Consider the following 45,252-nt stretch of genomic DNA (forward strand, 5'->3'; position numbering starts at 1 on the left):
ATTGGAATCAGGAACTTCATGGTATTGACAAATATCATAGGAGTTCGGAATGACATTACACTGTGTACAGTATGACATGGGCAGTTACATGGCATGACAATACTTTAGGGGACTGTCATTCTGGGTTTTACACTGTCATGCCGATTTGCCCTGTACTGTCATTCCGAACTTGTTTCGGAATCTATGCCCTGCCCAGCACAGATGCTGAAACGAGTTCAGCATGACAGTGCACGGTGTACAGTATGACATGGGCACTTGTGCGGCATGACGTGGGTACTTGCATGGCGGGGGGGGCGGAATTTCACCTAGCAAAACCGGTGTTTTTTTATTAAAATGTAGGAACTTTAGATAAAAACAGCCGGACTTCCCCCAAGGCGGCTTATTTTTGCAAGGAGAACAGGTTGGCTGACTACCATAAATTCCCTGATGCCCCGGAAGGAACTCCGGTTAGCAATTTTGTACATCTTCATGTCCATTCAGACTATTCGCTTCTGGATGGAGCCAGCAAAATCGACACTCTTGTCGCGCGGGCAAAGGAGCTGAACATGCCGGCTCTGGCCCTGACTGACCACGGAAATATGTTCGGGGCGCTGAATTTTGAAAAGCTGTGCCATGTGAACGGAATAAACCCGATTGTCGGAGAGGAATTCTATGTCGCGTGGGGCAGCCACACGGAGCGCAATGATGTTCCTTTCGGCACCAACGGAAAAAACAGCCACTATTTTCATCTTATTCTTCTGTGCGAAAACCAGACCGGATATAAAAATATGTCCTGGCTTTCTTCCATTGCGTACACAGAGGGGCTTTACTACGGAAAGCCAAGAATAGACTTTGAGCTTCTGAAAAAGTACCACGAGGGGCTGATATGCCTTTCCGCATGCATCCAGGGGGAACTTCCGCAGCTTCTTTTGAACGGAAGGGATAAAGATGCGTACCGGGTCGCCGAGGAATACAAGAATCTTTTCGGGCCTGACCATTACTATATAGAGATTCAGGACCACGGGCTTGATGAGCAGAAGGAAGTGGCGGTTAAGCTTATAAAGCTTTCCAAGGACCTCGACATTCCCCTTGTTCTTACAAACGATGTGCACTACTGCAACAGGGAAGACGCGGAGGCGCAGGACGCGCTCAGGTGCATCGGGTTCAAAAAGCTTCTGGACGAGCCTCACCAGACAATGGGCGGCGGAAGAAGCGAATGGTATCTCAAGACAGAGCAGGAAATGTCCATTCTGTTTCCGAACTACCCCGAGGCAATGGCGAACACTATAAAAATCGCCAATATGTGCAACCTTACAATACACCAGTATTCCACGCCGGAGCTAAAGGGCTGTCTTCCGCGGTTCACGCTTCCAAAGGAATTTCAGAGGCATGAGGACTACACGCTCAACCAGGACGACTATGTCCGCCATCTGGTGGAAAAAGGGCTTCGGGTGCGCTACAAGGAAGTAACACAGGCAATAAGGCGCCGCTGTGAATATGAGCTGGGAATTATTTTCAAGATGGGATTTTCCGGCTACTTTCTGATTGTCTGGGAATTCATCAACTGGGCGAAGGAGCACGGAATTCCGATAGGCCCGGGGCGCGGCTCAGGAGCAGGATCTCTGGTGGCATACTGCATGACCATAACGGACATTGATCCGTTCAGGTTCAATTTGATTTTTGAAAGATTCCTGAATCCGGAGCGTGTTTCCATGCCGGACTTTGACATTGACATGGACTTCGATTTCAGGCAGAACATAATCCAGCACACAAGGGAAACATACGGAGATCCGCAGGTCGGGCACATAGTAACGTTCGGCACGCTGAAGCCCAAGGCTGTAATCGCAGATGTCGGGCGCGTTTTGAACATTCCGCTTTCAGAAGTCGAGATGCTGAAAAAATGCATTCCCAACAACCCAAAGGCAAAGCTCAAGGACGCATTCACTCCGCCGGACGAGGATCACCCGGAAAACGGGCAGCTTATACAATACCAGGACGACGAAAGATACCGGCGGCTGTTCAAGCTCTGCATGAAGCTCGAGGGGCTTATCAGAAACACCAGCCTGCACGCGTCCGGAATGGTGATCGGGCTAACTGCCCTTCCTGACTGGGCGCCGGTATTCAGAGATCCCAAAACAGGCGAAGTCGCGGTTCAGTACACAATGGACATCATAGAGCCGTGCGGCCTTGTGAAATTCGACTACCTTGGGCTAAAGACGCTTTCGCTGATTCGGTACGCGGAAAATATAATCAACAAGCACAGAAAGCCCGGCGAGCCTGAATTCAAGACCGAAAATGTGAGCGAAACTGACTCTGAAACATTCGACCTTTTCTGCCGAGGAGACTCCGTTGCGATTTTCCAGTTTGAATCTCCCGGAATGCAGAAGATTCTCCGCCAGTGCCAGCCGCGCTGTGTGGAAGAGCTTGTAGCCTTGAATGCGCTGTTCCGCCCCGGGCCGCTTGACTACATTCCCCAGTACATCGAGGGAAAATGGAAGCCTGAAACTGTCCACTACCCGGATCCGTGCCTAGAAGGAATTCTAAAGGAAACCTACGGCGTTATGGTTTACCAGGAGCAGGTCATGCAGGTTGCGCAAAAAATCGCAGGCTTTTCACTCGGCGGCGCGGATATGCTCAGGCGCGCAATGGGTAAAAAGAAGCTGGAAGTCCTCATGAGCAAGAAAGTTGAATTTGAAGAGGGCGCAATAAAGCAGGGCTACACAAAGGAGCATGCCGATGAAATATTTGACATAATGGTTCCTTTTGCCGGCTACGGATTCAACAAGTCCCATGCGGCGGCGTACACGGTTCTTGCTTACCGCACCGGCTGGCTCAAAACCCACAAGAAAGCTGAATTCATGGCGGCGAACCTGACCAATGAAATCACTTCAACTGACACGCTTCCCGAATATATCGAGGAGGCGCGCAAAATGGGAATTCCCGTTGACCCGCCGGATGTGAACCGCTCGGATTCAATTTTCGACGTTGTAGACGGACATATTGTTTTCGGCCTGAAGGGAATAAAGGGAATGGGAGAAGGAGCCGCAAGGGCAATCGTAGATGAGCGCGAGGAAAACGGGCCTTACAAGTCCTTTGTTGATTTCATTGAGCGCATATCCAACAAGGACGTGAATAAAAAAGCCATTGAGGTTCTTATAAAAACCGGCGCCTTTGACAACCTCGGGCAGAACCGCGCCACGCTTACGCTGAATTTAGAGCGTGTCATTGAATACCAGGACAAGAAAAACGCCTCCAAGGAATACGGGCAGGTAAGCCTTTTTGAAGAAGCCGGCATAAAGGAATTCGAGGACTTTAAATTCGAAGAATGTGAGGATATGCCCAGAATGGAGCGGCTGAACATGGAAAAGGAGCTTATCGGCTGCTTTGTTTCGGGGCACCCTCTGGACGAATATAAAACCATAATCGAAAACTGCGCAACCTGCACAAGCGAAAACATTGACCGCTGGGCAAAGATAGACAAGGCCGAAAAGGACGCTCTGGCCGCATCGGGAAAATCCACCTGGCAATCCAGAAACAAGGGAAAAAACTACATCGCAATCGGGCTGCTTCAGGAACTGAGGTCGTTCATCAACAAAAAGGGCAAGGAGATGGCATCGGGAAAACTCGCTGACTACAGGGGAATAATTGACATAGTGATTTTTTCCAATGTCTGGGAGCAGTATGCAGATCAAATTGAGGCCGAAAAGGTCTACGCATTCAAAGGCAGAGTGGACGGCTCAAAGGAAAAGCCAAGCTTTATTGTTGAATCCATTGAAAAGATTGAAACGTTGCAGCAAAAGTCAATTACAAGCGTTCACATTCAGCTTGAGCAGGGATTCAGCAGCACACGGGAGCTTGCGCCGCTAAGGGATTTTCTTTTTGGCGAAACAGGAAATTTGTTGGTATATTTTCATGTGGATGTGAACGGAAAAACCTACGTTGTAAGGGCGAACACGCAGCTTACAGTTCCAAATACAAAGGAATTTTTGGACAGTTTAAAAGACATTTCCGGAGTCCAGGAAGTATGGACTGAATAAAACTGAATAAAGGGAGCCTGGAAAATTCAATTTTTCCGCGCAAACTGAAAAAACCAGAGGAGGATTTAATTCATGGTTATTTTTAAATTCATATCAACGCTTTTGTCCATATATTTACTTCTGTGCTTTCTGCGCATAATATCAACTTTCGCGCGGAGAACTTTTGGCAGGGTGGCAGAAATTCTAGGCATAATATGCGACCCGTATATAGACCGCTTCTGCGGAATAAAAATATTCTGCTTTGGAAGATTTGATCTCGGTCCTGCCATTTCGCTTTGTGTCCTGCAACTGCTGTCGAGAATTTTTCTGAGTTTGTCACGGGGATACATAAGCCCGCTCATGATTGCTGAAAGCTTTATTGAGCCGGTTTATTCAATAGTTTCTTCCATTCTCTTTTTCCTTACGATTCTATTTGTGATACGCCTTGTTCTGCTGATTTTAAGGCCGCAAAATCCGCGCAGAATTCCGGGCTTTTTAGAAAACCAGTTTGACATTTCAGTTGCGTTTCTGGCGCATAAAATTTCACAGTTCTTTACGCGCGGAAATCCCATAACGTATAAATCCGAGCTGATAATTTCCACGGCGGTGCTTATCATAATACAAATCATCCTGAACCTAGTCTTTTTATTTTTTATAAGCCGCTAGAAAAATGATTCTTTCAGAACTTGCAGCAGCTATAGAAACTCTCCCCGGGACAGGCCCTGCCGCAGCAAAAAAATTCGCGGCGCTGAATATCTTTACAGTGGCGGATCTGCTTTCGACTTTTCCGCGCGGCTACGAGGACAGGACAAAAAAAATCAGCCTCAGGGAATACGCGCATTTTCCAAAGGTTCACACAATCTGCAAAGTGGCAGACCACAAATGGTTCGGCTATGGAAAAATGAAAGTCCTGAAAATCAACATTACGGACGGAGAAACAAGCGCATGGCTCACAGCATTCAACCGGAATTTTCTTGAAAGGCAGCTCCCCAAAGGAAGCATTATTGCCGTCACGGGAAAATTTGAAATCAAATACAATGAGCTTCAGTCGTCATCATTTGAAGCAGAATTTATTTCCCCCGGCGGAAATCTGAGCGATTTTTTAAATTTGCCGGTTCCCAACAGCGGTGTTTTTCCGATTTATTCCCTGACTGAAGGGCTTACACAAAAAAACTACAGAAAAACAGTCGCACAGGCACTGCGCCAATACGGAAAAAGCATCGACAATGAAATCCCTGAATCAATCATAGCGGAGCGCGGACTTCTGCAAAAAAAACAGGCGCTTCAGTTTATACATCAGCCGGAAAATATGCAGCAAATTCAGGAAGCAAGAAAAACGCTGATTTATGAGGAACTGTATATTTTTGAATACAAAATGCTCGAGCGCGCCCTGCTTCACCGCGGAATTCTCCCGGAAGCAAAAATATCCGGGCCGGAATTTTCCAAGTCAGAGTCTGCCGCAAAATCCGAACAGATAAAAGAGGAATTTATAAAAAGCCTTTCGCCGCGCCAAGAAAAAATACTGCGCAGCCTGAATTTTGAGCTTACTGAAAACCAGATGACTTCAATACTGGAAATGAACAGGGACATTGACAGAAGCCAGACCGAATGTAATACAATGCTGAACAATCCCCAGAATCTTTCGAGGGCGCCTTTTTCAATGCAGCGACTTCTTCAGGGCGATGTTGGCTCTGGAAAAACACTGGTGTCTTTTTTTGTATGCGCAAGGACAATCGATTACGGAGGCCAGTGCGCCCTTCTTGCTCCCACTGAACTTCTTGCCCGCCAGCACGCAGAAAACGCCGTCAAGCTTCTGGAGCCCGCCGGAATAAAGACAGCTTTTCTAACAGGAAATGTAAATTCCGCTGGAAGACGGCCGCTTTTAAACGCACTACGGGACGGGGAAATCGACATCATAATCGGAACACACACACTTTTCAGCAGGAACACGCAGTACAAAAACCTTCAGCTTGCAGTGATTGATGAGCAGCATAAATTCGGTGTGACACAGCGCGAATCAATTGTGGCAAAGGGGCGGCTTTCGTTCAGGCATACGGCACATTCCCCGGATCTCATAATGATGAGCGCAACGCCGATTCCGCAGACACTGGCATTGACCGCATTCGGCGACCTTGATATAAGCCTGATAAAAACAATGCCGAAGGGAAGAATTCCTGTAAAGACTTATCTGACAGTTTTTGGCAACGAAAGAAATGTCTATGAGGCAATCCGCAAAGAACTCGCCGCAGGTCACCAGGCATATTTTGTTTATCCAAGAATCGGCGACACCTCACAGGAAAATCAGGACGGCAAAGACTCCCTTAAATCGGCAGAAGAAATGTACGCTTTTCTTTCTGAAAAAGTATATCCGGATTACACCTGCGCTCTTATCCATGGAAAAACCGATGAAAAAAAACAGGCCGAAATTTTAAGCAATTTTTCAAGCGGAAAAATCAAAATTCTTGTGGCTACAACAGTTGTAGAAGTGGGAGTTGATGTGCCGAATGCAACATGCATTGCAATCGAGCATGCAGAGCGGTTCGGACTTGCAGAACTTCACCAGCTAAGAGGCCGTGTCGGGCGCGGAAAATTCCAGTCATACTGCTTTCTGACATACAGCAAAAACATCACCCAGACTGCCATTGAGCGTTTAAAAGTTCTGCACCAAAGCAACGATGGATTTTTAATTGCCGAACAGGACTTGAAGCTTCGCGGACCGGGCGAAGTTTTTGGCACTGCCCAGACCGGATGTTTTTCACTGAACATAGCCGACCTGAACAGAGACAGCGAAACTTTAAAGACAGCGCGGTATGATGCCATCTGCCAGCTTAAGCAACATAATCCCTGAGACATTCCTCGCAGCGTTTGTTTGCGCGGATTTTTGCAATGGCATTCTTTTCAATCTGGCGGACACGCTCTCTGGAAAGATTCATTTTTTCGCCGACTTCCTTCAGCGTTCTCTGCCCCTGCCCGTTCAAGCCAAAGCGCATATTCAGAACTTCAATAGATTTCTTGTCAAGTGTAGACAGAAGCTTTCCGATTTCAACTTTCAGTGAATTGTCGATAACCATATCTTCCGGCGTGAAATTTTCAGAAACAATAGTATCAACAAGATTTATATCAGTATCAAAGCCCACAGGAGAATCCAGGCTTATCATATCCTGAGAAATTGAAAGCAGCTCCCTTATATGATGCTTTGTCATGCCAAGCCTGAGCGCAACTTCTGAAAGCTCTTCTTCCTCTGATTTTTTGCCATGGGGATTTACATTATGGCAGGCTTTTCTTATTTCCCTTATCTCAGTATCCTTGTTTACCGGCAGACGTATCGGGCGGCCAATATCAATAATTGCTTTCATTATAGACTGGCGAATCCACCAGACTGCATACGAAATAAAATGATATCCCTTGCTCACATCAAAATGATCCAAAGCCTTGATAAGTCCAAGGTAGCCTTCGCTTATCAAATCCTCATACTCAAGACCCTTGTTAACATACTGTGAAGCAATTTTTATAACAAATCTCATATTGGAAGTCAAAAGCTTGTCCCGGGCGGCTTTGTCCCCGGCAGCGGCCTTTACAGCAAGGTCAGTTTCCTCGCTGTTTGAAAGAAGCGGTATTTTTTTTATTTCATTAAGATGAATTTTTACCACATCAAGATTTTTTGCCGAAACACCAGTCATATTTTTCCTCCAATATGTACTTTGGAAAACACCGAATACCACGACACGGTTTATTCAGTGCAACAATAATATTCAGGAACTTCTAAAATCAAAGTTCCCAGAACCGCCTTTCTTTTCAAACCTAGAAAAACTTCAATTTTTTAGGCTTTGCATATTATATAGCACAAAACGTGCCAACTCAAAGATTTCTCTAAAAAAAATTGCATAAAAAAAACAATATTATAGAGAGTTAAAATCAAGAAACTTTGGAAATTTGTTATTCTTTTTAAGATTTTTTAACACACAGCCGATTTTTTTTAATCGAATTCAAAAAAAACAGGCGAATTTATTATAGAAACCTAAAAAAAAGTTCAGTTTTTTAAGAAAAGTCTAAAAATGCAAGGTCAAACGTACAATATAAAAGCAGGCAAAAATCTGAAAAGGCATTTTCAAGATGGCAAACTTTCAAAGAAAAAAAACAATGCCAGAAAAAAAAGAGCTGTATCAAAAAGACACAGCTCTCAAAGTTCTGTCTTAAAAAGAGTCAAAATGACTCAAATTAAATAAAATCTTACTCAACAACAGCAATTATGTCACAGTTTTTCAGAATCAGATAATCTTCTCCGTCAATCTTGATTACTGTTCCTGCATATTTATCATATAAAATTTTATCGCCAGGCTTTACAGTTATCTTTTCCTTTTCAGTTCCAGGGCCAACTGCTTCAACAACAGCCTGCTGTGTTTTTTCCTGAGCTGTATCAGGAATAATAATTCCGCCAGCAGTTTTTGTTTCCGCTGCAACCTGCTTTACCAGCACTCTGTCTGCCAAAGGTTTTACTTTCATTTAAGTCCTCCAAATATATATGTGAAAATTTTTTAAAATTCCGAGCATCCCAAAACAAATTCCAGACATGCTCTTTTTTATATACTATAAAAATACAAATTTTTTCTATTAAAGTCAAATTCAACAGAAAAAATGGCAAAGTGATTTTAGAGGCTCGCTTTATTTTCCAGCCTGAATTTTTTTCTGGAGCAGTCTGGCCCGGTTGTTTTCAGGATTCAGGGAAAGGGCATATTTCAGGGAGCGAGCCGCGCTGTAAGAATCCCCGAGTTTCCAGTCCAGCTCAGCGATTCTAAAAAGAATTTCAGATTTTTTCTTTGCAGTCGAAGCTTTTGCAGAAGCCTTGCCGAGCGAATCAAGAGATTCAGGCAGACGATCCACGCTGGCATACAAAACACCCAGATTCACAAGCGCATTCATCACAGAAGTGTTTTTCCCCGATGAATTCAGCACGGATATACGGTCGCCGTATTTGTCCGCAATAAACTTGTAAAGGGCAATTCCTGTCTTAAAATCGGCCTTTTTACAAGCAAACCATGCGCACAGTTCACATTCCCAAAGCTCAAGGCTTTCAGGTGATTCCGCCGGGGAAAAATTGTATTTTGTCTTGTAGTAGGAGTCAAAAAGAGCTTCCGCATCAGGCTCAAGCTGGGCCGCCATGAGCGAAAAAACACAGTGCTTTACAACCGAATCCGGATATGTGTTCTGCGGCGAAGCATTTTCCTCAAGCATTATCCAAATGTCGGAAACGGGCTTTTCAGTTTTATCAATTCTGCTTTTCTGCGACAAAAGTGAATCACGCAGAACCAAGGCTTCCATGTTATCCTTTTCAATAAGCGAATTCAGTTTTTCAAGAACAGAGCTGAACTGAATGACAGGAATTTTATCCTGCCGCTCCATGCTTACAGTTTTCAGACCGGCGTTTCTAAGTTTTTTGGAAAGCTCATCCTCCTGCTTTTTTATCTGTCCAAGTGAAAATTCCCCCAGCGCTGAAATGCCGGGCAGATAGTCAGGGAAGCTTGAAGAAAGGGATTCAAGAAGCTGCACTTCAGTTTCCGCATTTCCGTTGCGCCGTGCAAAAAGCGCGCTGTTCATATAGACATACGGCGGAACAGTTTCAAGATTTTCCATCATCTGCCGACGAATTTCCTCAGAAACATTTTCCTCGCCTTCAATATAAAAATCATCCGCTTCAAGAGCAAGAATTTCGGATGAAACCTCCAAAGACTCTTTTTTTGCAAAGGAAGCCAGCCGGGAGCTTGCCATCAGCGCTTCAATGCTCTGCGAATATAATCCTGAGTCAAAAAACACACAGCCCCAAAACAGACTTTCCAGGCAGCTTGTAATTGTTCCCGGATACAAGGCAGCGGCATCAGTGTATTTTCCGCTGCGCATAAGGATAGAAGCGGCATTAAAAATCCAAATGCTGTCCCTGCTGCCGTCAAAAGCGCTTTTATAAATGGGAATAAATTCCGGATAGAAAAAAAACTGCACTGGATCTTCTTCCTGCTGAACAGAAACTGCGGCGCGCTTTTTTTTGGGCAAAGCCGGATGAAATGCTGTTTCCAGAACAGGGCTTCCGTTTTCCACCGCATCCAGAGCTTTTCTTAAAACACACTCCGCATAAAAAGAAGCATAGGCAGAATCCTTCAAGCAGGATGAAATCTTAAATGCCTCTTCAACTCTATTTCTGCGCAGAAGAAAATCAGCATACACAGCAGAAATGTCGGGATTTTCAGGATTTTTTTTCAAGCCTTTTTTTAAAACTCTTTCCGCAGCCTCTGATTCGCCCAGAAGAATATATCTTTTTACAATTCCAAGATATTCATAGGAACCATAGGCTTTTTTTTCGAGCTTCTTCAAGTATCTGATGGCATCTCCGGAAAGACTCTGAGAGATTGCAGCATCCACAGAATCCAAGGCCGAAGTAAAAGATGAGCCTTCAGAATGGGAGGAGCATGAACAAATAAAAACTGCCGCCGCAAAACAACAAAGCACGGCGCATAGTAATTTTTTGCTCACACCACCTCTTCTTTGCTTATTGTATCAAGAATAGCGTTTATAAAGCGGAAAGAATCATCTGTGCCAAATTCCTTTGAAATGGCAATCGCCTCGTCAATTATGATTGTCGGCTTAAGATCCCTTTGATAAAGCAAGGCAAAGACACTGATTCTTAAAATCGAAAGCGTCACTCTGTTCAAGCGGTTGAAATTCCAGTTTGCAGTCAGATGCGCCTTTATTTTTCCGTCAATTTCATCGATATGCTCGATTGTTCCTGAAATCAGCAGGCGGGCAAAATCGTATGATTCCGCCCTTGAATGTGAAAAATCAGCAGGAGCCGGCTCTGTTACCGCAGGCTCTGGAAGCACAAATTTTCCATCTGCCTTATTTTCAGAATCTTCATTCAGCCATTCAAGCTTCAGCAGATCCTCAAGAGATGCTTTTCCGACATCATAGGAATAAAGAGCCTGAACTGCAAAAATACGGCCATTTCTTCTGGACACAGTAAACTCCTATTGCCAATTCAGGAGCTTTGCCAGAGCATCGCCAGTTTTTTTGCGCTCAACATTTGAAGGAACATCAAACGACTTTGAAATTTCCTGAGCAGCCTCAGTAAAATACTGGCTCTTTTTCTGTGAAGTGATATTGGTCTTCAGGTAATCATATACAGTCTCAGTTCTTTCAGGCTGAACAATATCATTCAGAGAAAGCATTTTTGCATCATACTTTTTCAGGACTGCATAGAACTGAAAGTCCGACGATGTTTCCGTAACTTCAGAAAGATAGCCTGAAGATTTTCCAAACAGCTCATTCAGTTTTTCAATGGACCAGCCCAACTGCTGAGCCTGCTGGGCAGTTTTTGCGACAGTAATATCACCTGCCCTGTAATTTCTTCCATTCTCATTGGAATTTTTTATTTCTTCAGCCTTTTTTGAATCAGCCTTATACTTATTCCGCAAATCTGTGGCCAAAGCGCGGGCAGCCATGTCATTGCTTCCCTTTGGAACCATAACAAGGAAAAGGCTCATCATGTCATTCCAAACAAAAGTTGACTTATTCATTTCGTATGCGCTGCGAATTTCTTCGTCAGTTGCAGACACTGCCTCAATTTCAGCCTGCTTCTTTGAAAAAACATACTGCTGGATAACAAGCTGGCTTTTCAGATAGGCCTTGTATTCAGCTTTGGACATTCCGCTGTATTCCTTTATATACTCGTCCAAAGTTTTTCCAGTCTGCTTTTTTATCAAGTCCTCAAGCTGCGCCTCTGAAACACGGGTTCCAAGCCGCTGGCTGAAAGTATTCAGAAAAGCATCGTCAACCTGGCTGTCTGTAACAATAAGTCCGTCTTTTGCAGCTGCCTGTGCAATCAGCTTTTCAGCAATCATATTTTCCAAAAGCGCCTGTTTCTGTTCAACGGAAAATGAATCCATGCCATACTGCTTTTGAATGAAGCTTGCACGTGTCTTCAGCTGCTTTACAGTTATAGTTTCTGACTTATTGAGTTTTACAACCGCAAGAGGCTGCAAGTCGCTCTGTGAAAAAGCACTGACCGCAGCAAATAAAAATACCAATACGCAAGAAATTTTTTTCATCAAAGTTCATCCTCTATAATTCGTTTACGGAAATCTCTGAAAACCGAAGCTTTTTGAAATTCCCTAATTGAAAACAGTTATCAATTATTTTTGTTACATCAGCCTTCAAGCGGAAGCCCGCCGGAAATGACAGCCCTTATGCGCCGCACTCCAGCAGAAGAAGACTGTTCCTTTTGAATTTTAAATTCTCCAATCTGCGCTGTATGCTGAACATGCGGACCGCCGCACACTTCCTTGCTGAACCATCCGTCTTTCGGGCCTATTGTATACACCTTCACATCTTCGCCGTACTTGTTTGTGAACAAAGCACGCGCGCCTTCTGCCTTTGCCTTTTCAAGCGGCATGACTTCCATTGTAACGGGCAAATCTTTTTTTATCTGCTCATTGACAATATCTTCAACTTTCTGAATTTCTTCCTTTGTCATAGGACGGTCAAAAGTGAAGTCAAATCTCATGCGCTCATTTGTAATGTTAGAGCCTTTCTGCGCAACCTTGTCACCAAGCACAATGATAAGCGCCTGCTGAAGAAGATGAGTAGCAGTGTGATATTTTGTAGTTGTGTCAGACTGCTCGGCAAGACCGCCCTTTGCAGAGCCGGCATCCTGAGTTTTTGAAGCTTCCTGGTGCTTGCGTTCAGCTTCCCTGAAACCTTCAATATCAACAGTAAAGCCGTTTTCAGCTCCAAGCTCCTGTGTAAGCTCAAGCGGAAATCCAAAAGTATCATAAAGCCTAAATGCAATTTTTCCTGAAATTTCCTTTTTGGGATTTTTCATAAGGTTCGGAAGCAGTTTCTGGAATTCAGCCTCGCCCTTGTGAAGTGTATCGCGGAATTTATTTTCCTCGGCGGCAAGCTCTGAAAATATTTTTTCACGGTTCTGCTCAAGCTCAGGGTATACATTCTTGAAATTTTCAATGACTGCAAGCGCAACATCAGACAGGAAATTCTTTTCAATTCCAAGCTTCATTCCATGGCGGACAGCCCGGCGGATAAGACGGCGCAAAACATAGCCTGCGCCAATATTGCTCGGAGAAACACCCTTCTGGTCGCCGAGAATAAACACCGCAGAACGGCTGTGATCTGCAATTATGCGGACAGAAATATCCTTTTCTGAATCGGAACCGTAAGAATAGCCTGTGATCCGCTCAACAACATTTATAATCGGCTGGAAAACTTCAGTGAGATAAACAGAAGTCTTTCCCTGGAGAATGCAATTTGTGCGCTCAAGCCCCATGCCGGTGTCAACATTCTGTTTTGGAAGCGGAACAAGCGTTTTTTCGTCAATGCGGTTATACTGCATAAAAACATTGTTCCAAATTTCCATCCAGTTTTTGCTGTCTGTGCCTTTATTGGAACCTTCAGGCGGCAATCCTTCGCCCACCCAGTAAAAAATTTCAGTGTCAGGTCCGCAAGGCCCAGTAGGACCGGCCGCCCACCAGTTGTCAGAAGCAGGAAGGTATGCGATTTTATCCTCTGGAATTCCGTTTTCCTTCCAATAAGATGCAGCCTCCTCATCGCGCGGAGCATTGTCATCGCCTGCAAAAACCGTCACAGAAATTTTTCTAGGATCAAGGGCAAGCCATTTTTGACTTGTAAGAAATTCGTAGGAAAAAGCAATGGATTCTTTCTTGAAATAATCGCCGAGCGACCAGTTTCCAAGCATCTCAAAGCATGTAAGGTGGCTGGGATCGCCGACTTCATCAATATCCCCTGTGCGGATGCATTTCTGGTAATCTGTAAGACGTGTTCCGGCCGGGTGCGGTTCACCCAGAAGATAAGGAACAAGAGGATGCATTCCCGCAGTTGTAAACAAAACAGAGGGGTCATTTTCAGGAATCAAAGACTGTCCTGAAATTTCAACATGATTTTTTGACTTAAAAAATTCAATATATTTTGAACGTAACTCGTTTGCAGTCATAACAATCTATAGTAAAACTAAATATCCAAATAGTCAATTCCAAAAGAAGCGCCGGTCAAACAGTAAAAGTTCAGCCAGCGCTCTCTTAATTCAAGCGGCGAAAATAGAACCCGTAAAAAATATTTTTACAGGTTCTCAAAAGCCTGGATTTTCAGCCGGCAATAACTTCACTCATTAATTTCAGAACTTTATCCGGGCAGGACGAAACGCAGGTTCCGCATGCGGTGCATTTTTCATAATCGATATGAGGTATGCCGGACAAAAGGTCAATGCACTGCTCGGGGCATTTCTTTGCACAAATTCCGCACTTAAAGCAGCCCGCTGAACAATCCTTGCGGATCTGCGGCTTGTTGTCACTTCGGCAGGAGCAGAGAGCCATAGGACCTTTGAGTTCAACATTTACAAGCGTGAACAGTTTTTTAGGACAGGCCTTTTCGCATTTTCCGCAGCCGACACATTTTTTATAATCAACATGAGGAAGTCCGTCTTCACCCATGGACAAAGCCCCGAAAAGACAGGAGGCAACACAGTCGCCGAGCCCGATACAGCCTGAAGCGCAGAGCTTTATGCCATTCACTGAAAGCTGAACTGCCTTGCATGTCTGGACGCCATTGTAAACGCCCTTTGTTCCGGCACAGGAAACTGTTCCCCGGCATGCAAGCACAGCGGCCTTTTTCACATTGTCCGCCCCGTCCGCAGAAAGCCCCAGAATGCTGTTCAAGGAAGCCGCCACGGAAGGTCCTCCTGCGACACAGCCGGAAGCAGGCGCATCTCCGCTCACAACCGCCGCCGCAAATGAATCGCAGCCCGCATATCCGCAGCCGCCGCAGTTAACACCTGGAAGAGAGTCGCGCACCTTGGAAATTTTTGGATCAACCGAAACTGAAAATATTTTTTTAAAAAGCCCCAGCAGCACACCAAGGATAAAACCTATCAGCAGAGCAGCAATCACTGTAAAAATAATCGTATTCATGTTTTCCTCCGCCGAATCTATTTTATAAGCCCCTTAAAGCCTAAAAACGCAAGACTCAAAAGTCCAGCCGCCACGTACAGAATCGGAGTTCCCTTGAATGCCTCTGGAATTTTTGCGATTCTGATTCTGCTTCTTACACCGGACATAACCACCATGCTCAGAAGAAATCCGCAGGCGCTTCCGACCGCATACACAAGGCTCTGCACGTAGCTGAAATTTTTTCCGATGCAGTTGATTGTAATGCCCAGGACGGCGCAGTTTGTTGTAATCAGAGCAAGATAAACTCCCATTGAAGAGTAAAGTCCCGGCGCTGATTTTTTAAGATAAAATTCAACAAGCTGAACAAGAGATGCAATTACAAGTATGAAAAAAAGTGTCTGGAGAAATTCAAGCCCAAGCGGAACCATCACGAATTTATACAGAGGCCAGGTTACAACAGTTGCAAGAATTATAACAAAAGTTGTCGCAAGCCCCATGCCGGAAGCTTTTCCCGTTTCCGCTGTCATTCCTATAAAAGGACAGATCGCCAGATACTGAATAAAAACAACATTATCAACAATAGCCGATTTTACAAAAAGCTGAAGCAGCTCTGTCATTTTGCAGCCTCCCTTTTATTTTTTAAAGCCTGGACAGCAGCTCCGAGCACACCGAAAACAATAAAGCCGCCGGGTGCGCTGTTCAGAATTCCGATGCGGTATGCTTCAGGAATAAGCTCAACTTTAAGCGAAGTTCCAGACATCAACGTTCCGCTGCCAAGAAATTCGCGCGCAAATGAAATCAGCACAAGAACCGCAGTATAACCTATTCCCATTCCAAGCGCATCCAGAATCGAATTCCCCACAGTATTCTTGGAGGCAAAAGATTCCACGCGCCCCATGATAATGCAGTTCACAACAATCAGCGGCAGAAAAACTCCGAGCGCATCATACAGAGATTCCACATAAGCCTGAAGCACAAACTGGACGATTGTTGTAAACGCCGCAATAATAATTATAAAGACAGGAAGCCGGATTTCAGCCGGAATGCACTTTCTGAAAACGCTGATTACAATTTCGCTCATCATAAGAACAAACATCATGCTCATTCCCATTCCAAGTCCGTTAAAGACACTTGTTGTAACTCCGAGCGAAGAACACAAGCCTATATTCAAAACCAAAAGCGGATTTTCCTTTAAAAAGCCATTCGTAAAAATCTGCATCTGCTTGTTCATTTTAATTAAACTCCTGTCCATCAAGAACTTTCAAAAGACATTCTGTTCCCGCAGAAACAAGTCCGCCAACTCCGACACTGGTTATAGTCGCCCCGGAAATAGAGTCAAATGTCTGTCCGGCAACAAAACCGTCCCTGGCATTTTTTCCCTCAAACTGTCCGTAGAATGTTTTTCCGCTGCTCAAAGTGAATGTCGGGTCATTAGCCTTCAAGCCAAAGCCCGGGGAATCCGTAAGCTCCAGAAACTGAAGACCTGAAACAGTTCCGTCAGTTTTCATTCCAACCATAATAACAGCCCTGTCATAGGTTGCACCTGAAACCTGGGCCACACCGCCGATTACAGTTCCATTCTGTTTGGCGATGTAAATTCCCTCTATTGAAACTCCCTGATTTGACGGACTCGGAAACTGAGTTACGGGCTCGAATGAATCCGCTTCCTTTATGACAGTTTTCATAGCCGCATTGGCCTTATTGAGTCTGTTCTGGGCAATACGGGCAAAGGTAAAATTATTCACAACAGCAAGAACTGTACATGCCGCCATTGCATACAAGGAAAGTATGAGTCCAAGGCGGAACATCTCAAGGACTGAATTTTTCTGATTCATTTTTCAGCCTCCGTATTTTTTTCATTGCTCAGGGGAACTGCATTCGCCACATCGAATTCCTGAATGATTTTACGAGGCTGCCGTCTTGCGGCTTTTTTTCCGTAGCCGTACTTGCGGGCTGCAAGATTGTTAAGGAACGGAGCCACAGCATTCATAATCAAAATACTGAACATCACACCTTCAGGATATCCTCCGAATTTTCTTATCAGGAAAGTTATAAGTCCGCAGCCAAAGCCAAACACCAGACGACCTTTTTTTGTTACAGGAGCCGTCGCATAGTCAGTGACCATAAAGACAGAGCCGAACAGAAGTCCTCCTGACAAAACAGCAAAAAGAGCATCTCCGCCGGAAACAAAAGTCAAAAGCGCAGCAGTCGCCACCATTGCAGCAGGAGCGCGCCAGTCTATGATTTTTGTAAAGGCAAGAAAAGCAAAAGACAGCAAAATCAGCAGCGCAGAAGTTTCCCCGATGCAGCCCGCTGTGTTTCCAAGAAAATACTGAAGATACATATCACCGTCCGCCGCAAAGCCTCCAGCCTTCACCTGCGATAAAACAGTTGCGCTTGAAACCGCGTCCGTTGCAGGATTAAGCCACGAAGCCCCCAGTGCAGCCGGAAAACTTATAAACATAAATGCGCGCCCTGTAAGAGCCGGATTAAAAACATTGCTTCCGATTCCGCCAAAAAGCCCCTTTGCAATAACAACCGCAATAAACGCGCCGAGGCAAGTCATCCATAATGGAGTTGTAGATGGAATTACAAGCGCAAGCAGAACTCCCGTAACGCAACAGGACAGATTGGCGACCACCACTTTCTGGCGGGTAATCTTCTGGAACAAAAGCTCAAAAACAAAACATGACACTACAGAAACCGCTATTTCAGCCAGCGCATGCCATCCAAAAATAATAACGCCGTAAATACATTCAGGAAGAAGAGCCAGCAGAACGGCGGCCATAATCTTCTGTGTTGAAAGCCCCGCAGTAAAATGCGGACTGGAAGAAAGAAACAAATTATTTTCAGAGCTCATTTTTTTACAGCCTCCTTTGCCTTTGCAGCGGCCATCTGCTCACGTACAATAGATTTTCCAATCCTGAACCGCTGGACAAGCCTGACGTTTGCAGGACAAATATAGGCGCAGCAGCCACATTCAACACAGTCCATAAGCCCGAGTTTTTTTGCCTTGTCAATGCAACCGGTCTTGAGCTCCCTGACCATAAGAACCGGGCTCAAACGCATTGCGCAGACAGACACACACATTCCGCAGCCTATGCACTGCTCCTCGTCACAAAGATATGTTTCCTCTTTTTCAAGGAAAGTGATTCCGCCTGTTCCCTTTGCAACTGGAAAATTCATGTCAGGCATTGCAAAGCCCATCATAGGACCGCCGGAAATTATCTTTGCAGCCGCATTTTCCTTCAGTGTAAAATATTCCGGTGTCAAATCGCAAACCAGAGTTCCAACCGGAACTCTCAAATTGCATGGATTTTCCACTGCTCCGCCTGAGATGGTGAGGCTTCTTTCAATCAGCGGCTTGCCCAGCCTGAAAGCATCGCTTATAGCGCAAAGTGTTCCTACATTTGAAATTATAACACCAGCATCAGCAGGAAGCTTTCCAGCGGGAATTTCACTTCCGAGGCAGGAAGAAATTATAAATTTTTCCGCGCCCTGGGGATACTTTGTCTTTACAAGCATCACCTGCATATCGTCGGCATAGCCTTTTTCCTGTATTATTTTTTCGAGCGAAGGCTTTATATATGCCTTGTTGTCCTCAAGCGCAATTATTCCGGCGGCTCCTGCAAGATTAAGAACAATCGCAAGTCCGTCAATAAGCCTTTCCGGAGTTTCTATCATTGTCCGCTCATCGCAGGTAAGATACGGTTCACACTCAGCGGCATTGACAAGAACGTAGTCAATTTCCTTGTCCTCAGGCGGATTGAGCTTTACATGAGCAGGAAAAGATGCGCCGCCCATGCCGACAATACCGGCCTCCTTTATGCGCGCGAGAGCTTCGTCCCTTCCGCAGGCAAAAGGATCCAGCGGCTCCATAAACTGAACATTGTCAGAACCGTCGGCTTCAATAATAATGCAGGGCGCAGTCATTCCACCAGTTACAGTGCAATTCTGTATTTTTTTCACTTTGCCGGAAATAGAAGAATGAACCGGCACAGACATAAACATTTCGCCCGAAGCTATCTTCTGCCCTTTCGCAACAGAATCCCCAACCTTTACAAGCGGTGTGTTTGGAGCGCCGCCCATAGTAACTGGAATCGCAACCGTTCCTGAAGAAGGAAACGCCTCTTTTATAGGACATTTATTGGACAACTCCTTCATTTCCAACGGAAAGACTCCGCCTTTAAAAGTGTGTGTTTTCATGAGAATAATTTTACTATAGAAATTATAAAAAGTCGATAATCACAGGCGACATAGCACATAAAAAGCGCCGGATAAAAATTCAAAAAGCCGCCGGAAAAAATGCTGATGAAATGCCAAAGAATTCCACTCAGTTTCACTGCTGGACAAGATCCGCTGTCTGCGCGCCCGAAGCCTTCACAAGATCAGCAGGAGAAAGAGCAAGCTGAAGCCCGCGGACACCCGCGCTCACATAAACTGTTCCGCACTGGAAAACTGACTCATCAATGAAAGTCCGGAATTTGCGCTTCATGCCGATAGGAGAACAGCCGCCACGGATATATCCAGTAAGCGACAAAAGCTCCTCGGGCTTTACAGGGTGAACTTCCTTTGCTCCGCACACAGTCCGCGCTTTTTTCAGGCTGATTTCGCAGGACGCATTCTGGCAGAACACAACAATTTCCTTTGTGTCGGTGCTCATCACAATTGTCTTGAAAACCGAGCGGGGATCTATGCCGAGCTTTTCAGAAAGATTTATGGCCGCCCCTTTTTGAAGCTGATGCTCGCCGTCATCGTCATAGGCTCTTGTTTTATATGGGATTTTCAGCCCGTCCAAAATGCGCATTGCATTTGTTTTTTTCATTTTATTTTGCCGCAGTGGAATTAGTAACGAAAATTCCGTTATTGGCAAACAGAGGAATTGTGCTGATTCTCTGCTTCCAATATTCAGCCTCGGTTTTTGTTGTGTAAGGGCCGACTCTCACGCGGTAATGAAGAACACCCTTTGCGTCCGTAAAGGTAAACACCTCGCATGGAATTTTATTTGACTCAAGGATTGCCCTTGCCTCATCTGCATTTTTAGTAGTTGTATAAGAGCCTGCCTGCACCCAGAATTTATCAGAAGATTTTTTTGCGGCGGAAGACGGAGCTGCTTTTTTTGCCGGGGCGGAAGAAGCTCCCGAAGCTTTCGCAGTTTTTTCTGAAGCAGCCGGCTTGCGAGAAGAAGGCTCAGGCGCAATAGTATTCTTTTCAACATTGCGGTGAACGGCATTTGTTTCGCGGATTGCAGTTTCAGCAGCTTTATTCTGCGCCCTGACATTTCCTGACTCAGGCTCAGTTTTTCTCAATGAATTCAAATCAATCGTAGTGGACGAAGAATCAGGAATATTGTAGACAGTTGTATTTTCTGTGGAAATAAGGACATCTGCATTTTTTGCATCCAGGGGACTTTTTTCCTCTGAAGGAATTTCTGAATTCAGATTCAGGGAATCTCCTGCTGCTTCAGAAGCCGCCTTTTCATTTTCCAAAGCATCCGGCTCCGTTGCAAAATAATCGATTCCAAACATTTCATTCTGCTTCTGCTCGGCTGTTTCAGGAGCCATCCACACTGAACCAGAAGAACGCTGGTAAAGGGCACTTGTATTTTTTTTAGTTTCAGACGCATAAAGAATTACAGCGGCGCCAAGCACAACTGTCAAAAAAATTCCAGCCGCAAGCACAATCCAAATAGTTCGTTTCTGTTCCATAATTTTATCCCCTCTGCCAGCTTTCGAATTTCTAAATAAGAGGAAAATTCTAATTTCAGTTTTCAGAAATTTCCTAAAACAAAAAGCCGGTATTCCATAGAACCTAAAAAAAACAGAAGTTTTCCGAGGTTCCATACAAAGAATATCGGATAAAAAAAAGGAATATTTAGCACAAAATAGCAGATTATTAAACTCAAAAAAATAAAGCGCCGCCCTGTCAATCTTAAAAACAGCAGGAAAGAACCGCCTGAATTTTTTTCCGGAGAGAATCAAGGCTTCCGAGGTTATTGATTCTGAAAACCTTTATTCCAGTTTTCTTGTATTCCCTGAACATTGTCCTCTGCGCAAGAAAACGCCCCAAAATCTGACAAGTCTTCATTCCGTCACGTTTTTTTGAGCGGACAAACCTGACAAGCGCGGGACTGTCGATAAAGAAAACGGCATCGGCTCTTTTCATCACAGGAATTTTATAAAGCACAGCGGCATTGAGCACAACATTCTTCCCTGCGTTTTCATCAAGAAATTTTTCCAGCTCCGCATTTATATAAGGAAACACAATATCTTCCTGTTTTCTCACAAGCTCTTTTTTTTCAAACACAATAGCCCCGAGGTTTCTCCTGATGATTTTTCCATCCGCGTCCAAAAGCTGAATTTTCTTTTGCTCGGCAAACGCAGAAAACGCAGAAAGAATTTCATCCCTGCAAGCATCAACTGCCCTGTGGCCTACAAGATCCGCATCAACTGAAACAAACCCCAGCTCCTCAAGAATAGAAGCCGCTGCATTTTTTCCGGCAGCCATGGGGCCTGCGACACACAAAACCATCAGTGGAACTCGCCCCAATTTTTTCCCTGCTCAATGCTTACACGCAAAGGAATTCTAAGATGAACCGCATCTTCCATTTCGCGCCGGATAACTTCAACAGCAGCCGTGGCATTTTCCTGCGGGCACTCAAAGATAAGCTCATCATGAACCTGGAGCAGCATTTTTGCGCCAGTCCCGGATTTTTCAAGAGCCGCCTGAACTTTTATCATTGCGGTTTTCACAATGTCGGCGGCGCTTCCCTGAATCGGAGTGTTGACAGCAATTCGCTCCGCACCCTGAAGCACAAGCTTGTTCGCGCTTCTTATGTCAGGAATATAACGTCTGCGCCCGGTGATTGTTTCAACATAGCCTTTTTCGCGCGCTGAAGATTTTGTTTCATCAAGGAATTTTTTAACGCCTGAATAAGTTGAAAAATACTGGTCGATGAAATTCTTTGCATCAGTGCGGCTTATGTTCAGCTCACTGGCAAGACGGAATGCGCTCATGCCGTACATCACACCAAAATTAACTGTCTTTGCAAAGCGCCTCTGCTCGGAAGAAACCTGCTCAGGGGAAATTCCGTAAATCAACGCCGCCGTGGATTTATGAACATCGATTCCATTTATAAACGCGGAACACAAATTTTCATCCGCGCTCAAATGGGCAAGCACAACAAGCTCAATCTGCGCATAGTCAGCAGAAATAAGAACAGTTCCCGGCACAGCTGTAAAAGCCGATCGGATTCTTCTGCCAGACTCTTCCCGCACCGGAATATTCTGAAGGTTCGGATCGCGGCTAGAAAGTCTGCCTGTGGCTGTTCCAGTCTGAAGGAACGACGTGTGGATTCTGCCGTTTTTATCGGCGAGCAGAGGCAGGGCTTCTACGTACGTGCTCTGAAGCTTTGTGTACGAGCGGTAGTCAAGAATTTTCCGGGGAATAGGATCAGCGGTGGACAATGCAAGCTCTTCAAGAACCGCCGTGTCAGTACTGTATCCTGTCTTTGTTTTTTTTCCGTGCGGAAGCCCGCGTTTTTCAAATAAAATTTCCTGGAGCTGCTTCGGAGATGAAATATTAAATTCGCAGCCGGCTTCATTGTATATTTCCTTTTCTTTTTCACGAATCAAAACAGAAAGCTCGTTTTTATATTCATCAAGCTTTTTTCTGTCAAGATGAATTCCCTGAATTTCCATTGAAGCCAGAATCGGAATAATTTTCATTTCCATTTCATAAAAAAGATTTTCAAGGCGGGCCTCGCGGATTTCATCTTTCAGAAGATAATAAAGCTGAAGCGTAAAGTCAGCATCTTCCGCGCCGTACAAAAAAGCCTGCTCCAGCGGAACATCCGCAAAAGTCTGGTTCTTCTGAACAATATCCTTGAATTCAATTCCCTTCAGCCCGAGCCTTGTTTCCGCCATATATTCCAGGCTGTACGGACTCTTCCCGGAAACATCAGGATTCAAAAGCCAGCCTGCAATCATCGTGTCAAAAATCCGGCACTCAATTTTTTTGTTCATTCCGTTTGAAGCAAGAACTTCCAAATCAAATTTTCCATTGTGCATTACAAGCGTGAGTTCTTTTTCTGAAAAAAGTTTTTCCAAAACAGCCAGACAGTCTTTTTTAGAAATTGTTTCGGGAGCAAACATTCCGCCGCTGAGAATGACGGGAACATAAATTCCTTTTCCGCGCTCATTGCTAAGACTGAAGCCCACAAGATTCGCCGCATGAGTATTCAGGCTGTCAGTTTCCGTGTCAAACGCCACAACTTTTTCAGAGGAAGCCAGAACTGAATCCGCAAAATTTTCAAGCTCGCTCAAAACCATGCAGGGCTTGTAGTCGCCGCTGTTCTGCCTTGGAGCAACCGCAGTCTTTTCGGGAACGGGCGGCTCTGCAAAAGAAATTTTTTCCTGCTGTTCTGAAGCGAACGATTTTGAAACAGCATAGGCTCCGTATTTTACAAGAGCCTTGGCACCTTCCTTGAAATTCATTTTTTTTGTGCAGAATGAATCAAAGTCAATTTCAACAGGAACATCATAGCGCAGCGACACAAGTTTTTTTGAAAAATAAGCATTGTCCCTGTCAGCTCTGATTTTTTCTCCGAGCGCGCCTTTTATTTCAGAAGAATGTTCGTATATTCCGTCAAGACTTTCGTATTGCAGAAGAAGCTTGAGCGCAGTTTTGTCGCCCACTCCTTTTACTCCGGGAATATTGTCTGAGGCGTCCCCCACAAGCGAAAGATAATCCAGTATTTTTTCAGGCGGAATTCCCCACTTGCTTTTTACTTCCTCAGCTCCAATAGTTTCCCAGCCGCCATTCGCACGGTCAGGCTGCATTTCCAAACAGGAATCCGTAACAAGCTGAAGCAGATCCTTGTCCGCGCTCAGAATTCTGCATGGACGTTTTTCGTCCTGGCATTTTTTTGCAACCGTCGCAATAATGTCATCTGCCTCAAAGCCATCGCAGCGCAGAACGGGAATTTCCAAAGCCTCAAGAATTTCTTCTATCCACGGAACCTGTGCGTGCAAGTCCTCCGGGGTCTTAGCGCGGTTCGCCTTGTACTCAGCATACATTTCGTGGCGGAACGTCTTTACCCGGGAATCAAACGCCGCAGCCAGATAGCACGGATTGTACTTTGAAATAAGCGCCTTCAAATTCTTGAAAAAAATAACAAGCGCGCTTATATTGTCCCCCGCGGGATTTGTAAGAGGATGATTCAAAAGCGCATAATACGCCCTGTAAATCAAGCCGTAGGAATCAAGTATATATACAGTTTTATCTTCTTTTTCTTCAGACATAGAGAAAGTTTAGCACAAGTTGAAATTAAAAAAAAGGGAATACTGAAAACAGAGCTTTCCTTTACAGAAAAAAAATTTGCATATATAATCTCCGCCCGGATATGGAAGAGCTTTTTAAAGAACGACTGGACACTGTTTTTACACGGCGCGGAATCACCACCCACAGAAGAATCCGGCGTTTGCTGCAAAAGCACAATGTAAGCATAAACGGAAATAGAATTCTTGAAAGCGGATTCAGAATAAATCTTGAATCGGATAAAATTTTCATAGACGGAAAACAAAAAATTCTTGCGCCGGACATTTTTCTTATGATGAACAAATGCCGGGGAACAATCTGCTCCACCAAAGACAGCGGTCTCTACAGAACTGTCTACAGCCTTATTCCAGAATCATACTTTGAATATGCAAGAAAAAATTCCCTTCAGAAAATTCATACAGTTGGACGGCTGGACACAGACACAGAAGGTCTTTTGATTTTTACAACAAACGGAGATTTTTCGCACAGCCTGGCCGCCCCGAATTTCCATGTAAAAAAAACATATTTTGTTCAGCTTGAAATTCCTGAAACAAAAGAAAGGCAGCAAGAATTTATAAAAAATTTCAGCGCAGGAATTCTTGTTCCGCCTGAAAAAAATGAAAAGGAATTTTTTTCAAAGCCGTCTGTCATAAAATGGAACAGTCCGGATTCATGCTTTCTTACAATAACAGAAGGAAAATTCCACCAGATAAAAAGAATGTTTGCCGCAATGGGAAACAAAGTGGCATTTTTAAAAAGAACTGCCATCGGAGAACTTCAGCTGGACAAAACTCTTCTTCCCGGGCAGCTGCGCGAAATTTCGCAAAACGAACTTCCGCTTCTATTCAAATCCGAAGGCACAACGCCAAAGAAGAATTCCGAGTTGCAGTTTCCGGGCGAATAAAAGCAGAAGCCTGTTTTTTTATTCGGAATCCTCTTCTGCGCCTGGAGAATTTTCAGGGGCAGGCTGAATTTTTAAATCTTCCGCTGACACTTCAAAAGTTGACTTGAGCGTTCCCTGCACCAAATAAATTTTCTTATCATCATCAACACGGACATAGCACTGGCTTCCGGCCGCAGAATCCTTGCCGGCATACAAAGTGCGCACTTCCTTTCCGCCTGAAAATGCAACAACCTTCACGGCATTTTCATCAGTCAGGCCATAGCGTTCCAAATCTGAAAAATCATAAGAAACCGTTGAAAGAATTTTTATTTCATTTATAGAATTCACAATTCTGTTCACGCGGTTTTCCATTGCAGGCAAATCATCCGCAAGCCAATTTTCATTTTCTTTTTTAAGCGAAAGAATATGAAATCCATTTTTTGTTATTTCAACTGCATCGATGTCACCATCAAAAACAACCGTCTTGATTTTTGTTTTTCCCAAAAATGCAAGCTGAAAAATATACACCGCAAGCAAAAATGCAATCGATGAAAGAAGAATTATTTTTCTTGTATAAGCACTGTGCTTCATTGTTAACTCCCAGTTTCTGTTAAACTATTTCATTCAAGCAGCTCCCTGCAAAACAAAAAGCTGCGATTGATAAATTCACCCGGATAAAATCTGAATTCTAATCCGCACGTTTGTTTTTTATGCGCGAATCATCAGAATCATAGAGAAGCCTTATTTTTTCTCTGTGGCGGCGACGAATAATAAACACACAACCACCTGCCAAAACAACCAGAACCGCAAGTCCGACCTGGTTAAAATATTTCACAGCAAGCGCAAATTTTCCTGAATTCACACGGAGGCTGTTCAGAGAAAGATTTTTTGTGCGCATTGAGCAGAGGTCATCCTTTCCATTCATATAGTCCACAACATTGCGGATAAAACAGGAATTCGGTGTCTGTGAATCATCCTGGAAAATTCCCATCTTGGAGCTTGCAATGTACGAAGTTGAGGCAATGAAAATTTTAGACTCCTGCGCGCTGCCGGACAAATGCGACTTCATGTTCAAAACAGCGCCGCTGTCTTTTTCCAAAGGAGAATTCTCAAATGCGCTCTTGAATTTTCCCTCGAGCAGAACCGCAACTTTTCTTGAAGCAAAACGGTCTTCTTCCTGCGGTGGAAAAATAGACATCGGACTCAGAACAAAATTTTCTTCAGCCGGAACAGTCCATGATTTTTCAGAAGTTTTTGCAATCACAGAAACAGACACGGAGCCGTCCTCTTCAGCTTTTGAAGTGTCAATCTCAAAGGCATCCGGGAAAGCAACATTTCCGAGATTTTTTGAAATGACATTTCTCTGGCTGAGCGAATTCTTTTGAATCATCGGCAGATAGTAAAAATCAAGTTTTCCGTATTGCTGATGAAGCTGTGAAAAACATTCTTCATCCATAACATATTCACTTCCGACTTTTATTCCATAGCTGTCAAAAAGTTTTTCAAGGCCGGTTTCAACAGGAACATATTCAGGCTGCATGTAATATGCCATTTCGCCATAGGGCTTTCTTTCATCCACTGAATCCACAAGGAAAACAACATTTCCTCCGCGCAAAATAAACTGGTCGATTTTATAAAGCTCATCATCAGTGAATTTTTCCTTGGGGCCGTTCACAATCAGCGACTGCGCAGAAACAGGAATATCCTGCTCGCCCAGATTCACTTCCTGCAAATCGTAGGTATCAGAAAGAAGCGTTTTTAAATACATTGACTCGCTTTTGTCAAGGAGAGAACTTTCACCATGACCTGTGCTGTAGGCAACTATCGCATTTTTTGAAACAACATTCTTCACGCAGTCCTCAATATTTTCCTCAAGCTCATCAAGTCCAGAAACAACATACATAAATCCCGCGTTCAAGAATCTGAGCGGAACCACTTGGAATTTCTGCGCATACTCAACAACAAGCCCGAGCGCGCCGTATTCAATCGAGCCGTCGGAAGCCTGCCATGAAACAGACTGTATTCCATATTTGCCTTCAAGGCTCACAGCTTCCTGCGAATCCGGACTTGAAGAAGAAAATGAAATCCGCCCCTTGAATTTTTTATTGACAGAATCAACCGCTGCGGAAACCGTGCTGTCAATTCTGTTAAAATCCGCAATGCCAAACTGCCCAAGGGCATCTGTCTTGTACAGCGAAATTTTCACATTGTCAGAAAGCCCCGCAAGAATATTTGTGCTGGAAATAATTTTTCCAATGGCAGTGGTCAGCTTATACTCAAGACCATCGCTTGTAGAAATTCCGTCAATCTTTTCAATCTGGTCAGCATAGGAAAGCACAATCCCCATAAAGACATTTTTAAATCCGACCTCATTGTTTTTCAGTTCACGTATATGAATTTGATTCAGACCGTAGCCTCTTGCAATCCGCTGATTTTCATAATCTTCCATATCGAAAAATTCACAGCTGAAATTGCTGTTCGCGGCATTTCCGTATTCCGCCAGAATATCCTTCACATACTGCTCAACGCTCGAATACGGAGCCGGAAGATTTGACGAAAAAAACACCTTCACATTCAGCGGCTCCTCAAGATTTTTCACAATGCTCCGGCTGGAACTTGAAAGCGAATAGGACTTAGAGCCGGTCAAATCAATTCTAAAAAACGCGCGTGCGGCAACCAAATTCAAAAGAACAACCGCAATAATAAAAAGCCAGATGTCCGATGCAGGACTTTTTATCCATGAAATAAATTTATTTTCGTTTTTCATTTTTCAACCTTTCCTTTGATTTGAAATTACACAGACCGAAAGAGAAATAAAAATCGCTGTCACAGAAAGAAAATACAGAATATCCCTGGAATCAATTATTCCGCGCGACACTGACATAAAATGACTCGTGGAAGAAATGAAGGATGCAAAGCCCACAAAAAATCCAGGAAGAAGAACAGAAAAAATTGTAATCATCGTAAGAAAAATGCAGACCGCAAACGCAAGGAAAAAAGCGATAATCTGATTCTTTGTAACAGAAGAAGCAAAAACTCCGATTGCGCAGAAAGACGCAACCAAAAGAACCGCGCCCAGATATCCGCCCACAACCGGCCCGAAATCAATTCCGGACGAAGCGAAAACAACGCACGCTATCACATAAAAAAACGTCGGAACCAAAAGAGCCACGCCCAAAACAAAGCAGGCAAGATATTTTCCAGCCACAATATCAAAGGTTGAAACAGGAAGCGTAACCAGAGTTTCCATAGTTCCGATTTTTCTTTCCTCGCTGAAAATTCTCATAGTCATCGCAGGAATAAAAAAACTGAAAAGTATGGGAAGAAGCTCAAAGAAATTCCTCAGCTCCGGCCTGTTCACAAGAAAGAAAGTTGAAAAAAACATAAAGCCGCTGAACAAAAGAAACAAGGCTCCCACAATATACGCAACAGGACTTGAAAAATAAGAAGCCAGCTCGCGCTTCATAATAACTGCAAAAGATTTATTTTTCATTTTTTCTCCAAAAAAAAATCAATGATAAAATATCAATTTCCAATTTGACTTTTTAAGCCGCTCCGCAATGAAATGAATTTGCAACGCAAATTTCCAGCGGAAGTGACGGTCAACAAAAAAGCTTGCAACGCAAACTTTAGGTAGATAAAAGCCGTGCCCTACTCTCCATTTTCATTATCCGCAGATGTGAGGCTTCTGAACACTTCCTCAAGGCTGTTTCGTTTCTGCTGCATCTCATAAAGTTGCAGACCATTCTGGACACAAACCTTGGCAAGCTCAGGTCTTATTTCAGTGTCTTTTTCCGCGGAAATTTTAAGCTCGGTTTTTCCATCACAGGACTTTGCGCTGACCTTTGAAACTCCGCTCACTCCGCCAAATATTTTTTCAGCCTCTTCGCAGGAAGCCCCGGAAACACAGAGCATAATCTCCGAAAAATTTCCAAAATGCCCGCGCAGCTCCTCTGTGGAACTGTCTGCAACTTTTTTTCCGCCTGAAATAATGATGACTCTGCCGCAAAGCATTTCGACTTCGCTGAGAATATGCGTTGAAATAATTACAGTGTGCGTTTTTCCAATCCGCTTTATCAGATTCCTCACTTCAAGAACCTGGTTCGGGTCAAGTCCGCTTGTAGGCTCGTCAAGAATAAGAATTTCCGGATTTCCCATAAGCGCATGGGCAAGTCCCACTCTCTGGCGGTTTCCGCGGCTCAGCTCCCCGATATTCTTGTGCATGACTTCCTTCAGCCCGCACACCTCGCAAAGCTCCCGGCACCGTTCCTGCGGATTCTGACCTTCAATTTCCGCAATGTATTTCAAGTAGTCCGCAACAATCATGTCCGGATACATCGGCGCGCTTTCCGGCATATAGCCAATTCTGCGTTTTGTTTCAACCTGATTTTTCAGGACATCAAGCCCGTCAACTTTTATAGTTCCAGCATCCGGCTCAAGGAATCCTGAAATCATCCGCATTGTCGTTGTTTTTCCCGCGCCGTTCGGGCCAAGAAGCCCCACGATTTCTCCGCTCTGAATGGAAAAACTCACATCATCCACAGCCAGGAAATTTCCAAATGACTTGGACACATTTTCAAGCTCAATCATAATCACCTCATCAATCTGATTAATATAATAAAACAAACAAGAATCCACAAGGTTATAGGCAGCCCGAAAAACAGCTGAATTTATTTTTGCGCACGGTGAGGTTCATCAAATAAATTTGACCTAAAAAAAATCTGGTATATAATAGTAGTTATGAATCATGCGGCGGGCTTTACACCAGCGCTGCTGAGGCATGCTGATTAACACCTGAAGCGATTAATCATCACTCCTTAAGCGAGGGAAATATGGATTTGATAAACGAAATGAAAACTATCGGAGCGGACATGGATGCGGGCCTTTCGCGCTTTATGGGGAACACACAGCTTCTGGAAACCATGCTGAAAAAGCTCCCCGAGTCCATTGCGCAGAACAGCGGAATAGACCAGGACATTGAAAGCGGAAACATCAGCGCGGCGATTTTAAAATCCCACACACTGAAGGGAAACACAGGCAATCTTTCTGTGACTCCGCTGTTTAAAATGTACACTGAATTAACAGACCTTCTGCGCGCACAGAAAATTCCAGAGGCAAAGGAACTTCTGAAAAAAATTCTCCCGGTGCAGAAAACGGTGCTCGATATAATAGCAAGGCACAGCTAGGCATTTTCCCCTGGCAGAGGAAAATTCAGTTCACCTTTGCCGTCAGCTCTGAAAGCAGGGGAATCAGCTGCTTCTTTCTTGAAACAATATCTTTCATATAGTAAATATGCTCGTCGCGCTTGGGGAAATTCATAACAGCCTCAAAGCTCGGGTCGCTTGCAAGAAACATTATTGAGCTGAGCTTGGTTATATCAGTTACAAGCAGCGCGCTGAACAAAGCCCCCTTGGACTTGCGCTCCTGTTCAAGGCAGTCAAGGAATTCCTTTTTGCGCTCAACAATTTCCCTGGTGCTGTCAACTTCTATCTGGCTCACTGAATACTTGAATTTATTTTCAGAATATTCCTTCATATCCTGATGAACAACTTCCTCCGCAGACCGTCCGTCTATGTGGCTTCCGCTTTTTATGATGTCATTTCCGAGTGTCTTTATGTCAAGCTCTGTTATGTTGCTTAGATACTCCGCGGTAAGAACATCATATTCAGTTGTTGTTGCGGACTGAAGAATCAGCGTGTCGCTCAGAATTCCGCAAAGAAGAATCGAAGCCATATCCTTTGGAATTGAAATTCTGTTTTCGCGGTAAAGATTTGCGATGATAGTGCTTGTCGAGCCGACCGCCTTGTTTATAAAATTAATCGGAATACGCGTTGAAAAAGTATTTATCTTGTGATGGTCAATAATTTCCTGGATTATATAATTTTCAATTCCCTCAACAGCCTGCTGCGGCTCATTGTGATCCACCAGAATAACCTGAATATTCGCCTCATGCAACAAATCGCTTTCGCTGATAATTCCAAGCACCTTGAAATTATCGTCAACCACCGGAAGACAGCGTGAAGGGCTCTGCGCAAGCTGCGCGCGGATTTTCTGAACCGTATCGCCTGCCTTCACCGGAAGAATTTTTGTATCCGCCATGGAACTTACAGGCGATGAATACTCAACAAGCATCGCGGTGGCAACAGAGCTGTCATGCCCCGAAATAACGGAAACAGAATTTTTTCTAGCAAGCTCCCTGAGTTCTTTTTTTACAACATAATCCTTTGTGACTATAAGGGCGCGGACTTTTGCTTCAATAGACATTCTCTGAATATCCTCGCGGTCGCCTGTAATCACAACAAGATTTTCACTTTTGTGCTCGGAAAGCAGCCGCTGGAACGAATCCGCATCGTCATCGCCAATCATGAGCGAACACTTGAAATAGTCGTCAGCATCAAATTCAACAAGAGGAACCGCTCCCAGAGTCTTTTCTATAAGGCGGATGCTTGTCAGAAAAATATCATCTTTTTTCGGACTGAGAATCTTAAAAGAATTCAGAGCGAAGGCGTTGTAATTCAAAAGCCCCTGGTAGGTTCCGTCCACATTGACAATCGGAAGAACAGAGGAATTTGTGCTTATCATTTTGTCAACGGCATTCCACAGCGGAACATCCTGATCCACGGCGGAATATTCTCCGTTCATGTAATACTCTGTCTTGGGAATCAAGTCAGGTATATATTCAGGCGGGTCAACCTTGAACCTCTTGAAAATGTATTCTGTCTGGGGCGCAAGTTTTCCGGCGCGGGCTGCAACGTAGCCTTTCTTTCCCAGAAGCTGCTTCAGTCTTGCGTATGCGGCAGCTGAAACCACAGAATCAGTATCAGGATTTCTGTGTCCTATTATATACACTTTATTCATAACACACTCCAATACGTCCGGCGAAGGCGCGCTCCGCACAAAGCCCGGCCCAGTATCAGCGAGCCAAATTTCCAGTTTTCGTTGAATTTACAAAAAGGCATAAAACTTTAGAATTTTTTTGCTGCTACAAAAGGCGCGCCGTATCCCAGACAATCTTGCTTAAATTATACTGCATAACTGACGATTTTTACAATCGCCAGAAAAGCTCAAAAAAATATTGAAAATGACTTTTAAAAGCTCCTGTCAATCTTGACCTAAAAGGAATTTTTGCGTAAGTTTTCTACACTATGAAAAAATTTTTTTATACTTTTACGATTTTTTTATGCTTTTTTTTACTTTCAGGATGCGGATACAACGGACTTATTGACAAGAGAGAAGCCGTAGAGCAGCAGTGGGCAAATGTAGAAAACCAGTACCAGAAACGCCAGGATCTGGTTCCGAATTTGGTGGCAACGGTAAAGGGCTATGCTTCGCACGAGGAAGGAGTTTTCACTCAGATTGCCGAGGCGCGCTCAAAGCTCGGTGGAACTGTATACGCCGACATAACCGACAATCCTGAAAAATTCGAGCAGTTCCAGAATGCGCAGAACACTCTTTCAGCAAGCCTTGGACGGCTTCTTGCGCTTACGGAAAACTATCCTGACCTGAAGGCAAACGAACAGTTTCTTGACCTGCAAAGCCAGCTTGAAGGCATCGAAAACAGAATTTCCACGGAGCGCAAAAGATACAACGATTCTGTAGGCGAATACAACAAGGCGATACAGAAATTCCCGGGTGTTGTCACGGCGAAAATTTTCGGGTTCACAAAAAAGGCCTATTTCCATTCGGACGAAGCCGCGGCAAAAGCTCCCGTTGTTTCATTTTAACGGCGGCTTAAAAACACAGTGTTCTATTTCTGCATTTTTTTTATGCTAAAAAATAGAAGATTGTTTTTACGCTTTTCACAAGCCTCACACTATAAGGCAGTCCGGAAAATTCGCCCAGCGTCTTTTTCGCGCTGCCCTTTAAGCGGAAAATAAAAATGCGCATAGATTTTTTCAAGGAAAAACACAAGGAAAAAGGCTTCGGCTTTATTCTCATACTTATATTTCTTTTAATAACGTTTCTTTCCCTTTCAAAAAGGCAGGAAGAGCCTGATGCCGTGAGCCACGCAAGCACTCAGGCTGAAGGACTTTACAATCCTGTTCTGGACAATGCCGGCGTTTTCACACAGGAAAGCAAAAGGCGGCTCGAAAGTTTCATTTCACAGCTGGACACACAGGCAGGTGTTCAGATTGCGGTGATTACTGAAAAAACAATCGGCGAAGAGGACATCGAATCGTTCAGTCTGCGCCATGCGGAAAAATACAAGCTCGGTCAAAAGGGAACTGACAACGGCGTGCTTATCACAGTTGTAACGGAGCAAAAAAATGTGCGCATTGAAACCGGCTACGGCGCAGAGGGAATTCTTACAGATGCCGCCTGCTCGCGGATTATAAGAAACACAATAATCCCCCTGTTCAAGCAGGAAAGATATGCCGAGGGAATAGAAAGCGGCGTAAAGGCTATTGCAGAAGTTTTCACAGGCGAAGAAACAGCGCAGCCCGCCATTGCACAGCAGAATTCCGAAGAAAAAGAGGAAGTCAAGCCCGGCTCATTTGTTCCGCTTTTGTTTATTGCGCTGATTATCTTTTTTATGCTCAAACGGAGAAACGGACTGTGGCTGCTATACTTAATTCTGGGAAGCAGATGGAACGGAGACCACAAAAATAATCACAATGACTTTAAAAGAGGCGGCGGCGGAACTTTTGGAGGAGGCGGCGCAAGCGGAAAATGGTAAATCCCGCTATTTTTTGCCGTCTGTCTTTTTTACAAGCGCGCTGATTTCGTCAGCCATTTTTTCAAGAGGAACCTGCTTTTGGACGGCTCCAAGCTCATAGGCAACACGGGGCATACCGTATACAATGGAAGATTCCTCATCCTGCCCTAAAGTCCATGCACCCTGCTTTCTCATTTCCGCAAGCTGAGCCGCACCATCGCGGCCCATGCCTGTCATTATAACGCCCAAAGCCCGGTTCTGGTATATTTTTGCCACTGACTCAAACAGCCAGTCCGCGGAAGGCCGGTGTCCGTTGCGAAGATCCGCGCTTGAAAGCCTTATGACATTGCACAGCGTAGATTTTTCAACAACAATATGGAAATTTCCCGGCGCAATATAAATCTGCCCAGGGTGAATTTCATCCTTGTCTTCAGCTTCCTTGACGGCAAGAGGGCAAATCTTGTCCAGGCTGGCGGCAAATTCCCTGGTGAAACCAGCCGGCATGTGCTGAACAACCAGTATCGGCTTGGAAAACTTCGGGTCTATTTTTGCAAAAACTTCACGCAGCGCATTAGGGCCGCCTGTTGAAATTCCAAGGGCGACAACTTCAATCCGCCCCGGCTCTCTAAGAGGCTCTATGACTTCTGGATCTTTTCTTTTTGAACCGCAGAAAACAGGAGAAAACGAAGTCTGCGAAAGCGATGCCGGACTTATTTTGTCTATAAGGCCTTCTTTTTTTGCCGCCGCTTCTGCCTCGCGGAATTTAGCCTGCTTTACAAATGTTTCAGTTGAAGGAATGTCCTTTCCCTTTCTGCGGGCATATTTTCCGCCGTACGAGGCGATTTTTTCCATGATTGCGCTGGAAACAGAAGCGATGTTTGTTGAAATAGAACCTGAAGGCTTGGTAATAAAATCGCTGGCCCCAAGTTCCAGGCACTGCATTGTAACAGCCGCGCCCTTTGTAGCTATTGAAGAAAGAATCACGACAGGAATATCTATGTTCAGCCTTTTTCTTTCCTCCAAAAACTGAACGCCTGTCATTTCCGGCATTTCTATGTCAAGAAGTATCAGATCCGGCTTAAGAACCGGAATTTTCTGCAATGCGAATTTTCCATTCATCGCAGTTCCGCAGACACACATTCCTTCAGTTTCGTCAATAACTCTTGAAATAAGATTCCGCATCAATGCAGAATCATCGCAAACAAGAACTTCAATATTATCCATCAGTATCTCCGAATCAGCAAAAACAGGCTATTTTTCGTTTTTCTGATAAAGACAAGCCCAAGGTGTCTTTAAGAATTCAAATTTTGTGTCCATTCCAAAAAGGCTTTCAGAATGTCCTATAAAAAGGTAGGAATGACGTGCCATTGACTTCCAGAAATTATCGATTGTAATTTTCTGAGCCGCTTCATCAAAATAAATAAGAACGTTGCGGCAGAACACAATATCAAAATTCCGCGCGCCCATATCAAAGCGAAGATTATGATAGTCAAAATGAATTGTCTTCATAAGCTCAGGCTTCACCTGATAGCCGCCCTCGCCTCTTGTAAAATAGGAAGCAAGATAATTCTGGGGAATTCCTGCAATGCGCGAGTCAGGATAAAATCCGGTCTGAGCGGTCATAAGGGATTTAAGCGAAATATCGGAAGCGACAATCTCAAAAGTATAGGGAGCAGGAAGCTTGTCCTTTAAAAGCATTGCCAGTGTATACGGCTCTTCGCCCGTTGAGCAGCCCGCGCTCCAGATTCTGATTTTAAAATCACCGATAGAAGATTTTTTTTCTTCAATAACATGGGGAACAACATAATTTATAAGGGCATCAAAATGCGGCTGGTTTCTGAAAAACCTTGTAAGATTTGTTGTAATGCTGTCAAGGAAAAGCTTGAATTCTTCCTTGTTCCCGGTTATAAGGCGGTGGTATTCACTCAGATCTGTGAGTTTTTTTTCCCGAAGCCTCTCTTTCAGCCTACTGTCAAGAATTGAACGGTTTGTCTCTGAAAAAGTTATTCCGCTTGCATCGTAAATGAGTTTTCTAAATTCGTTAAATTGTGTATCTGAAAGCAAATCTGCCATAACAATAAAATTATATAATCTAACAGAAAATTTGTAAACTAAAAACTGATTTTCACTAATTTTTATGATTTTTAAGAAGACTGCGGGCTTTAACTCGCTGAAATGGCACAGTTCAAAGCCCGCATTTTGCCTTTTTTAACTAAAGGAGCCTCTGAAAAAACGCTGAACAAGGCTGAAACGTATTTTCCACAGGCAGAATCCCTATTTTTCAACCCCGGATACCACAACGCCTTCTATAAAGAATTTCTGCGCCACAATGAAAATTATAAAAGGGAAGATGCAGGCTATCATGCTCGTTGCCATAACAAGATGAGTTTCTGTTGAATACATATTGCTGAACGATGAAAGCCCTATGCTGATAGGATATTTTTCAGGGTGTCCTGCAAGGTACAAAAGCGGATTAAAATAATCATTCCAAGCCCAGAAAAAGTGGAAGAGCCCGACAGAAATAACGGCAGGAACGCACTGCGGTAAAATGATTTTATACAAAGTCGCAACAGGTCCGCAACCGTCAATTCTTGCCGCTTCGTCCATTTCCTTTGGAATTCCAAGCATAAACTGCCTGAGCAAAAATACGTTATAGGCATTTGCAAAAAAGTGCGGAACAACTAAAGGCAGCCAGGTTCCGACCCAGCCGATTTTATAGAAAATAGTATAAAGCGGAATTAGCGTAACGGCGCCCGGCAAAACAATCGTCGCAATCAAAATCATAAAAAACTGCTTTTTCCCCGGAAAGCGAAACCTTGAAAATCCGTATGCAACTACAGTCGATGAAAGCAGCGTTCCAAAAGTCGTGATAAGTGCATAGAACAAAGTGTTTTTAAAGAGCCGCAGAAAATTTACCGCGTCCCAGCCTTTTTTGTAGTTTATAAACTGAAAATCAGTTTCCCAGACTTTTTCAAGCGAACGCCATTTTCCCTGCCAGACAATTTCTCCGCCACCGGGTTTTTCGGGGTCAATAAAAACAGAACTGTCACGGCCTTTCTTTATGACGGCAAGCGCTTTTTTTGTTCCGTCGTCCATAGGAACTAATAAAATTTCGCAGTCCTTTCCATTGTATTTATATTTTTTAGGCGACATCGGAATCGGCGACTGATTCAGCGAAGACAGCTGTTCCTTGCTTTTAAACGAACTTGATACGCCGTAAAAAAACGGAAGAAGAAACATTACGAGCATAAACAAAGTTATTATTGTCAGCACACGGCCTTTTGCAGTTCTTGATTCTATTAATGTCATTTTGCACCTCCATCAGTTTTTATCGTTTGCATAGAACACCCATTTGTTCGATGTTCCGAACAGTACGATTGTAAAAATCATTCCTATAAAGAAAATAATCCAGGCAATGACCGCGCCATACCCCATGTTGAAATACGAAAACGCCTGCCTGTAAAAATATACCATCGGAAAATTAGTCTTTCCGTTCGGGAAGCCGTTTCCGTTGTTTATTACCATCGGTATCAGGAAAAACTGCATAAGACTGATTACATTGATAATCAGATTATAGAAAAGAACAGGTGTCATCATCGGAATTGTAACAGCCGTCATTCGCTGCCATGAATTTGCGCCGTCTATAGTTGCGGCTTCGTAAAGTTCTTTAGGAACGCCCTGCAACCCGGCAAGGAAAATCAGGATTGTATTTCCACAGCCCCAGAGCCCAATCAAAGTGTAAGAAATGTAAATCCATTTTGAACTGGAAAGCCATCTTACACCGGGCAAACCTTCTTGTTTAAGAATCAAATTAAACCAGCCTGTCTGTTCGTTCATAATTCCCTGCCAGATTAAAACACTCGCTACTAAAGGAATCATACTCGGCAGATAGAACAATGCACGAAAGACTTTTTTTCCGAAAACATATTCGTTATTAAGAAGAAAAGCGACAATCAGCGAAAAGCAGAACGAAACAGGAAGCGAAATCAAAGTATATTCAAAAATGTGTGCTATCGATTTCATTACGACGGGGTCATCTACGAGCGCTCTTTTCCAGTTGTCAATTCCCACAAAAGCCGTCGCTTCCGGCTGAATTAAATTGTAATTAAAAAACGAAAAAATAAAAGAGGCAATCATCGGACCTAAGAAAAATGCTAAAAATCCAACAAGCCAGGGCGAGATAAAAATCAAGCCCCATTTCTTTTCCCAACGCTGAACACCACTGGTATTAAGTTTTTTTGTCATAGCAATAAGTGCGGAACACCCCTGGAGGAAGATGTTCCGCCTGCCTCCTTTAGATAATTTTATTTATTCGCAGCTGAAAAAATGCCTTCCAAATTCTTCCGTAATTTTTCAGACTCTTTTTCAACAGAAAGGCCGTCATTATTTGTCAGGTTATCCCAGAATTCTCCGTAGCACGTAGAAGCTTCCTGAAAACTCGGCATCCAGGATTCATGGTTAGGGTTGTCTGCATACTTGATGCTTTCTTTGATAATGTCTGTATTTACAGTTACGTGCGGATAGCGTTCCTTGAAGAACTTTTCAAGAAAGCCGTCCTGTCTTGCAGTTATTGCAGGCATACCGCCGTAGATTTTCAAAAGGTCGTCTGATGCAGTCGTTACCAGATATGAGAGAACTTTGAATGCCTCTTCAGGATGTTTTGAGCCTTTCGGGATTTCAAAAGTATCTGCGTGCATTTTTGCAGTTGTCTTTCCGTTGTAAGACGGCATCGGATATACGTCCCACTGATAATCCATTTTTGCATAACCTGAATACCAGAGATGACACTGGAACATTGCAATTTTTCCTGATTCACCCCAGCTGCCGTTTGAAAGAATGTCAGAAGAACCATAAGGTCCGTTAGGAATAAAATGGTCTTTCCACATTCCGTCGTACGTCCAGTCCCAGGCATTAAGCCAGTTTGCAGGAATCTGCGCCTTATTGTCCTTGCCTACAAAAGTTCCCGGCCCGAACATAGTTCCGTAACCGCGCGCATCGCCCCACACAATTCCGAATCCCCACTGAACGATATGTTCAGGATCAAAATAAGGGTCTGTTGCATCATTTCCGTTTACGTCAACAGTAAGCTTCATACCGATACGGCGAACGCAGTCATAATCCCAAGTCCATTCCTTGCCGTTTTCGTCAATGTATTTTTCTCCGTAATTTTTCGGCGGAAGCGGAATTCCTGCTTCTTCAAAAAGTTCTTTGTTTACATAAAGATACGACGGATAAATTCCAAACGGAAGCCCGATAAGGCCGTCCTGCTCGTCACGATAAAAATCAACCATCGAAGCATCAAACTGCGAAAGGTCAAAATTGCTTTTCTCTACCAAAGGTTCAAGGTCAAGCCAGGCACCTTTAAAACTGTCACGTCCGCGGATTCCGACAGGGCCTACTACATCAGGCGCATTTCCGCCGGAAATCTGAGTTGCCAGAGTCTGAAATGCCTGTCCGTTGTCTACGATTTCAAGGACAAGTTCAATTTCATTCTGTGACTTGTTGAACTTATCAACCACCGCTTTCTGTGGAGCAAATGTCGGCTCATCAGAACCAGCCCCCAATCCTACAAACCATCTTACCTGCACTCTTTCAGTCTTTTTGCCACAGCCCGAAAACAGACCGGCAATTCCCAAAACCAAAGCACCTGCAGCAAGCACTCTCTTCAAAGTTTTCATAATTCCTCCTGAAAAAAAATCAAAAAAGAAGTCCCGGCTTCTGATTTGACTTTTTTATGCACATTCGCAATAAAATGAAAATGTGCAGTTTTGATAAATAAGCTTGCAACGCAAACTTTAACCGATTAACAGTAATGGTACATAGCTATAATGTTTGCGCAAACAAAATAGCACTAAAATTAGCAGCAGAAATAAATTACCGCTGCTTTATGTTTACGTAAACATATTCTAAACCCCGTTCTTTCATACTGTCAAGCACAAAATCATTTTTTTTGATGTTTTTAAATTTTATTGACAAAACTGACAAACAGATTTATCATATTTTTGTTTGCGCAAACATTTTTTTAAGGAAATTTTATGAAAGTATCAAAAATTTTTGAATCTTCAAAAGATTCAGAAAAACGCATTGCAACAATTCCGCCGGACAGCAGAAAAGCGCCTGACGGAAAGAACCTGTCATGTATAATCAACCTTGATTTGGAAAAACAGTTTCAGACAGTAAAGGGATTCGGCTGCGCAATCACAGAAAGCGCAGGATATGTTCTTTCTAATTTATCAAGCGACGGCAAAATGAAAATCGTCGAGTCGTGCTTCGGACAAAGCGAAAGCGACAACAATTATCAATTTGCGCGCACCCACATAAACTCCTGCGACTTCAGTCTGGAAAACTGGGCATGCGTTCCCCAAAAAGACGAATCGCTTGAAAGATTTTCTTTTGAACGCACAGATTTGTACATCACTCCTGTTTTAAAACAGGCTCTAAGTTTTAACAAAAACCTTTCAACGCTTGCAACGCCCTGGTCGCCTCCCGACTGGATGAAAACTAACAACGATATGAATCACGGCGGAAAACTCAAGCCTGAATACAAAAAACTCTGGGCTGACTATTTTGTAAAATTCATCAAAGGAATGAACGAGCGCGGAATAAAAGTTGACGGCGTATCAATTCAAAACGAGCCGGAAGCAGTACAGACTTGGGACTCGTGCATCTGGACAGGAACAGAAGAAGCAGAATTTGCCGTAAACTTTTTAAAGCCTGCCTTTGTAAAAAACGGACTTGAACAAATCAAGATTTTCATCTGGGACCACAACCGCGACAATATGTTAAAACGAATGAAAGAAAGCTTTGGCGTTGCAGGAGCAGACAAAGCCATTGACGGACTTGCATACCACTGGTATTCAGGCGACCAGTACGACAACGTAAAAGAATGTGCCGCACTTTTCCCTGACAAAGAACTGTTTTTTACGGAAGGCTGCATAGAAGGCGGAACGCGTCCTGACAAATGGTATTGCGGAGAACGCTACGGTCACAACATCATAAACGATTTGAACAGCGGCTGTACTGCCTGGATTGACTGGAACATGGCGCTCGACATTGACGGCGGTCCGAACCACGCAGGGAACAACTGCGATGCGCCGATTCTCGTAAACACTACTACAAAAAAAATCGTTTACCAAAGTTCATTTTATTTTATCGGACACTTTTCAAGATTCATACTGCCCGGCTCAAAAAGAATTTCGTGCACGATGATTCCGTTTATGACACCTGCGACTGTAGACGGCAAAATGGGAAACATGATGGAATCAACGTCATTCATTCGCCCCGACGGAAAAATTGTCCTTGTCGTAATGAACAGAACGGAAGACGATATGGTTTTTGAATTGAACTGCGCAGAAAAAAATTCAAAAGACAAAAACGGAAAAATGGATTATACTGTAAAAGTAAACAGCGAAAATTCGAACAGAACTTTTTTCTGTCCGCCAAGAAGTATTCAAACTTATCTTCTGGAAAATTCCTGACACTTTATTACAAGTATTCTTGAGGTCACTATGGTCACACAAAAAGATGTTGCAAATCTTGCCGGGGTTTCTTTTATTACAGTTTCCCGGGTAATAAACGGCGAACAAAACGTAAAAGAAGAAACCCGCCTCAAGGTACAGTCTGCCATTGACAAGCTCGGCTACTCCCCGAGTTTTGCAGGTCAGGTTTTAAACAGCGGCAAATGCAATACGATTGCAATCCTGACGCCAATTCCTTTCCGCCAGTCAATGAGGACATTTTATTTAATGGAAATTCTTTCAGGCATTGAAGAAATCTGCTCCAAAAATAAAATTGATATGCTGATTGGAATCGTTCCTGAGGCAGAGAATGATTCGAACTTTGATTACCTGAGACCTTACAAACAGAAAAAAGTCGACGGAATAATTTATGTCGGTTTAAAAAAAATCCCAAAAGAAATGTTTGCTGAACTCGACAAGCGCAAGCTTCCGTGTGTCGTCATCGGTGACCGCCCAAAAAACAAACTTATGTCCTGGGTCGACACAGACAATTATGAAGCCGGCTATAATTCAGCTCAGCAGATATGGAATCACGGACACAAGCAGATTGCCTTTATGGGAATTCACAAGGACATTTACAACGAAAACATCAATGACCGCGAAAAAGGTTTTTTGCAGGCGCTGAATGATCTTGGCGTAAAATATAATCCCGAGGACTACATAATCCGCACGGGGCTTCTCTCGCCTACGATAGATTCGGAAGTGCAGGAGGCTTTTTCAAAATGGAAGAAAAAACCGACTGCAATTTTTTGCAGTGCCGACTGGATGGTTCCCGGTACGATTCAGGGAATAAAAAAATGCGGGCTTTCAGTTCCTGAGGACGTGAGCATCGTCGGTTTTGACGGCTTTATAAACCTGACTTATTATTATATGAACATAGCGACGTTCCCTCAGCCGCTTAGAGAAATGGGCCAGCGCGCAACAGAGATTTTGCTGAACCACATAAAAAATCCGGCGCAAAAAAAAGAAACTGCAATTTTTAAAGTTCCTTTTCAGGACGGAGATTCACTGCGGAAAATCTAGGGAAGTGCAAATAATATAAAAGAAAATCCGTGGATTTTTTAACAGCACAATCCGCTAAACTGCACCTATTTTCCTAAGACAAATCCGCCAGCAAGTTGTCCAAGGCACACGCATATAATGCCGGAAACCAAAGTCAACGCAACATATACACCGCCAGCTGATGCGTGTCCGCCAGAGAAAAGTCCTGCACTTTCAAGCGCGAATGTGGAAAAAGTCGTAAATCCGCCGCAAAAGCCTGTTTTCAAAAACAAAATAAGCGCAGGGGAAATCTGTCCGTCTGCCTTCTGCACAGCTCCCGAGGCAAGTGCCGCAATCACCCCGACTGCAAAACATCCCAGGATATTTGTAAAAAAAGTCTGAAACGGAAAAACAGCCTTCACCGGCACAAGAGAAATCACATAACGAAGCGATGCACCCAGCGCACCACCGAATGCAACGCAAAGTATATTCAAAATCATACACAGATTATACCACATTTAATCCGCACACTGAATACCGCCTGTCTAAATAAAAGGCCGGGCGTTTCGTTGTAGGCTGGCAAAACTGATGCCTGCTAGACAAAACTTTTCTAGTGTAGAAAGATTTTTCTTTCCTAAATGTCGCAATGGAGATTTTGTTTATAATGCAGGAATTGACAATGTACACAATGTAACTGTACAGCAATTCTTTTGAACACTCCCCTTTTCTGATTTTGGGAAATTAGCAATCAAAGAAGCTTATAAAGCAGCATATATCGCCTGTGTTCAAAAAAAATGTCATTTGAAAATGAACAGGTGAAAGTTGCAAAAAATTGAAATTAACTCCAGATGGAAAGATTTCATTATATTACCACGAAAACTCGAAAAAAAAGGCACCAGATTTCTCTGATGCCTTTACAGGATTTAAGAACTGTAATTATTCAAAATTCTTCTTCAATTCATCGAAACTAACTTTTCCGTCAATTTCCCGCACTTGAATTTTACCTGAAAGAACGTTGAAGAAAAATTCTGCTATATCTTTTACATTAAGTTCAGGACCTTTTTCTCCGTTTGATTTTGTCAGGGAATATGTTTTTAATATCTGGTTTCCAAGGCTGGCAGAGATGATAAGGAAATGATTTTCCATTTTTTCCATATCAATCAAGTCACTTACAAGAACACGGCTGGCAACGCTGTAACTGTTGATTAATGTCTGCGTTCCATTATCATCTGTTAAAACGGTTCGCTGCGTATCGTTTTCAAAGTCAATCTTGATTTTTCCAGTGTTAGGCTTTTCATCTTCTTCCTTATAAAGAGAGCCCAAGTCTGCAAGAGAAAGATTCCAGAATTCTGTTCCCGGAAGGAAAGACATAGGTTCTACAGAAAATGCAGTTGGATAAAGCAGATAGTTAATACCAGAAGCATTTACTTCAGGCGAATTAAATGTACCTATCATACAGCCTGCAAGAGTAAGGGTTCTGCTTGAAAAAACACCTCCTAATACAACGCAGTTTTCCAGCTGAATTTCCGTACCATAAATTGAACCGCATACCATACAGTTTTTCATTTTTACAGTAGGCGCATTTACATCGCCGCCATAGATTGCACGCCCATTTGCAATTAAGGAAGATACACTTTGTGAGCTTGCGACAGATTTTACAAAATAAATCAAGCCCTTTGCATCGCTCTTTATATGAAGCTCCTTGTCTGCAAAAACCGCCTTTCTGAATTCTGCCGGACCATTGCTGATTTCAAGAAATTTTGCATAAGTAGAACCTTCAACCAATACATCTGTATCAACAATTACCTGCCGGTCAAGTTCTGCATTAGTTCGTGGAATAATGCTGGTTGCAACACGGTTATCGCGTAAAGTAATTGTATTCTGACCAAAGTCTTTATCATTAATATCTTTCATTTTTAGTTCTCCTGTTTATTCTCTTTTAGTTTTGTTAATACTTCGTAAACACGTCTTGATTTTTCATCAGTTAAATTCTGAAACTCTTTTTCAGCAATCAATGTAAAAGCATCATTTATTTGTTTCATTTCATTCTCATTGTTATTATTAGAATAATTTGAAACAAAATAGGTCTTTACTGTTTCATTGATTTTTTGAACAGAAACGCTGGATTTTGGATTAGAGAAACAATTATAGTCAACCATATCCGAATTCAAGCTTGAACTTTCTGTATAAATAACCGGAATATAATTCTCTTCTCCCGAATTACATTTTTTTTCAGTTACAATACTGTTTACTTTATTCGAATATGCGTTTTCTTGTACAACATTCTACGCCAACCCATCTATAGCCTGTAGAACACGGGCTTTTGCATTGGCGATAATAAGCTGCTGCTGAACGATTTCATCCTCATTAACTCCAAGTAAATTACCACCGGCAGAGCCGGTGGCTTTGATTCGCCATAAATGGCCTGCCACAAACTGCGGCAAGCCGCGTAGCAGCGCGAGTTATAATCAAAAGTTGTGGATGAGTTAATTTAAAAATAGAAAAAGAGACTGAGATTTGTTAAAGTTTAATGACCAAAACAAAACAGAAACAAAGGACAGTCTCTTATGGAAAACATTTTACAGTGGAATTGGGAAAAAAGCACTACAAACAGTGCAGATTTTTTTGAAAATCTTGTTCGAGAATCGGCAAGAAAGATGCTCGCAGCGGCATTGGAAAGCGAAGCTGACCAGTTCATCCAGAAACATCAGCATAAGCTGGATGCAGACGGGCACAGAACGGTGGTCAGAAACGGATATATGCCGGAACGTGAAATTCAGGCAACATGCGGAAACATCAAGGTCCGGCAGCCTCGCATTGATGACCGTGTTCTTCCTGATTCAGAGCGTTTTACAAGTGCGATTCTTCCCAAGTTCATGCGGAAGACTAAAATGCGCTATTTAGTCAACACAAAAATTCTACAGGTTTAAGGTGTAAAGTT

At 43.5% G+C, this 45,252-nt stretch carries 38 protein-coding genes and 1 pseudogene; 10 read left to right on the forward strand and 29 right to left on the reverse strand.

Annotated elements, in window-relative coordinates:
- Nucleotides 1-401: 401 nt before the first annotated feature.
- The 3 genes from dnaE (at nt 402) to recG (ending at nt 6,843) form a co-directional block, all read left to right on the forward strand.
- Nucleotides 402-4,016, forward strand: coding sequence for a DNA polymerase III subunit alpha (gene dnaE, locus ACI4L0_RS09595; RefSeq protein ID WP_439799952.1), 3,615 nt, complete (start codon nt 402-404; stop codon nt 4,014-4,016).
- A gap of 72 nt (nt 4,017-4,088) precedes the next feature.
- The gene (locus ACI4L0_RS09600; RefSeq protein WP_439799953.1) at nt 4,089-4,661 is read left to right on the forward strand and encodes a YggT family protein; all 573 of its coding nucleotides are present in this window, start codon (nt 4,089-4,091) and stop codon (nt 4,659-4,661) included.
- A gap of 4 nt (nt 4,662-4,665) precedes the next feature.
- A complete protein-coding gene (gene recG, locus ACI4L0_RS09605; protein WP_439799954.1) occupies nt 4,666-6,843 on the forward strand; it encodes an ATP-dependent DNA helicase RecG in 2,178 nt (725 codons plus the stop codon).
- Here recG and ACI4L0_RS09610 read toward each other — a convergent pair.
- The 16 genes from ACI4L0_RS09610 to polA all read right to left on the reverse strand — a co-directional run bounded on the left by ACI4L0_RS09610 (nt 6,824) and on the right by polA (nt 24,258).
- Nucleotides 6,824-7,675, reverse strand: coding sequence for a sigma-70 family RNA polymerase sigma factor (locus ACI4L0_RS09610; RefSeq protein ID WP_439799955.1), 852 nt, complete (start codon nt 7,673-7,675; stop codon nt 6,824-6,826). The genes recG and ACI4L0_RS09610 overlap by 20 nt on opposite strands.
- A 550-nt stretch (nt 7,676-8,225) precedes the next feature.
- Nucleotides 8,226-8,498, reverse strand: a complete 273-nt coding sequence (locus ACI4L0_RS09615; RefSeq protein ID WP_439799956.1) for a co-chaperone GroES — start codon at nt 8,496-8,498, stop codon at nt 8,226-8,228.
- Between the two features lie 159 nt (nt 8,499-8,657).
- Nucleotides 8,658-10,517 (reverse strand): tetratricopeptide repeat protein, encoded by a 1,860-nt coding sequence (locus ACI4L0_RS09620; RefSeq protein WP_439799957.1) that lies wholly within the window; start codon nt 10,515-10,517, stop codon nt 8,658-8,660.
- Nucleotides 10,514-10,999, reverse strand: a complete 486-nt coding sequence (nusB, locus tag ACI4L0_RS09625; RefSeq protein ID WP_439799958.1) for a transcription antitermination factor NusB — start codon at nt 10,997-10,999, stop codon at nt 10,514-10,516. The genes ACI4L0_RS09620 and nusB overlap by 4 nt, the downstream gene beginning before the upstream one ends.
- Before the next feature lie 9 nt (nt 11,000-11,008).
- Nucleotides 11,009-12,088 (reverse strand): MOSP complex formation periplasmic protein, TDE1658 family, encoded by a 1,080-nt coding sequence (locus tag ACI4L0_RS09630; protein ID WP_439799959.1) that lies wholly within the window; start codon nt 12,086-12,088, stop codon nt 11,009-11,011.
- A gap of 98 nt (nt 12,089-12,186) precedes the next feature.
- On the reverse strand, nt 12,187-14,004 hold the full coding sequence (locus ACI4L0_RS09635; RefSeq protein WP_439799960.1) for an alanine--tRNA ligase: 1,818 nt from the start codon (nt 14,002-14,004) through the stop codon (nt 12,187-12,189).
- Nucleotides 14,005-14,155: 151 nt separating this feature from the next.
- Nucleotides 14,156-14,977, reverse strand: a complete 822-nt coding sequence (locus ACI4L0_RS09640; protein WP_439799961.1) for an RnfABCDGE type electron transport complex subunit B — start codon at nt 14,975-14,977, stop codon at nt 14,156-14,158.
- A 17-nt stretch (nt 14,978-14,994) separates the two neighbouring features.
- A complete protein-coding gene (locus ACI4L0_RS09645; RefSeq protein WP_439799962.1) occupies nt 14,995-15,573 on the reverse strand; it encodes an electron transport complex protein RnfA in 579 nt (192 codons plus the stop codon).
- Complete coding sequence (rsxE, locus tag ACI4L0_RS09650) at nt 15,570-16,187, reverse strand: electron transport complex subunit RsxE (protein WP_439799963.1); 618 nt, start codon at nt 16,185-16,187, stop codon at nt 15,570-15,572. Before rsxE ends, ACI4L0_RS09645 begins: the two co-directional genes overlap by 4 nt.
- 1 nt (nt 16,188) lies before the next feature.
- Nucleotides 16,189-16,791, reverse strand: coding sequence for an FMN-binding protein (locus ACI4L0_RS09655; protein WP_439799964.1), 603 nt, complete (start codon nt 16,789-16,791; stop codon nt 16,189-16,191).
- Nucleotides 16,788-17,816 (reverse strand): RnfABCDGE type electron transport complex subunit D, encoded by a 1,029-nt coding sequence (locus tag ACI4L0_RS09660; protein ID WP_439799965.1) that lies wholly within the window; start codon nt 17,814-17,816, stop codon nt 16,788-16,790. The genes ACI4L0_RS09655 and ACI4L0_RS09660 overlap by 4 nt, the downstream gene beginning before the upstream one ends.
- Entirely contained in the window at nt 17,813-19,162 is a 1,350-nt protein-coding gene (gene rsxC / locus ACI4L0_RS09665) for an electron transport complex subunit RsxC (protein WP_439799966.1), read from the reverse strand. Before rsxC ends, ACI4L0_RS09660 begins: the two co-directional genes overlap by 4 nt.
- 133 nt (nt 19,163-19,295) lie before the next feature.
- A complete protein-coding gene (ybaK, locus tag ACI4L0_RS09670) occupies nt 19,296-19,781 on the reverse strand; it encodes a Cys-tRNA(Pro) deacylase (protein WP_439799967.1) in 486 nt (161 codons plus the stop codon).
- Nucleotide 19,782: 1 nt separating this feature from the next.
- On the reverse strand, nt 19,783-20,664 hold the full coding sequence (locus ACI4L0_RS09675; RefSeq protein WP_439799968.1) for an SPOR domain-containing protein: 882 nt from the start codon (nt 20,662-20,664) through the stop codon (nt 19,783-19,785).
- 223 nt (nt 20,665-20,887) lie between these two features.
- Nucleotides 20,888-21,505 carry a dephospho-CoA kinase gene (coaE, locus tag ACI4L0_RS09680; RefSeq protein ID WP_439799969.1) on the reverse strand — a complete coding sequence of 206 codons (618 nt, stop codon included), beginning with the start codon at nt 21,503-21,505 and terminating at the stop codon, nt 20,888-20,890.
- Nucleotides 21,487-24,258, reverse strand: coding sequence for a DNA polymerase I (gene polA, locus ACI4L0_RS09685; protein ID WP_439799970.1), 2,772 nt, complete (start codon nt 24,256-24,258; stop codon nt 21,487-21,489). Before polA ends, coaE begins: the two co-directional genes overlap by 19 nt.
- Nucleotides 24,259-24,359: 101 nt before the next feature.
- Here polA and ACI4L0_RS09690 point away from each other — a divergent pair, with 101 nt between their 5' ends.
- Nucleotides 24,360-25,178, forward strand: coding sequence for a pseudouridine synthase (locus tag ACI4L0_RS09690; RefSeq protein WP_439799971.1), 819 nt, complete (start codon nt 24,360-24,362; stop codon nt 25,176-25,178).
- Between the two features lie 18 nt (nt 25,179-25,196).
- Here ACI4L0_RS09690 and ACI4L0_RS09695 read toward each other — a convergent pair whose 3' ends face one another.
- The 4 genes from ACI4L0_RS09695 to ACI4L0_RS09710 form a co-directional block, all read right to left on the reverse strand.
- Nucleotides 25,197-25,748, reverse strand: coding sequence for a DUF4340 domain-containing protein (locus ACI4L0_RS09695; RefSeq protein ID WP_439799972.1), 552 nt, complete (start codon nt 25,746-25,748; stop codon nt 25,197-25,199).
- Between the two features lie 97 nt (nt 25,749-25,845).
- Nucleotides 25,846-27,924, reverse strand: a complete 2,079-nt coding sequence (locus tag ACI4L0_RS09700; protein ID WP_439799973.1) for a Gldg family protein — start codon at nt 27,922-27,924, stop codon at nt 25,846-25,848.
- Nucleotides 27,925-27,927: 3 nt separating this feature from the next.
- A complete protein-coding gene (locus ACI4L0_RS09705; RefSeq protein ID WP_439799974.1) occupies nt 27,928-28,650 on the reverse strand; it encodes an ABC transporter permease subunit in 723 nt (240 codons plus the stop codon).
- Between the two features lie 158 nt (nt 28,651-28,808).
- Complete coding sequence (locus ACI4L0_RS09710) at nt 28,809-29,747, reverse strand: ABC transporter ATP-binding protein (protein ID WP_439799975.1); 939 nt, start codon at nt 29,745-29,747, stop codon at nt 28,809-28,811.
- Between the two features lie 242 nt (nt 29,748-29,989).
- Between ACI4L0_RS09710 and ACI4L0_RS09715 the strand changes: the two genes are divergently transcribed.
- Entirely contained in the window at nt 29,990-30,343 is a 354-nt protein-coding gene (locus tag ACI4L0_RS09715) for an Hpt domain-containing protein (RefSeq protein ID WP_439799976.1), read from the forward strand.
- A gap of 25 nt (nt 30,344-30,368) precedes the next feature.
- Here ACI4L0_RS09715 and ACI4L0_RS09720 read toward each other — a convergent pair whose 3' ends face one another.
- Nucleotides 30,369-32,015, reverse strand: a complete 1,647-nt coding sequence (locus ACI4L0_RS09720) for a putative manganese-dependent inorganic diphosphatase (protein WP_439799977.1) — start codon at nt 32,013-32,015, stop codon at nt 30,369-30,371.
- Between the two features lie 287 nt (nt 32,016-32,302).
- Here ACI4L0_RS09720 and ACI4L0_RS09725 point away from each other — a divergent pair, with 287 nt between their 5' ends.
- Nucleotides 32,303-32,881, forward strand: a complete 579-nt coding sequence (locus ACI4L0_RS09725) for a LemA family protein (protein ID WP_439799978.1) — start codon at nt 32,303-32,305, stop codon at nt 32,879-32,881.
- Between the two features lie 155 nt (nt 32,882-33,036).
- Nucleotides 33,037-33,834: a TPM domain-containing protein gene (locus ACI4L0_RS09730; protein ID WP_439799979.1), complete on the forward strand. Its 798-nt coding sequence runs from the start codon at nt 33,037-33,039 to the stop codon at nt 33,832-33,834.
- Between the two features lie 6 nt (nt 33,835-33,840).
- Here ACI4L0_RS09730 and ACI4L0_RS09735 read toward each other — a convergent pair whose 3' ends face one another.
- The 5 genes from ACI4L0_RS09735 to ACI4L0_RS09755 form a co-directional block, all read right to left on the reverse strand.
- On the reverse strand, nt 33,841-35,037 hold the full coding sequence (locus ACI4L0_RS09735) for a protein-glutamate methylesterase/protein-glutamine glutaminase (RefSeq protein WP_439799980.1): 1,197 nt from the start codon (nt 35,035-35,037) through the stop codon (nt 33,841-33,843).
- A 27-nt stretch (nt 35,038-35,064) separates the two neighbouring features.
- Nucleotides 35,065-35,886, reverse strand: a complete 822-nt coding sequence (locus ACI4L0_RS09740) for a CheR family methyltransferase (protein ID WP_439799981.1) — start codon at nt 35,884-35,886, stop codon at nt 35,065-35,067.
- 201 nt (nt 35,887-36,087) lie between these two features.
- Nucleotides 36,088-37,122 (reverse strand): carbohydrate ABC transporter permease, encoded by a 1,035-nt coding sequence (locus ACI4L0_RS09745; RefSeq protein ID WP_439799982.1) that lies wholly within the window; start codon nt 37,120-37,122, stop codon nt 36,088-36,090.
- A 12-nt stretch (nt 37,123-37,134) separates the two neighbouring features.
- The gene (locus ACI4L0_RS09750) at nt 37,135-38,058 is read right to left on the reverse strand and encodes a carbohydrate ABC transporter permease (protein WP_439799983.1); all 924 of its coding nucleotides are present in this window, start codon (nt 38,056-38,058) and stop codon (nt 37,135-37,137) included.
- Nucleotides 38,059-38,117: 59 nt separating this feature from the next.
- Nucleotides 38,118-39,491 (reverse strand): ABC transporter substrate-binding protein, encoded by a 1,374-nt coding sequence (locus ACI4L0_RS09755; RefSeq protein ID WP_439799984.1) that lies wholly within the window; start codon nt 39,489-39,491, stop codon nt 38,118-38,120.
- A 357-nt stretch (nt 39,492-39,848) separates the two neighbouring features.
- On the opposite strand from ACI4L0_RS09755, the gene ACI4L0_RS09760 reads away from it, so the two are divergent.
- Together ACI4L0_RS09760 and ACI4L0_RS09765 are read left to right on the forward strand one after the other, a co-directional pair.
- On the forward strand, nt 39,849-41,291 hold the full coding sequence (locus tag ACI4L0_RS09760) for a glycoside hydrolase family 30 protein (protein WP_439799985.1): 1,443 nt from the start codon (nt 39,849-39,851) through the stop codon (nt 41,289-41,291).
- Nucleotides 41,292-41,321: 30 nt separating this feature from the next.
- The gene (locus ACI4L0_RS09765) at nt 41,322-42,353 is read left to right on the forward strand and encodes a LacI family DNA-binding transcriptional regulator (RefSeq protein WP_439799986.1); all 1,032 of its coding nucleotides are present in this window, start codon (nt 41,322-41,324) and stop codon (nt 42,351-42,353) included.
- A 65-nt stretch (nt 42,354-42,418) separates the two neighbouring features.
- Here ACI4L0_RS09765 and ACI4L0_RS09770 read toward each other — a convergent pair whose 3' ends face one another.
- The 3 genes from ACI4L0_RS09770 to ACI4L0_RS09780 all read right to left on the reverse strand — a co-directional run bounded on the left by ACI4L0_RS09770 (nt 42,419) and on the right by ACI4L0_RS09780 (nt 44,470).
- Nucleotides 42,419-42,811, reverse strand: a complete 393-nt coding sequence (locus tag ACI4L0_RS09770; protein ID WP_439799987.1) for a fluoride efflux transporter FluC — start codon at nt 42,809-42,811, stop codon at nt 42,419-42,421.
- Nucleotides 42,812-43,247: 436 nt separating this feature from the next.
- Complete coding sequence (locus ACI4L0_RS09775; protein WP_439799988.1) at nt 43,248-44,225, reverse strand: hypothetical protein; 978 nt, start codon at nt 44,223-44,225, stop codon at nt 43,248-43,250.
- A gap of 2 nt (nt 44,226-44,227) precedes the next feature.
- On the reverse strand, nt 44,228-44,470 hold the full coding sequence (locus ACI4L0_RS09780; protein WP_439799989.1) for a hypothetical protein: 243 nt from the start codon (nt 44,468-44,470) through the stop codon (nt 44,228-44,230).
- A 408-nt stretch (nt 44,471-44,878) separates the two neighbouring features.
- Here ACI4L0_RS09780 and ACI4L0_RS09785 point away from each other — a divergent pair.
- A pseudogene (locus ACI4L0_RS09785) lies at nt 44,879-45,199 on the forward strand (transposase); the annotation flags it as partial.
- Nucleotides 45,200-45,252 lie beyond the last annotated feature (53 nt).

The sequence above is a fragment of the Treponema sp. genome, assembly GCF_051883275.1.
Taxonomy (GTDB): Bacteria; Spirochaetota; Spirochaetia; order Treponematales; family Treponemataceae; genus Treponema_D.

Bases quoted from the DNA above. Each gene is read 5' to 3' on its own strand.
- ACI4L0_RS09715 (WP_439799976.1), top strand. From the start codon at position 29,990: ATGGATTTGATAAACGAAATGAAAACTATCGGAGCGGACATGGATGCG.
- ACI4L0_RS09750 (WP_439799983.1), bottom strand. From the start codon at position 38,058: ATGACAAAAAAACTTAATACCAGTGGTGTTCAGCGTTGGGAAAAGAAA.
- ACI4L0_RS09705 (WP_439799974.1), bottom strand. From the start codon at position 28,650: ATGAAAAATAAATCTTTTGCAGTTATTATGAAGCGCGAGCTGGCTTCT.
- ACI4L0_RS09770 (WP_439799987.1), bottom strand. From the start codon at position 42,811: ATGATTTTGAATATACTTTGCGTTGCATTCGGTGGTGCGCTGGGTGCA.
- recG (WP_439799954.1), top strand. From the start codon at position 4,666: ATGATTCTTTCAGAACTTGCAGCAGCTATAGAAACTCTCCCCGGGACA.
- rsxC (WP_439799966.1), bottom strand. From the start codon at position 19,162: ATGAAAACACACACTTTTAAAGGCGGAGTCTTTCCGTTGGAAATGAAG.
- ACI4L0_RS09725 (WP_439799978.1), top strand. From the start codon at position 32,303: ATGAAAAAATTTTTTTATACTTTTACGATTTTTTTATGCTTTTTTTTA.
- ACI4L0_RS09615 (WP_439799956.1), bottom strand. From the start codon at position 8,498: ATGAAAGTAAAACCTTTGGCAGACAGAGTGCTGGTAAAGCAGGTTGCA.
- ACI4L0_RS09655 (WP_439799964.1), bottom strand. From the start codon at position 16,791: ATGAATCAGAAAAATTCAGTCCTTGAGATGTTCCGCCTTGGACTCATA.
- ACI4L0_RS09695 (WP_439799972.1), bottom strand. From the start codon at position 25,748: ATGAAGCACAGTGCTTATACAAGAAAAATAATTCTTCTTTCATCGATT.
- ACI4L0_RS09720 (WP_439799977.1), bottom strand. From the start codon at position 32,015: ATGAATAAAGTGTATATAATAGGACACAGAAATCCTGATACTGATTCT.
- ACI4L0_RS09780 (WP_439799989.1), bottom strand. From the start codon at position 44,470: ATGGTTGACTATAATTGTTTCTCTAATCCAAAATCCAGCGTTTCTGTT.
- polA (WP_439799970.1), bottom strand. From the start codon at position 24,258: ATGTCTGAAGAAAAAGAAGATAAAACTGTATATATACTTGATTCCTAC.
- ACI4L0_RS09710 (WP_439799975.1), bottom strand. From the start codon at position 29,747: ATGATTGAGCTTGAAAATGTGTCCAAGTCATTTGGAAATTTCCTGGCT.
- ACI4L0_RS09645 (WP_439799962.1), bottom strand. From the start codon at position 15,573: ATGACAGAGCTGCTTCAGCTTTTTGTAAAATCGGCTATTGTTGATAAT.
- ACI4L0_RS09660 (WP_439799965.1), bottom strand. From the start codon at position 17,816: ATGAGCTCTGAAAATAATTTGTTTCTTTCTTCCAGTCCGCATTTTACT.
- ybaK (WP_439799967.1), bottom strand. From the start codon at position 19,781: ATGAAAAAAACAAATGCAATGCGCATTTTGGACGGGCTGAAAATCCCA.
- ACI4L0_RS09630 (WP_439799959.1), bottom strand. From the start codon at position 12,088: ATGAAAAAAATTTCTTGCGTATTGGTATTTTTATTTGCTGCGGTCAGT.
- ACI4L0_RS09760 (WP_439799985.1), top strand. From the start codon at position 39,849: ATGAAAGTATCAAAAATTTTTGAATCTTCAAAAGATTCAGAAAAACGC.
- ACI4L0_RS09775 (WP_439799988.1), bottom strand. From the start codon at position 44,225: ATGAAAGATATTAATGATAAAGACTTTGGTCAGAATACAATTACTTTA.
- ACI4L0_RS09745 (WP_439799982.1), bottom strand. From the start codon at position 37,122: ATGACATTAATAGAATCAAGAACTGCAAAAGGCCGTGTGCTGACAATA.
- ACI4L0_RS09735 (WP_439799980.1), bottom strand. From the start codon at position 35,037: ATGGATAATATTGAAGTTCTTGTTTGCGATGATTCTGCATTGATGCGG.
- ACI4L0_RS09610 (WP_439799955.1), bottom strand. From the start codon at position 7,675: ATGACTGGTGTTTCGGCAAAAAATCTTGATGTGGTAAAAATTCATCTT.
- ACI4L0_RS09675 (WP_439799968.1), bottom strand. From the start codon at position 20,664: ATGGAACAGAAACGAACTATTTGGATTGTGCTTGCGGCTGGAATTTTT.
- ACI4L0_RS09700 (WP_439799973.1), bottom strand. From the start codon at position 27,924: ATGAAAAACGAAAATAAATTTATTTCATGGATAAAAAGTCCTGCATCG.
- ACI4L0_RS09755 (WP_439799984.1), bottom strand. From the start codon at position 39,491: ATGAAAACTTTGAAGAGAGTGCTTGCTGCAGGTGCTTTGGTTTTGGGA.
- ACI4L0_RS09635 (WP_439799960.1), bottom strand. From the start codon at position 14,004: ATGACTGCAAACGAGTTACGTTCAAAATATATTGAATTTTTTAAGTCA.
- ACI4L0_RS09600 (WP_439799953.1), top strand. From the start codon at position 4,089: ATGGTTATTTTTAAATTCATATCAACGCTTTTGTCCATATATTTACTT.
- ACI4L0_RS09740 (WP_439799981.1), bottom strand. From the start codon at position 35,886: ATGGCAGATTTGCTTTCAGATACACAATTTAACGAATTTAGAAAACTC.
- ACI4L0_RS09765 (WP_439799986.1), top strand. From the start codon at position 41,322: ATGGTCACACAAAAAGATGTTGCAAATCTTGCCGGGGTTTCTTTTATT.
- rsxE (WP_439799963.1), bottom strand. From the start codon at position 16,187: ATGAACAAGCAGATGCAGATTTTTACGAATGGCTTTTTAAAGGAAAAT.
- ACI4L0_RS09690 (WP_439799971.1), top strand. From the start codon at position 24,360: ATGGAAGAGCTTTTTAAAGAACGACTGGACACTGTTTTTACACGGCGC.
- ACI4L0_RS09730 (WP_439799979.1), top strand. From the start codon at position 33,037: ATGCGCATAGATTTTTTCAAGGAAAAACACAAGGAAAAAGGCTTCGGC.
- ACI4L0_RS09640 (WP_439799961.1), bottom strand. From the start codon at position 14,977: ATGAATACGATTATTTTTACAGTGATTGCTGCTCTGCTGATAGGTTTT.